This is a genomic window from Escherichia sp. E.sYA108 (genome assembly GCF_011754335.1).
Classification (GTDB): Bacteria; Pseudomonadota; Gammaproteobacteria; order Enterobacterales; family Enterobacteriaceae; genus Escherichia; species Escherichia coli.
In genome coordinates, this window is the sequence record NZ_JAAQVZ010000001.1 from 1,959,099 (window position 1) to 2,016,769 (window position 57,671).

Below are 57,671 nucleotides of genomic sequence, written 5' to 3' on the forward strand. Positions count from 1 at the left end.
TGGCACCTGCTAAAAAGTATTGGTGATGAGCCTGAACGAATGATGTACAGACATATGCCTCTGATACGTCTTGTTGTCAGAGAGTTATCACTGAATAAATCACCTGAGCCAGAAATATCTGTGCCTGTAGCATCGCTCCGTCGTCCGGAACGCCTTAAACAGCAAACCCGCAAAAAACGGCATCAGCATTGGACAGAGGTTATGGCCCTGCATAACAAGGGATGTAGTTTCAGGGAAATATCCCGTATTACAGGCCTGTCGCGAGTGACAGTCAGTCGCTGGGTGCGTTCAGGAACATTCCCTGAAATGTCAACCCGGCCTCCAAAGCGAGGGCTTCTGGACCCATGGAGGGAGTGGTTAAAAGAGCAACGAGAAAGTGGTAATTATAATGCCAGCCGGATATGGCGGGAAATGGTGGCCCAGGGGGGGACAGGCAGTGAAACCATCGTCAGGGATACTGTTGCCAAATGGCGTAAAGGCTGGAACCCACCGGTTACTACTGCCGCAAGACTTCCTTCAGTGTCCCGGGTAAGCCGCTGGTTGATGCCCTGGAGAATAATCAGGGGCGAAGAAAATTATGCATCCCGATTTATTAGTCTGATGTGTGAAAAAGAACCGGAGTTGAAAATAGCACAGCAACTGGTACTCGAGTTCTACCGTATTCTGAAAACCTAAAATAAATCACAGCTAAGCAGCTGGTTCACTCGAGTTCACGAAAGCGGCTCAGCAGAACTTCGGTGCGTAGCTGCGGGGATGGAAGCTGATGCTGCGGCTATATGTGAGGCAATCAGCAGTCGCTGGAGTAATGGTGTTGTCGAAGGTCATGTAAATCGCCTGAAGGTGCTGATACGCCAGATGTATGGTCGAGCCGGATTTGAACTACTTAGGCGGAGGGTAATGAGTCCACTGGCATGAAAATCTTCACCTAGGTTGCGGAAGAGCCACTTTTGCACTGTTCGTGACAGTATGGCCTTTATGTACTCACTTTGTTACCGGTAGCTGAATCATCACTACCGTGCTGCAAATGGTGGTGAACAGCATCAATTGTGGAATGAATGTTGCCGAAGCGACCAATGCGCCTCGTTTCCACCATCAGTGGTTGCCGGACTAGCTGCGTGTTGAAAAGGGTTTAGTCCGGATACGCTCAAGCTGCTGGAAGCAAAAGGTCAGAAAGTGGCGCTGAATGAGGCGATGGGCAGCACGCAAAGCATTATGGTTGGGTCGGATGGTGAGTTGTACGGCGCATCCGACTCGCGCTTGGTGGATGATTTAACGGCGGGGTATTAATTGACATCCCCCGGCGCAGTGTGCCGGGGGATAATGGTTTTATGCGGTCAATAATCGTCCGGGATTATCGATACAGAGTTTTTTGAGGATCGTTTTATCGACGCCGCGCTCCGCCAGATAGGCCAGAAAAACATCTGGAACAAATCCCCAGCCATTACCGCCATTTTTAGCCCACATTTGTTTAAGGAAGACATCGTGGCTGAGAACAAGCTGATCGGCGTATCCCAACTCAATGAGATGAGCGACGGCATCGGCAGTCTCCTGCACCCCTGGCGCTATTCCCTCTTTCGGGAAGGTAATGTCTAGGCCAATCATGTCGAATTCCAGCCAGACACCCTTATCAAGCATTTTCCGCTGATACGCCACGTCTTTTCCTGACGGATCCGAGTGTGCGAGAGAGACTTTATTTGGCGAGACGCCCATTTCACCTAACACAATGTCGAGTACTTCATCACCGCGACGAAGCCAGCCCGGCATGTGAATATTCATCGCCACATGAGGATTGTTAATCTGTGCCAGCGAGGCAGCCCGCAAGCTGTTATGCTCGGCTTCGGTAAATGTCGGTGAGACACCTATTTCACCGATCATTCCGGCACGAATATCCGTATCGCCAATCCCTTGATTCAATTCTTTATCGATCGTTGCCGCCAGTTCATCAACCGTTTTATGAATTCTCTGGCTTTCAAATTTTTCCAGGTAGGGACCGGAGGAAGCAACAATATTCAGACCTGTTTTTAATGCGACTTCTCGTAATGCCTGCGCATCTCGTCCGATAGACTCAGACCCTGTGGCATCAACAATGGTGCGACCACCGAGCGAGATAAAGTTATTAATTTCGAAGATCACATCTTCAATAGGTTTGCGGTCCATATTATCAGCGCAGCAATAAGGATCGTGTTTTAATGCCCACTGGATTTCTGCCGTGACTTTTTTATCAACAAGCCGTTGTGAAAAAGGATAGCAAGGAGCATCCACAACAGAGGAAAGATCGTTGAACAGATGTTCATGAGGAAGTGTTAGCCCCATATCTTCACGGGCGACGGGGCCCGTCACAGTTTGTAGATAATCTTTCATGATTATACCTCCATTTTCTTCATTGTTTTCGAGGTTCTGTATTCCGGAATAGTGGTAACAATTGCACCGACCAGTGCAAACAGTGTTCCGATGATCGTGACCAGATAAACGGTATTGCCCAGCGATGGAATTAATACGTCAATCAATACTGATCCCAGTAACTGGCCCGCCGTTGAAGCAACCCCCAGCATCAGTAACCCCAGACCTCTGACCAAAATGGCCATTAAACCGATAGACATTAGTCCAAGCGGGCCGCCAAGATACATCCACCAGACATCTGGTAATTGAACAGTGACGTGCCCTAATGCGACACGAATAGCTAGCGCTGTGCCTAAAACACAAAATCCAACGATGAAATTCCAGGTGATTGAAACCAGCATGGATCCCGTAGCTTCAGCTACTTTTGCATTTCCAGCGGGCTGCCATCCTGCAAGCAAACCAGCTAAGAACGGAAGAATGGCAAGTAAGATGAAAGAGGTAGAATGCCACTGCGGTGACACAACAAAAATCGTAGCAATAACCGCAAATAATGCACCGATGATGCGATAAGGGGTAAAGTATTTTTTCTCGTCGACACCGATACCAAAGCGATCGCAAAGTAAACCAGACAGCAATAGCGCGGAGATCAGTGCGGTTTGAAACGTTGCGACCCCGAGTGCGCTGGCTGATGCGCCTTCAGAAAATACCACCATCGCTCCACAGAGACCGGCAAACCAGTTCCAGAGAGGAACTTTTCGGTTTTTAATCAGAGAAGGAATTGCCGCAAATTGTTGCCGGGTTTCTTTTCGCGCCATAATAATAAAAAACATCACGACTAAACCACTGGCAAAGGAGATAACTGCGCATGCATTACCATCCTGTAACCAGTGACCTAATTGACCATTCACCGCTGATTGCATAGGGGAGAGCATACCCGCAAGAATCGTGGCAAGCATCCATAAGGGAGTTGAGTACTTATTCTTTTTCATACATCAATCCTTCTATTATAGTAAATGGGGTAACTGGAGTTACCCCATTATTATTATCTTGCAATATGAGTCAGTATATTTACCCACAACGCGGTATAGAACGGCCAGGACATAAACTGCTGTGTACCCCAGTGCGGTGAACAGTCACTCATAAAGCAGGCTATTTTCCCGTTGTGATAGTTACCAAAGACCAGTAATGGATCGTTGTTTATTGTTAATACCACCTCAGCATTTTCTTTAGCGATCGCCCGGTTATAACCTAGGAAAAAAGGATATTCAGAGAACCCTTTAATAACTGGATGTTCAGGTTGTGATGGCTGTGCAATAACACCCTCTGGTTTTTCGACACGATCGTCACCATCTAACATCGTAACCGGGAGCACATCAGCCAGAACTGTATTTTTATAATTGGCTTTTGCTTCAATTCCCATGAATGAGAGATAGCCGCCAATCATCAATAACCCACCACCGTTATTCACATATTCTTTAATCAGTTCGAGAGCGTTTGGTTTTATGCGAAGTTGATAAAAAGTATCATTTTGTAGCAGGAAAGTATTACTACCAATATCACTAATAACGATGGCATCATATTGTTCTAACTGTGCCACATCTTCAGGGAAGGCAATTTGTACCGTATGTGCTGGCATATAGGTGACATCTACCTGACTATTTTTCAGACATTGGAGTAACCAGGTCGCACCTTCTTCATATTTACTTGAGGTAAAACTGTCATATCCTTTTGAATGAATCATATGAATATGCCAGGATTCCCCAATAAAGAGCACTTTTAGTGATTTTTTGGTGTTATTCATTCTCTGTCCCTTCTTAATGCGTAAAAATAGTTTGCTGATAATGTATACTCTGAATTCGATGTATCACAGATTCATGTTCAGGCATGTCGGAAGCATTGCTTGTCTCCACCGCTAGGGATGCAAAGGCGCTGGCATAACACAGTGCTGATTCCAGTGATTTTCCTTTCGCAAGTCCTGATGCCAGAGCGCCGTTAAAAGCATCCCCGGCTCCTGCCGTATTTTTAACGACCGCTGGAAACGCTGGCGAATGAATGAATTTTTTGCCATCAAATGCGAGCGAGCCCTTGCTACCGAGCGTGATAACCGTGTTTTTTACCCCTTTATTGTGGATAGCTTCTGCAGCTCGTTTAGCTGATTCAAGATCGTGTACGTCTATGCCGGACAGTAAACCAGCTTCTGTTTCATTGGGGGTGATATAATCAACATCCTGAATAAGTTCGTTGACGATATCATTATAGGGTGCCGGGTTAATAATGACCGGGATACTGTTTTTTTGCGCCAATGTGATCGCTTGTTGCAGAGCGGTATAATTTGTTTCGAGCTGCAGAAGTATGACATCAGAATTAATAATCGCTTCTTTCTGAATAGTTATTTCATCGGACGACATTGTCATGTTGGCACCGGGATAGATCGCAATAACATTATCGCCAGTACCTTCATTAACAAGGATCGTGGCAGTTCCGGTTTGCGTTTCTTTCGTTTGATAAATTATACTTTTATAAATCTTAGACGAATTCATAAAGTTGATCGCATAATCACTAAAGTGATCTGTACCTACTTTTGTTATGAAATAAACATCAGTATCGGCAAAGCTTGCTGCCAGCGCTTGGTTACAGCCTTTTCCCCCCGGTGAAAATATAAAATTACTTGCCAGAAGCGATTCTCCGATAGTGGGAAGCCTCGGCAAATAACTGATGATATCAACATTAAACGAACCAATAACGCATACTTGACTTTTCATAGTTGAGTGGCCTTTTTTTATTCCCTGGGCTGTATCATAATTTTCAAGCGCATAAGCGATTTCATTTTTCGCAATAGTATCAAGCGAGTCTAGGACGATAAAAGCACCGCCATGACATCGAGTCAGATAGCCAAGCCTGGCAAGTTCATTAAGATCTGATCGAATAGTTTCTTTCGTTACATTGAGGCTATTGGACAGATCGGATACTTTTACAGAACCGAATTTACTGAGTCGTTTCAATATTTCATGATGGCGTTCAAATTTCATGCTTCACCTCATTTCAGTTACGTTAATATCTATCGATGTATATTGATGTGATAATCACCATAAAGTGGCGGGGAAAAGCAAAAAAAAGCAAAAATAGCCTGAGAAAAGGTAAGCGTTAATGGAGAATCATATTGATGCTTATTTATTGGTGAGAACTACGTTCCATGGCAGGAGTTCATCAATACGGTTGGAAGGTTATTCCGGCAGTACGCTCAGGATATGGCGCAGATACGCTTCCGGATCAATGTCGTTCAGAAGGCAAGTGCCGATAAGCCCATACAACAGTGCACTGCGCTCGCCGCCGAAGAACATAAAGTTTTTATTTCCGAGACAGATGGCACAAAGGGCTTTTTCCGCGGCATTATGTCTGCCTCCGCCTGACCGTCAACACTGTAATAACAGAGTGCGCCCCACTGATTCAGTACACAGCTGAACCATTCACCCAGTCTGGATTTTTGGATAGCGTGGCATTTTTCTCCACCATGCATGCAGTGAGTCCAGTAACAGTTTGCTCTTCTTCTGTCTGACCACAAGATGTGCTGGACTGGTAAACGATGGGGATACCTGCTTACGCGAGAGCAATAAGTGGCTGGCCACAATTCTCGGTACAAAACTCTGCTGAATAGCAGCGATTTTCCCAGCGTGGTGCGTCGTTTGCATTTTACTGGTTCTAAGTTAACAATTATCTGTTCACTAATGACTACTCTAAAAACTTGTATCAGGACTATCACTTATTTAAGTGATATTGGTTGTCTGGAGATTCAGGGGGCCTGTCTAGAGAGATATAAAGATACCTTCACCCCGGTGATGATAAAATAAAAGTATCTCAGCTATTAAACTGATGTACGATTCGGGCAATAACTTATTCGTATAGAGCACCTTTTCTCTGGTGCTCTATACGAATAAGTTATTGCCCGAAATTAATTATATTGTTTATTATCAAACCGAGTTATAGCTTTTCTCTGAAAACTACCGAATAAAATATACTGATAGACTGCTGCCTAGAATTTCCAGATCAGGTGGGCTGCAAGTTGCAGACCGTTATAATCATCGGTTGGGGTGTTGAACCACACTTTACCTGCCGTCAACCCGAGATTAAGTTGCTCAGTCAGCGGTTGAATTCGTTGCAAACTGATGCTCTTCATGCTGCCGTAGCGTGTTTCTGGCGTCCAGTCGTAGGTGTAAGCACCTGTTCCGCGGCTTAGCCATAGTTGCGTATAACCAGCACCGCGCGGGTCCTTCAGACGCACGGAAATCATATTGCTATAACTACTACCTGCATCGCTGGAGTCATAATGGGTATAGCGGTAACTGGTGATCACCGGGCCAGTATAGAGTGATACGCCGCCTTGCCAGGCATTGACTTCGACATCATCGTAATATTTAGTGTAGCGATAACCGGTCGTGAAAAGCGTTTTTGGCAACAGGGCTAGGTTAATATCCTGTCGAAAATCCTGGCGGGCAAAGACCGGCGTATTATCCGCAAAGGCAATACCCGTTCGGGTTGTCAGCCAGTTATTCCATTTGTACCAGACTGCACCCTGGCCGCGAGTGGCATTGAAATGTTCAGTTTCATAATCACGACGCCCCTGGGAAAGATTAAAAAGCAGCGTTGCGTTTTCAACTTTTGCTACCAGTTCAGCATACGCTAAATTACGGTTGCCATGTTCGCCAGAATAATCGGTAAAATCGTAGCCCGCGGTAATGGAAGTTAACCCGGCATAAGCGGGCAATGCACTAAAAAAAAACGGCACTAATAACGTATGCTTTATCATTTTAATCTCCTGTACGGATAAGTTCTTGTCGGAGTGAGTAAGTTCCACTAGGTAAATTACGTTCTACAATCACGCGCGGGCCAAGTTGTGTGTTCGGAGAAATAATTCGCCCAGGCAAAATAATAACTTGTACACCAAGGCGTGAACGCTTCCCGATATAACAACCTAATTTATCGCATCCGGTAGCGATAATTCCCTCTGGAGTTCGAACAGACACGGGTTGTTCATCCAGACGATGATTACTGGTACGTACTTGTGCGCCCAAATATGCCTGGTTTGCAACTACCGAGTCGGCAATAAAGCATTGCGGACCAATCGTTGCTTCCGCTTCAATAACCGCATTTTTAATTTCGGTGGCAAAACCAATTTTTACGCCATTGCTGATTATTGTGCCAGGACGAATAAACGCATAATTACCTATCAGGCAGTTTGCGCCAATCACTACCGGACCCTGAATAACGGCACCGTGGCAAATACGGGTATTCGCGCCGATAACAACCTCACCGGCACTTTCATCAATAATCACCTGGTCTGCAATCTGAATATTTTTCTCTTTAACATTAAGCTTCAGAAAGTTTTTCAGTTCCTGTGACAGAAGGGTGGGAATAAGCGGTTGACGCTTCCACCAGTGCGGAATAGCGGGTGGGTTTGTCGCGCTGAGGTTCGCGTCCAGTAAAAAAGGCAATAAGTCCATAAATAATCCAGATGGCATAAGCTAATAATACATACACAACGGAAAGCGGTGCTAAAGGCACCAACAACCAGCAACGATGAAACCAGGCGCTAAATGCACCAATAACACAAACTACGCCGACCCAGATAAGCGGGAACATTGCCAACACCACACCATGTGGCCCGGTGGTGATGAATTCATTAAACCAGGTAGTGAGATAAATACCAACGCCATAAAGCACAACCAACAGCATAGGAAATATACTGAAGATACCGAAGCGGCTAAATAAAAGTCTTTTATGCAGGCGCATACAGACCGCGTAGCCCACAATCCAACGCCGCCAGCGGCGCCACTCCTCACGCGGACTGTTACATTCCTGTGGGTATACGATGCAGCGATTCGCCTGCCGAATACGGTAGCCGTTTGCCACCAACGTCCAGGTGAGATCAAGGTCTTCGACTTTAGTACGATCAGAGAAACCGAACTTACGCAATACATCAGTACGGAACATCCCGCAGGCACCGCTGATAATAAACGGTGCACCGCCCAGAAACTGCTGTAGCGTGCGCTTCATAACAATCATCGGCAACTTTACGGTGGCGCGGATATGTGGCAGCAGACCTGCCCCTTTTAACGCGGTGGAGGGAATTCCGCCAACGGCATCAGCGCCGCGCTCAATTTCTGCCAGCATATAGCCCATTCCATCATTATCAGGTGGAACGAAAGTATCTGCATCACTTAAAAATACTTGATCACACGTGGCGTATTTTAGTCCATGCATTAGTGCGCCACCTTTACCGGTGTTTTTTTGCGTGACGGCAACAAAGCGGTCGCCCCATTTGCGTTTGACTTCCGCCATGACCGCTTCGGTATTGTCCGTGGATCCGTCGTTAACGCAAATTACCCGGCAAAAATAAGGGTTACGCAGCAGATTATCCAGTGACTGCGCCAGACACGGGCCTTCGTTATAAGCTGGTATAATGGCGTCAATACAGCCTTTCTTTTGACAGGGTTTACGTCTTAGCGTACTTAAAAACCATAGCAACATTGCTATGGTCATGAAGATAAATAACAAAGTTTTCATTTCTATTACTCCGTTACAACACCATCTTATGGACAACAAAACCTTCACACATAGAATGACTAACCTGTTGTCCTCGGAATTTGGCTTGAGCAATTATGTATTCTGGCTGTATGTATCTTCGATGGATCTGGCTTTTATGCTTTTGTAATGCTAATATTTTTTTATTAAAATGGACCTCATCTACAGATTCAAAAACTTGAGGTAAAAATGACAGACATGTACTTGGTGTTTCGTATCCTAGTATTTGAGGAATATAACGACAGGCAACCATTGATGCCTGATAAACAGCAATGTGATCCTGATGCCTGTCAGTATTATTCATGGTGTAAACTCGAGTAATTTCCACATCCTGGGGCGTTTCATTCTCAATTATGTATTCCAGAGATGATATCATCTCTTTTATTTGCAAATATAATCTGGTATCTTCAAAATTTAGAGGGATTAGTTTATTGCATCCTAACATATTTAATGCTTCTTGTGATTCCTTGTGACGATCAATATACTCTGCGCCACAGCAACCAGGTGTCATGACAACAGATATAATATATACTTTTTCATTAGAATAATATGAAAGAGATGCACCACATCCTAATTCTATATCATCAGGATGGGCACCAATTGCTAAAATGCCGGTTCTTTTTCCCGAAGATGTTGTAGAATTCAACATGTAATCTATCCTTTTAGATATGCCATATGAATCCCCATCATAAATTATCACTATCATAAAAATTAATCTTATTAAATATACTTTATATTTACTTTTTCAGAGGCAGAGAAGCATCATTTATGCAACAAGAAGATCTTCATTTCTGTTAAAAAAACAGAGTTTATATGCTATTACGGATTTCAGTCGTAGCAAGTTGAACTGTGATCGCATTAAGACTAATCTTCTGGCTTGTAAAGGCCTTAGTTCCGTCATGACTCTCCCATCAGGCCATAGTTGAGCAAAATCCTGAAAGAATTATCACCTATTGTATCTTCAGATACGGGAGTTTTTGTCCAGTATTGTTGGAATAATCATGTGCCTATATTGTTCTTGTAGTTGGAACGTCTTATAAATAAAACGAAAAGGCAGTAAGTTTGTTGTATTTATTGATATTTTTCATTCAGTCAGTTGGCAATAATCAGTTATGGTTGTATTCAAAAGTACAGCTAGAACGAAATTAAAATAACGGGAGCATCGTACATGACTTGATATTTCAGAGGGCTAAGTATTAATATATTACTACGATCTGTCATCATTGACTATCAATATATTAGTTAGTTAAATATCTCTTTGTGTCATTCTGGCTAGTATATACTCATTATCATGAATGCTGCCATGCATAGCTAGGTCATCACCAATTAATGATATTCTCTGGATAATGATTCAAGAGTTTAAGTTCATTGTATATATAAGTTTGTATTCAAAGGTAATAAATTCCTTGTTTATTATTTCTCATGAAAATAGTTAAGAAGGAGTGAAGAGTCTGTTTTTTTGGTAGGAGAGTCTTTATTTATGTGTTTGCTATTAATGAATTTTTGTTAAGGTAGCCTCATTTGTCATAATTTTGCTAATATATGTATCGTCATATGTCGTGTTTTACTAAAAACTTAACTATCATGAACTCGTGATAGTAACAATATACCCTTAAGGTAGAACTTTTTCTTGATGAGAAGGTTTAAGTTTGTAGTTCAGAATATTACTGCCAAGATAGTTTATACTAGGATATGTATGGGAACCATACAGAAGATAAGAACAGATGTTAATGTATTACATGCGGCCATTCACCGTATTGAGTGGTTGTTTGAGACATTTTCATCTGTTTGTTTGTCTTTTTCTGGAGGAAAAGACTCTACTGTGCTGCTCCATCTTACGGCCGATGTGGCTCGCAGGAAGAAACGTCGTTTCTCTGTATTATTCATTGACTGGGAAGCTCAGTACCAGTGCACAATTGCACACATTCTGAAGATGAGGGAGATGTATCGGGATGTGACGGAGACTTTTTACTGGGTGGCACTCCCCCTGACTACGGTAAACGGTGTCTCTCAGTTTCAGCCGGAATGGATATGCTGGGAACCAGGTGTGGAGTGGGTTCGTCAGCCACCAGATGACGCTATTACAGATATGTCGTATTTCCCATTTTATCGGTATGCCATGACGTTTGAAGAATTTGTTCCGGCATTTTCTTCCTGGTTTGCCGGTAACCGGTGTGGAGTGGCAATACTGACTGGTGTTCGTGCTGATGAATCGCTCAATCGCTTTATGGGACTGGTGTCTCAGCGCAAACTGAGATATGCAGATGATAAACCCTGGACCACAGCGTCACCTGAAGGGTTTTATTACACCTTGTATCCGTTGTATGACTGGAAAGCCCGTGATATATGGATATATAACGCCAGAACCCGAGCTATCTACAATCCCCTGTATGACCTGATGTACCGTGCCGGCGTGCCGTTACGCAACATGCGGGTCTGTGAGCCTTTTGGCCCGGAACAGCGTAAGGGACTGTGGCTTTACCATGTTCTGGAGCCGGAAACTTGGGCCAGGATGTGTGAGCGGGTGTCGGGTGCTGCCAGCGGGGCGCTTTATGCCAATGAGAGCGGTGCCTATTTTGCCCTGCGTAAGCGTATCACGAAGCCGCCTCATCATACCTGGCGTAGCTATGCGATGTTCCTGCTGGATGTGATGCCGGAAAGAACGGCAGAACATTACCGTAATAAAATTGCTGTCTACCTGCGCTGGTATCAGACGCGGGGCTTCCCGGATGACATCCCGGATGAACAGGAGAATGACCTGGGGAGCCGGGATATCCCGTCTTGGCGACGTATCTGTAAGACACTCATAAAGAATGATTTCTGGTGCCGGACCCTCTCCTTCAGTCCGAACAAACCCCGGCACTATGAACGTTATCTGCAGCGTATGAAAGAAAGGAGGAAGGAATGGGGGATTCTGTGACACCTGAGGTGGAAGTATTGAGCAACATGATTCGACAGTACTTCAGTCAGGAACGATCTGAAGAAGAGACCATACGAGCCCTTAATCATCTGCGCAGGGTGTTGCATGAGGTCAGCCCTTTTGCACAGGAGCCTGTGGACTGTGTGTTGTGGGTGAAAGCGGATGAGGTGGTGGCCAACGATTACAATCCCAATGTCATGTCTTCCAGTGAAAAAAAACTGCTTAAACATTCACTGGAGCAGGATGGATTCACGCAGCCTGTGGTGGTTTCGGAAGAGAAGGAGCATTATCTGGTCGTGGATGGTTTTCATCGTCAGTTGCTGGGCAGGAAAGCGGATACGAGAAAACGTCTGAAGGGCTGGCTGCCAGTGACCTGTATTAATCCGGAAAGAAAGGGACAGGCATCACGTATTGCCGCAACCATACGGCATAACCGTGCCAGGGGAAAACACCAGATAACGTCAATGTCTGACATTGTCAGGGACCTTTCGCGTCTGGGCTGGACAGATGAGCGTATTGGCACAGAGTTGGGCATGGACCAGGATGAAGTGCTGAGGCTGAAACAGATTAGCGGGCTGACAGAGCTGTTTCAGGAAGAGAATTTCAGCCCTTCATGGACGGTTCGTTGATATTGTAAAATATGATAGTTGGAGTAAGGGGCAATAGAAGGAGAATATTTATCCCACCTTCTTCCGAGTCGGGATAAATCAAAAGGTATTATCCATTGATTCAGTATCTGGGTGAGAGTAAATAATCTAAAAATAGTATTGCGTTGTGAACTGATATCACTTTTGAATTACAAAGGTATAGGCTCAGTAACCAGCTTTATAAGTCATTGTCGTAGCAATGACTATAGAGTCATGCTGGCGGGAAGAATAAATATTCACCCCCAGATGGAAAACAACGTCGAAAAACCTTCAACAAACACAATACGTTCGTTAGCCTGCCCGCAAAGCGGGCAGATCAGGACAAAGAATTCCATAACGATTGTTTTTGTCATCAGAAATTCCATACAAAACCTATAGCTGCATTAAAACCTGCTGCAGGAATAGTTTCATGTGCTGTACGGTAGCGTTTGTCTGTCAGGTTATTGAGTGCTAGGTTAATCCGGTACTGATCCTCGTTACCGAATTCTGTATTTACTGCAAAGTTGAGAGTGGCCCAGCCCGGAACATTTGTTTCGGTACCGTTACTGTCATCTTTTGCACTAGAGGCAGCACGAATAAAAACATCAGAGATTATGTTGGCCTGACCCATCACAAGAGTATGTTTCAGCCCTATACGTCCGTTTATCGCTGGTTCTCCTGTATTAGTTGTTTTTAATGTTGAAGTTTCATATTGCCGACGAATTAAATTGCCACTGATATATGGCGAGAAAACCCAGCCATTATATTCCGCGCTTATTTCCAGTCCCCATGTTTTTGCCCGATCAATATTGTCATAATAATAGTAGCTACTACGGGAGGAGTTGGTGTTACCATTGCAAACTATACTGCCATCACAGATCAGACTTGCAATATAATCTTTAGCTTCTGAGTAGTAAACTGCGCTGTCAATCAGCCACTGATTACCATTATATCGTGCACCTAATTCAAAGTTATTGGAGTGTTCAGCCTTAAGATCAGGATTTCCGTATGTGACACTGCCGCCCGCAGATGTCTGCATAAAAAGCTGGGAGAGTGTGGGAAATACGTAGCCTTGCGCGAACGCAGCGCGTAACTCCAAGTTATCGAAACCTGAATAGCGCAGGCTTGTAGATGTTACCATTTCGTGATCACTCGCAGACTCTCTGGCAAGAGAGGTATCGCTTATAATGCCTGCGGTATATGATACTCCGTCACCACGCGTCAACTTTGAAGAAAGCCAGTATTGGCGAACTCCCATTGTCCATGTCCAGTGATCGGCGAATCGCCAGTCATTTTGTGCGAATAGTGAGACTGTACTTTGCTCTGACTCATAATAGGAGCGAGTTCGTGTTTCCTTATTAATGAAGCCGGTCAGAGATTTGCTTGAGGTCATGCCACCGGACCTTTGGCTGACCCTGTCTTGTTTGTACTGTGCACCGGTAACAAGTTCATTATTAGCAGGCAGCGAAAAGTGACTCTGCAATGTGACCGCCTGAGTGTATTGCTTATCATGGGTGTCAGTCTTGTTATGAACGGTCAGAGCCTGAATCATCGGACTGGGAACAGGCTGTGTCGTTTTTACTTCGTTGGCAAATTGGCGCTGGATGGTCTGCTCATACGCGTCGAAATGAATTTTTTTTAGATAGTCACCGTCCACGTCTGTGTCATAGAATACCCCAACTTTCTCTCGTTCAAGTTTAGGTATTTTGACACTAAATGCCTCATAGCTTCCGTCTGGATCCTCATAGTAAGTTTGCGTCGCGAGTCTGTAGCGATCAAGCGAGAGGCCAAAACGATGGTTTCCGGAGTTATAACCCAACCATACACCCTGACTATTGTTACGATAGTTGGTATTCGGCAGACGTCCATCCGGCGTATCACGATTGCCCTGATCAGAATAACTACCGTTGATGCGATAATCAAATCCACCGATGCTCCCCTGGACCGCGATTGATTCTTCCCAGCCTGCTGTTGCGGAATTATAAACAGCTTTCACAACTCCAGATGCAAGTTTGTCACCTCCCTTTTTGGTTATGAAGTTAACAATACCGCCAATTGCCTGTGAACCGTACAGTACGGAATATGGACCTTTCACTACCTCAACACGCTCCAGCGCAGACTCATCTATCAACAGTCCCACACCATAATTATCTCCGGCGCGCTGATAAGTTACCTCCTGACCATCAATGAGAATTAAAACACGGGAGGATGCTTCGCCACGAATGCGGATTTGTTTACGGCCTGCCAAGGAGTTGTCTGTTATCTCTACTCCGGGGATGTCCTGCAAATTATCGGCTATGGAGGCATTGGTGGAGTTCTGCAATGTTTGTTGGTCAATAACCTGTATAGTCGCCGGGCTTTCCCAAAGGTTGCTTGCCGAACGATTCGTGGTCACGACGAGCGTCTCTTCGTTGCTGATTTTTGTTTCTGAAGAAGTTGCGGTTGCAGTAGAAACTATCCCAGAAATGCATAATGACAGAGTGGAAAGGATATAAATTCGACAAGGTATATTATATAACATTTCATCCCTCATTAATACAAAGTACAAATGATTGCTGTAATGATAATTATTATCATTTATGTTCTCATGTATCTGTGATTATTGTCATCTTCATAAATTGTAAATATCAAACATTTTTGACCTTAATCATGTTTTTTGATAGATATTTTACGACTGAACATATCCGTCGTTTCCTCTGACTCGTGTCAGTCGGTCTCTGGTTGTATCCACGGACCGCACTCTTGACATAAGAGTGCGGTCCGTGGAAAACGGAGTTGAAAAAATGGTGTCTGAAAGAAGGTACCATCATTGCGATGACAAACACTTTGGCGTGGATAATGTAATTAATTGCTGAAATTGACCGTATATGCGGTAAGACTCATATCAGTATCAGGTCCGGTTAATTGCTGATACTGACATAAACTTTTTACAAAAGGATGAATGCAGAAGGTTACTCTAATGGCCAGAGTGATGACAATGATGGTCAGACGTTGACCTGCAGAAACTGCATTTTAATTGGTCTATAAAGTCTGCAAGAGGAATCAGGGTCAGATCAGTGAGTCTTATCGCGGCCCGAAGCTATGACTGAAAGAAGGCTGGATACAGAATTGCAACAATTTGGCAATGTCAGAACACAGAAGCTTTGCAAGCAGGTGAAAGGTTATGTCTAGAAAAAGGAGTATATCAGAATACATCTACTGATGTACAAAACACAACAATAGCTTCATGATATATAAATACGTGATGACGAGTGGTACTCCGCATGGTTATTTAACTTCTCAGCACCACTAATGATCCTGAGCAACTTCGTATTTGGGCCATTGCCATGGAGTAGAAAGCTGTGTCTGAGAATGCAGAATTTGAGAAAAGAATTCGCTTTCTTGGAGAGCTTCTGAAAATGGCACGCTAACAACGCTTTGTTAAAAAATGTGAATCACTTGCCGAGGCTGCATTTTCTATTCGAGGAGAATGTTGACGTAGATATTACAGAAATCTCAGCGCATCAGGATAAACTGCTACCTTAGGTCAACCACCAAAAGAAAATACAATACGTCCAGTTTGTATGCCTTTAATAACACATCTTTTAAATGTTGAAGAATTATCCCGCCTGCTGAAGAACGTTGCTCTGAGTGTGATAAACCTTTTTATTCTTGATGATGTCAGCGAGAAGATGGAATATATCCCCGACTGGGTCGTGGTTACCCGGTTAAACATCTGGTGGCGCTAATAAATCTGGCAAGTCACATTCTGTTGAATGCTGTGACAGTGCCTTACCGAGAGAGCGAAATTGTGGTGTTCTAGTGCATAGTCGCCACCATTCCGGATAATTTTATTGCGTTGTTTTACAACTTCTTTTACAGCGCAGATCTGTCGCTGACGTTGAATCAATAGCCTGGATTTCAGAACACAATGCCCGTTTGCTGGTTGGTCCGGCAGTAGCATTAATTCATTATCTGAATGAAATGTGTCAATCCACAGAAACCGCTGTCAATGACGCATTTTGTCGGACGTTAACACGAGAAAGTCTGGCTATTCCGTAATGCCATCTTATTTCGTAATGGATTGAGAATGCTGGATTTTTAATTATATTACGCGCAGTATTAATCGCGTAAATGTTTTGCGGTCAGCAACGGTGGGGGATCCATTGCTCTGTTCAATGAATACCATCATACATTTGAATCAGGAGTCGGTATGATGATTTTGGTGACGGGAGGCGCACGGAGCGGGAAGAGTCGCCACGCAGAGGTGCTTATTGGGGACTCTTCACAGGTTCTGTATATCGCTACCTCGCAAATCCTTGATGATGAGATGGCTGCACGGATAGAACATCATCGGCAAAGCCGCCCGGAGCACTGGCGCACAGTGGAGCGCTGGCAACATCTTGATGAATTAATTCATGCAGACATTAACCCGAATGAGGCTGTGTTGCTGGAATGCGTTACCACAATGGTGACTAATCTGTTGTTTGATTATGGCGGCGATAAAGACCCTGATGAATGGGATTATCAGGCGATGGAACAGGCGATTAATGCTGAGATTCAGTCGTTGATTGCTGCCTGCCAACGTTGCCCCGCAAAGGTTGTATTAGTGACTAACGAAGTGGGAATGGGGATTGTGCCGGAGAGTCGTCTGGCACGACATTTTCGTGATATTGCCGGGCGGGTAAATCAGCAGTTGGCCGCTGCGGCAAATGAAGTATGGCTGGTGGTTTCGGGTATTGGAGTAAAAATCAAATGAGTAAATTATTTTGGGCGATGCTCTCATTTATTACGCGTCTGCCTGTACCGCGTCGCTGGTCCCAGGGACTGGATTTCGAGCATTATTCTCGCGGTATTATTACTTTTCCTTTGATTGGATTATTGCTTGGCGCGATTAGCGGGCTGGTCTTCATGGTGCTGCAGGCATGGTGTGGCGTACCACTGGCGGCACTGTTTAGCGTACTTGTGCTGGCGCTGATGACCGGGGGATTCCATCTGGACGGCCTCGCTGATACCTGTGATGGCGTATTTTCTGCACGTAGCCGCGATCGCATGTTGGAAATCATGCGTGATAGCCGTTTAGGCACCCACGGCGGTCTGGCATTGATTTTTGTGGTACTGGCAAAGATTCTGGTGTTAAGCGAGTTGGCTCTGCGTGGCGAACCGATCCTTGCATCGCTGGCGGCAGCATGTGCGGTCAGCCGCGGGACTGCCGCATTATTGATGTATCGTCATCGTTATGCGCGGGAAGAAGGGCTTGGCAATGTGTTCATTGGCAAAATTGATGGGCGACAAACCTGCGTCACACTCGGCTTAGCCGCTATTTTTGCTGCCGTATTATTGCCGGGTATGCATGGTGTGGCTGCTATGGTGGTGACGATGGTGGCGATTTTCATCCTCGGTCAGCTTCTCAAACGTACGCTGGGCGGGCAAACGGGCGATACGCTGGGAGCAGCCATAGAGTTTGGTGAACTGGTTTTCCTGCTGGCACTGCTATAAAGAGACGTGACATGCAAATACTTGCCGATTTACTGAATACGATCCCAGCCATCAATTCTGCCGCTATGTCGCGTGCACAACGGCATGTTGACGGGTTACTCAAACCTGTTGGTAGCCTGGGAAAGCTGGAGGCGCTTGCCATACAACTGGCAGGAATGCCGGGGTTGAATGGCATACCGCATGTGGGCAAAAAAGCAGTACTGGTTATGTGTGCCGATCACGGCGTCTGGGAGGAAGGGGTCGCTATTTCTCCAAAAGAAGTGACAGCCATACAGGCTGAAAATATGACCCGTGGAACAACCGGCGTGTGTGTGCTGGCAGCACAAGCGGGCGCTAACGTCCACGTAATTGATGTTGGTATTGATACTGCTGAGCCTATCCCCGGGCTTATCAACATGCGTGTCGCACGAGGTAGCGGCAATATTGCTTCAGCTCCGGCAATGAGTCGCCGTCAGGCTGAAAAGTTGCTTTTGGACGTCATATGTTATACGCGGGAGCTGGCAAAAAACGGTGTCACGCTGTTTGGTGTAGGTGAACTGGGGATGGCAAACACGACACCGGCAGCGGCAATAGTCAGCACAATCACTGGCCGGGATCCTGAAGAAGTGGTTGGGATTGGCGCAAACCTGCCGACAGATAAACTGGCTAATAAAATTGATGTTGTGCGTCGGGCGATTACGTTGAATCAACCAAATCCTCAGGATGGTGTTGATGTCCTGGCAAAAGTGGGTGGATTTGATTTGGTCGGAATAGCTGGAGTGATGTTAGGTGCTGCTTCCTGCGGTTTACCCGTGTTGCTGGATGGATTTCTTTCTTATGCTGCTGCGCTCGCAGCCTGCCAGATGTCTCCTGCAATCAAACCGTATCTCATTCCTTCTCACTTGTCGGCAGAAAAAGGCGCGCGTATAGCGCTCTCGCATTTGGGGCTGGAGCCTTATCTCAATATGGATATGCGTTTAGGTGAGGGGAGTGGTGCAGCTCTGGCGATGTCCATCATCGAAGCTGCTTGTGCGATATACAACAACATGGGCGAACTTGCTGCCAGTAATATTGTTCTACCGGGGAATACGACTTCTGATTTGAACAGCTAAAAACGAAAAGTCTGATAAAAGCTATACTTATCGGATAGTATTCGCGACTTAGGAAAGGGACATGATGCGTCGTGTAAATATTCTTTGCTCATTTGCTCTGCTTTTTGCCAGCCAAAATAGCCTGGCGGTAACTTATCCATTACCTCCAGAGGGTAGCCGTTTAGTGGGGCAGTCGCTTACTGTAACTGTTCCTGATCACAATACTCAGCCGCTGGAGACTTTTGCCGCACAATACGGGCAAGGGTTAAGTAATATGCTGGAAGCGAATCCGGGCGCTGATGTTTTTTTGCCGAAGCCTGGCTCACAACTCACCATTCCGCAGCAACTGATTTTGCCCGCCACTGTTCGTAAAGGGATTGTGGTTAACGTCGCTGAAATGCGTCTTTATTACTATCCGCCAGACAGTAATACAGTGGAAGTCTTTCCTATTGGTATCGGCCAGGCTGGGCGAGAAACCCCGCGTAACTGGGTGACTACCGTTGAACGTAAACAAGAAGCACCAACCTGGACGCCAACGCCGAACACCCGGCGCGAATATGCGAAACGAGGGGAGAGTTTGCCCGCATTTGTTCCTGCGGGGCCCGATAACCCCATGGGGCTGTACGCGATTTATATTGGCAAGTTGTATGCCATCCACGGTACCAATGCCAATTTTGGTATTGGGCTCCGTGTAAGTCAGGGCTGTATTCGTCTGCGTAATGACGATATCAAATATCTGTTTGATAATGTTCCTGTAGGCACTCGTGTACAAATTATTGATCAGCCAGTGAAATACACAACGGAACCGGATGGTTCAAAGTGGCTGGAAGTTCATGAGCCGCTGTCGCGCAATCGTGCAGAATATGAGTCTGACCGAAAAGTGCCATTGCCGGTAACCCCATCTTTGCGGGCGTTTATCAACGGGCAAGAAGTTGATGTAAATCGCGCAAATGCTGCGTTGCAACATCGATCGGGAATGCCTGTGCAAATTAGTTCTGGTTCAAGACAGATGTTTTAAGAGCGTTGGTAATTAGAAAGTAAAAAGCCTGCTCGAAAGCAGGCTTTTTTGAATTTGGCTCCTCTGACTGGGATCGCCTTTGCCAGTAAGTGGCTAATAAGTAAGCTAAACCAGAGTTATCTTCCTGTCAAGACCACCAGAATGACCACCAATAGGAGCTGGCTACATAAATTTGGTTTGAGCTTCCCTACTGCATGTGGTGATAGTTACTATAGTGTCCCTACGTGGGAAGCGCTGATCCTCTCCCCTAGTGGAACTGTGTCTAAAGAGCGATAACAGTCCGCTCAGGGCGTGAAGCGGAAGTTGCTAAATCAGTCTATGTTAATCAACGAGGAGCTGGTAGATAAGATTGACACTAAAAATTATGGTGATGGTTCCAATAACGTGTTTGTTATCTGGACTTTATCATTAAAATCCTCTACAAAATCCGAGTGTTTTAAATTTCTAGGCTTCGTACATCTACAATCTGTACTCGTTGAAATTTCTTCATCTCCAGAGAAGTACTACAAGTTACGTATCCATCAAGAACGTGTTATGGAAGGTATGATGCCTGAAGAACCAAAAGCCATAGTTATAGAAGATACTGAGTGGGGGTGTATCCACTCGCAGTATCACTACCAAGATAAAGATCCTGCGATAATAACATGTATCGTAAACGTAAATAATACTGACTTAATAGCTACAGAGCTTGTGAACTCAGTGTTGAATACATCCTGAATTTCTTCTCTCGATGCTGGTACACAGCGATCATATAAAGTTACCGCGAAAGAAACGACTGATCCTACCCTCGTAATATGGACACTGCTCTAAGCGAGGTTCTGGTTTTCAAATTGTTCCGGAGTGAGACCGCCACACCAACTGTGCCGTCGCCAGCGACTGTAATCACATTCGATATAATTAAACACCGTTGCCCGCATTATTTCCCGGCTGATAAAGTGTTCTCCATGGAGACATTCCACTTTCAGTGAATGAAAGAAGCTTTCCACGCAGGCATTATCGTAGCAGCAGTGTAAATAGACCCATTTTAGTTCCATACACTTTTTGAGATCCCGGCCAAATAATGGCGCTGTCGGTATTCCTCCGGTGTCATATTATTCAGCGATTCATGCGGGCGTTCACAGTTATATTTTGATAACCATTTTTCAGTGATTTCCCGTACTTCATTCAGCGTTCTGAACAGATAAAAATCGAGTATTTCTGTTCGGTATGTCCGGTTAAAGCGCTCAATGAAAGCGTTCTGCGTCGGCTTACCCGGCTGGATAAACTCCAGTTTTATTGCATGTTTCTCTGCCCATTCAGCCAGTGCCAGGGAGATAAATTCCGGGCCGTTATCCAGACGAAGCATGGCCGGATAGCCACGGTTTGCCGCGATCCTGTCGAGTACACGGACCACTCGCTGAGCTGGCAGATTCAGATCGATTTCAATCGACAATGCCTCACGGTTAAAATCATCAACGACATTGAACATGCGAAAACGACGGCCACAGACCAGGGCATCATGCATAAAATCGACAGACCAGCTCAGGTTCAGACTCCGGCAGGCCTGACGGATACTGAGTTCGAACGTCGTTATCAGATGAGTAACCAGCTCACGCTTAAAGGCTGGTTTTAAAGCTTTTTTTCGATAACGTCTTTCAGCGCCCGGTTCTCCAGACTCAGGTCGGCAAACATTTGTTTTAGACGGCGGTTCTCGTCCTCAAGATCCTTGATTTTCTTAATATCAGAAGCCTCCATGCCGCCGTATTTGGACTTCCAGTTGTAATAGGTGGCTTCAGAGATTCCGGCCTCGCGACAGACATCTTTAACAGTTCGTCCGGCTTCAACCGACTTAATCACGGCGATGATCTGATGCTCAGTAAAACGGGCTTTACGCATAGCGCTCTCCTTCGTTGGCAGATTGATTATGCCGGATGATCTCTAAATGTGAATGGCACGATTATGCGGGATACTTACACCACCGACGGAATATGAAAATCAATATTATCGACGGCTCAGAAGTGTCTAGATTATCCGTGGCGATTCAATTCTGCCCATTTGACGAATGAATTAGCTGATAGTCGTGGTGATAAAGTTGGGACTGCATAGGAAATAGCTCAATAGTTATTTTAGGGGTGATGAGTGGAGAGGCTAATGCGAGAAATGAGTTACATATTTTCCATTGAGAGAAATAAACAGGTGAACCTCTATATTTTGAAGTTAGTTTTTTATTTGTTAAATGAAATTCAATACAATCCAGTCCTAAAGATAGGCCTTTACCTCGATATTTGATGTAAGCTTCTTTGAGCGTCCACATTTTCCAAAAAAGTAATTGACCTTCATAACGAGGAAGTGAAACTATGTTAGTAGCTTCCTGTGGAGTAAAAAAATGCTGACTGATATTCAGATAAGAGTTGTCTAAATCTCTTATTTGTTCAATATCGACACCAAGCTCGCAGTGAGAACTAATAGCAACGGCTACTGTATCTATAGTATGGGAAAGGTTAAAAAAAATCTTTTTTGCCAACTGAGGAAAAACTATAAATGGTTTGCCATATTTGCACGTACTAAATTGCCATGATTGTAATGAGACATCAGGTTGATATCTTTTTAGTGCTGTTTTGAGCAGGATACGGCTTAAAATATAGAGTTCTTTATCACTCACAAAATGAAACTGATCATAGCGTTTTATTTCTTCCTCATTGAGATAGTGAAGGAAGTTATCTCTACTGGTTTGATGAAAAAAACTAGTATGTCCAATTAATATATCAATCCTCATTTAGATAATCTCATTCCTGTTAGCAATGTGTATAGCGTGATTCGTATTCCGAGCTTGTATTTTATGTTTGATGTTTTTCACATGAAACTTTACTGTGTTTATTGATATGTTAAGATTATGTGATATTTGAGAGTACTCATCACCTTGTGCCAGCATGCGCAATACTTGTCTTTCACGCAGAGATAACGGGTTTTTTTCTTTGAACTTATCCATGTTTCCCCCCATCCTGAATGGTATCTGTGTATCTGTGTATCTGTGTATCTGTGTATCTGTGTATCTGTGTATCTGTGTATCTGTGTATCTGTGTATCTGTGTATCTGTGTATCTGTGTATCTGTGTATCTGTGTATCTGTTGTTTTGGCAGTATTTAAGAGGAATTTACGATACAACGGTTTTTATGTAAATGGGAATTACGCATTATTTTCTATGTGGTGGCTGTATCAATTCATACCCGCTACATCATGTATGTACTGCATGACTTACATGTTTTTGCTTACAGACAGAATCTAATTCATTGAAGAAAAACATGTAATCAGAATATAAGGATTTTTTGGGGGTATTCCTGTAAGTGATAAAATGCAATATGATTATATGAATACGCAATAAAAAACTATACTTGCGGATAGGTGTGCCATTTAGAATAATCATGTTAAATAATCTATAAATCCGATAATAAGGTGATGGTTATGGATAATACCTCTGGAGATTTTCCATGTAATAAGATGGACACGCGTAAGCAGTTACCGCTAACACCAAGTCAACAGGGGTTTTTATTCCATTCCTTAAAGGATAAGAAAAGGAGTAACTACCATGAGCATTTTACATGCATTTTTTCTCAGCATGTAGATAGCGCCCACTTCAAGTGGGCGCTGGAAACGTTATTTCGAAAGCATGAGTGTTTTCGCACTGATTATAACTGGGAGATTGATGAGCGCCCTTGTCAGGTGGTGAAGACCGATGTGTTGCCGGATATATATGTGTTAGACTGTGAGCAAGAGGAAATACGTTTTCTACTAGCTAATGATGACATTATCATTCCTGTCCCGCAGGATGACGGTATTGATGCTATAATTCCTCAACTGCTACAGGCTGATTTAAAATACCCATTTTCCTTGAAAACGATCCCAGTCCGGGCCTACCTTATTCAGTCAACGAAAGAAAGTGCTTTTATACTATCATACCATCATATTGTGATGGATGGCTGGAGCTTATCCCTTTTCATTAAACAGTTGCTCCAACTCTATGGAGCGGCTGTGGTCAGTGGTGTGAGGGATGATAGCGCCATTATCCCCTCATCTCTGAAACCCCTTGTAGACACACTGTCGGCCCGACGTCACACCTTTCAGCACGACTATTGGGCTGCATATCTTCGGGAGGGAACACCAACTTGTATCGTGCCGCTGTCACAATATCACACAGATACTGAAGCCGAGAACAATTCTTACGTTAATCAAACAAATCATGTGGAGATCAATTTGTCTCCGGATGTGTGTCAGAAAATACAGACGCTATGCAGCGATTATCGTATCACCCCCGCAGTAATCTTCTATGTGGCCTGGGGCATCCTGCTACAACGTTGGTGCTATGCTGACGATGTGTTATTCGGCGCGACAATATCAGGGCGAAATATACCAATTGATGGTATAGAAGAAACACTAGGGCTATTTATTAACACGTTGCCGCTGCGTCTGCGTGATGATGGGGCGACACTGTTGCAACACTTACAACGTATGCACCAAACACTAATAGCTCACTACAGCAATGAACATGATGCCTTAGCCAGCATACAACGGTTGGTACATAAAGAAGGTCATGCTGGGGATCTTTTTAATACCTTAGTGGTGTTGGAGAATTATCCCGTTGATATGACATTATTGTCATGCGCGTCGCCCGTGGCAATTCGCCATCTCAGTGTACATGAACAAACGCACTATCCGCTGACCTTGACCATCACTCAACAGAAGGGATTCCGTTTCAGTATTGCATATGCCCTTAACTACCTGACCAACAACATGGCGCAAGCGTTGCTGATGCACCTGAGTTATCTGCTTGAACAACTGGTGGACAATCCGCAGCGCCCCATTGCTGCGTTGGTAAACTTGTCCCCATGCCAGCAGGCGCAGGTACTTCAACCCTATCTGGAACGCATGGCATGCCGGGATTGGGATAGTCAATCCAACGTCATCGAACAATTTCATCAAGTTGCTGCGACTTCGCCAGCACAGGTCGCAGTGGTTGATGAATTGTGCGCGTTGACCTATTCGGAGTTGGCAGCACAAGCTGAGCAGCTCGCGGCTTATTTGGTACAGCAGGGTGTTATGGTTGGCGATACTGTAGGCATAATTAGCGAACGCCGGGTAAACACCGTGGTTGCCATCATCGCCATCATGTTGATCGGGGCTGCTTATGTGCCCATCAGCCCCGACTACCCAGTGGGTAGGATGCAGGAAATTATTGATGACAGCGGCTTGGCGCTGTTGCTGGTACATGGCAAACCGCTAGATGCATTAAACGTTGCGCAGAGTGACCTCTGTGCATTTCCCGTCGCGCCCTCGGTGGTATTTCCGGTTATCACACCAGATTCTCGCGCTTATGTGATTTATTCATCGGGGTCGACGGGTAAGCCAAAAGGTATCGCGGTGGCGCACCGCGGTTTATTGCGCCTGATACAAGGCGACAGCCCGCTGAAGGTGGAGAGCGGTGAGACAACGCTGCTGACCTGCCCATTTGAGTTTGATGTTTCGGTGTTTGAGATGTGGTCTACCTTGCTCAACCACGGCAAACTAGTATTACTCAGCAAACAGGCATTACTTGATATCAATCACATTCGCCGCACGATCGCTGATGAACAGGTGGCGCGCGCCTGGTTTACCTCATCCTTGTTTAACTCCTATGTGGCAGAAGGTGCCGATTTCTTCGGTATGTTACAACACATTACGGTGGGCGGCGAAGCAGTATCTGCGTGGCATGTCAACGACGTGATGCAAAAATACCCGCATCTGGTGGTGACAAACGGTTATGGGCCGACGGAAAACACTATTTTTACCACCGCATATCGTTTCAACGGGTTGCAACCCGCCCGAGTCCCGATAGGATACGCGGTACCGGGCACCTCGCTCTACATTACCGATCTCCATGGGCATTTGTTGCCTATCGGTGCCACCGGTGAACTAGTGGCGGGTGGAGTGGGGGTCGCCATCGGCTATCAGAACAACCCGGCGCTAAGTGCGACGGTTTTTGTCCCTGATCCTTTTATTCCCGGCGGTATGATGTACAAAACTGGCGATTATGCCCGGTTGCTGGATGATGGCTGTGTTGACTGTTTTGGGCGTAAAGACGGTCAAATTAAGATCAATGGACAACGAATTGAAACCGGAGAGATCGAGCAGCGCCTGCTGGAGTGCTCCGGCATTATCGAGGCGGTAGTGGTTCCTTACCGCGTACGTGAAACGCTGCATATTGCGGCAGTGGTCTGCGTCAATGATAGCTATGATGAGGTGGAAGTTCGAGGGCAATTGGCTGACAGATTGCCGCCATTCGCTATTCCGGAATCCTTGGTGGTGGTGACGGAGATTGCAAAAAGCCATAGTGGCAAGGCCGACTTGGCGCAGTTGCGGTATCTCCTGCCCGCAACTCAGTGCAACGCCGTGTCCACCACGATATCAGAGGTGCATAGTGACATGGAACATGCGCTGCATGCTATCTGGCAACGCGTACTTGATAGACAAGACATTGATAGCAATGCCTCCTTTTTCGCCCTCGGTGGCACCTCATTGGATACCATCAGGGTTAAAGGGGATATTAAGCGGCAACTTGGCTTGGAGATTGATATTACCGATCTCTTTAAGTACCCAACGCTCACGGCGTTAGCACATTTTCTCGATACTGCCGTATCGCCGGAGGATGCAATTCCAACGCGTGCTGTTGTCTACAGCGACATGCCGGTGGCGATTGTCGGTATGGCGGGACGTTTCCCCGGTGCGGCGAATATTGCAGCGTTGTGGACGCTGGTTGTAGGAGGGGAATCGGGATTAACACTGTTCAGTGATGAAGAGTTGCGCGCGCATGGTGTGACACCTGACACGCTTAAACAAGCGAATTATATAAAAACCAAAGGGATTGTTGATGATCACGAATGGTTTGATGCGGATTTCTTTGGTTATACTCCCAACGAGGCGGAATGTATGGATCCGCAAATTCGCTTATTGCATCAGTGCTGCTGGCAAACTCTGGAACACGCTGGGTGCGATCCTGCCACCTTTACTGGTGCGATTGGCATTTATGCCGGACTGCTGACATCCCCCCACTGGCTTAATGCGGTAATGCAAGACACTACCGACTCTACCGCCCTGTACAAGGCCAGTATCCTGAATATCCATTCCGTCACAGCATTGATTGCCCATGCGCTTAACCTCACCGGCCCTGCCGTGACGCTTGACACCGCCTGCTCCACTTCGGCAGTGGCTATCCACCAGGCCTGCATCGCACTACGTAACCGGGATTGCGATGCGGCATTGGCGGGCGGCGTTTCTATCGAGATGCCTGCGTACCGGGGCTATGAATATCATGAAGGCATGATCAATGCGCGAGATGGTGTCTGTCGTCCTTTCGATAGCCAAGCCTCTGGCACAGTCACCGGTGATGGCTTAGGAATGCTGCTGCTAAAACGTCTGGACGACGCGCTGGCGGATCGGGACTGCATCTATGGTGTGATCAAAGGTTCGGCGGTCAATAATGATGGCAATAACAAAATCGGCTATACCGCGCCGAGTGTGATCGGGCAATCAACGGTAATCCGCACCAGTTTGCGCCGTGCCGGTTTTGATAGCGACAGTATCGGATTGGTGGAAGCGCACGGCACCGGTACGGTGCTGGGTGATCCTATTGAGTTACGTGCGCTTAATGAGGTGTTTGGCCCAACACCTGTTCCGTTTTGTGTGGTTTCAGCGCTGAAAAGTAATATTGGCCACCTCAACTCCGCTGCGGGAGTGGCGGGCGTCATCAAAACAACGCTCGCCCTGCATCATCAAGTGTTGCCACCAACAGCGCACTTTCGCCAACTCAATCCTGCTATAGATCTATCGCGTTCTGCATTGTACGTTAACCAGCAAGTCCAACCGTGGCCGTCGACGCGTCCTCGTCGTGCACTGGTGAGCTCCTTCGGCATCGGCGGCACCAATGCCAGCATCGCACTAGAAGCACATCAACATGAGGACGACCCTTCAGCGACGGGGGTACGCGACAGCTATCTGTTGTTGTTCTCCGCTAAAACACCCGCTGCGTTAGAGTTGCGCGTGGCCTCCACACTGGAATATGTCAAGCATGGAGTAGGGGTGCGCCTGCCGGATGTGGCTTATACATTGCAAACTGGACGCACAGCCTTTGACCATCGGCGGGCTTATTTGGTGAGTCGTGGGTCGAAAATCGATCTCTCCTGTGCCACGATATTGCAAGCGGAAATCTTCAATGGTCAGCGCACGACAGCGGAGATCTGCTTCATGTTTCCTGGTCAAGGTAGCCAATATCACGGCATGGCCAGCGCGCTCTATGCTCATCAACCCATGTTTCGCCAGCACATGGATCGCTGCTTTGCTGCATTCCAACGCTATTCGACGGTCGATCTCAAGGCGTTGTTGTTTGACGATGAGGATACGCGGGATATTGATCAAACGCAGTTCACACAACCGGCGTTGTTCTGTGTCGAATACAGCCTAGCGCGCACCTTGATTGATCTGGGGATTACGCCGGACAGTATGATCGGGCACAGTCTGGGCGAGTATGTTGCGGCCTGTATTGCTGGCGTATTTACTCTTGAGGATGCGCTGCACGTCATTGAGGCGCGCGGACGTTTGATGCAGTCCATGCGTCCCGGTAGCATGATGGCGGTCTACCTTAGTCGCGAACAGTTGACCCCATGGCTAGCTGCAGAACGGGGTATTGAACTGGCAGCTAATAATAGCGCGCATTTTTGCGTAGTCGCGGGCGAGCAGGCGGCCATTTCCCGTTTGAGCACACGCTTAGTCGAGGGCGGGATACAGCACAGGCGCCTGAAAACCTCTCACGCATTCCACTCGGCCATGATGACGCCGATGCTGCACGATTTTGCACAGTTGCTGGGGCAAATCCCGATGCACGCGCCGCACAAGCGCTTTATATCTAATGTAAGCGGTACATGGATTACTGAGGAGCAAGCTACCTCGCCGGATTACTGGGTGCAGCAAGTGCGCAACGCGGTGCTGTTTAGCGAAGGTGCGGCGCAACTGTTGGTACAACCCACGCTGTTTATCGAATGTGGGCCGGGTAATACGCTCTCTACCTTTATTCAAGGACATAACCAATACAGCGATCAGCCGACCCTGTTGACGCTACGCAAAGCCAACGCGGCGATCGATGATGAGCACATGTTGCATCGTACGCTGGCGGCGCTGTGGGTCAGGGGGGAGAATATTGATTGGAGACGCTTTAACCAGACGGCACTCGGCAAGCACATTCCATTGCCGGATTACCCCTTCGAACAGACTTATTACTATCGCTATGGTGCTGCACTTTCCGGTTATCGCCAGTATCCAAATCCTCTGCGCCGTCCGCAAGATGAGTGGCTCCAGCGTGTGCTGTGGCGGATGCACGACACATCCTTGCGGGAGGCGTTCTATGCGCCGGGCGAATTGATCATCATTATTAGTGCTGACGGCGACAAGTTACAGCAGACGCTGATGAGTAGTGGTGTCGACAGCATCACAATGCCGCTGCCGATATCGTCAGAGGACGACGTGTGGGATAATGACCGTATTCTGACGCATTTCCACGACATCTGCGCACTTTTAGCACACAAAACCTACCGACAGTTACATTGCTTGTATGCTCCCGGTGCGGAGGCAGGATCATCGTTGACACAGTCGCTCTCGGGACTTTATCGTGTTGCTCGCTGGTGTATGCACAGCACCACGCCGCTGGCGTCCTTAACAGTATTGACCCATGGTGCGTTTCGCGTACAGGAAGAGGATAATCCCGAACCGACGCTGGCAGCGTTGTCGGGCGCAGTAAACGTGTTTGCCCAAGAGCTGCACCCGACCGAAGTACGATTGATCGATATCGATGCGCAGAGCAGTGATGAGAATCTGAACTTGCTAACCCAGCGTCTGGCCCCGAAACAAGAAACGGTAATGGCGCTCAGGCAGGGGATGCTTTACCTGCGACGCTTTATCCCGACACGGCTGTTGGCGCACTTACCCCCTCAAACAGGGTGTATACCGGGCAACGTACTGTGGATTATCGGCGGTGAAAAGGGGATTGGCCGCATGATCGGCGAAGCGCTTGCTCAGCGTGAGGGAGTCCGTGTGGTACTGAGCAGCCGCACAGGTTATCACCATGAAGCGGTGCAGCAGGACGCATTAGACGTTATCCACTGCGACGTGACGCAGGCGGAGGCGGTTAGAGCTTGTCTGGCAACTCTGCTCGAACGCTATGGACGGTTGGATGGCGTGATTTTTGCTGCCGACGCTACCACCACATTGACACTGCATCAATTGAGCGAATCTGCGCTACGCGACACGCTAACGGTGAAAGAACGGGGTACTGCTAATGTGCTGCATGCGTTAGCGCAACGGAATCTGCTGGATGAGCGTCTGCTACTGCTGTTCTGTAACTCGTTGGCTGCCGTGAATGCGGAGATCGGCCAGACAGGCTATGCTACCGCCAGCGCCTATTTGGATGCACTGGCACAGCAACTGCGTACCCGCTACAAGGTGAATGCGCTCAGTATCGGGTTGGATGCATTGCGTGAGCAGGGCATGTTGTTGGATGCTATAAACGGCAGTGAATACGATGTCTTGCGTGGACTGCGCCCATTGATGACGGGAACGTTGCTACAGGCTTATAAACAACAAGGGGCTGACACCAGCTACTACGCGCGATTATCCCCCGAGTCCGATTGGCTGCTGGATGAGCACCGGATATCCGGTATCGCCACGCTGCCGGGAACCGGCTATCTGGCGCTGGCGTATGAAGCTCTGCGCCATTACTTTGTGCAAGACCAAATCTGCATTGATGAATTGGTCTTTTTGGCACCGTTGACTGTGATGGACAACTGCAGTGTTGACGTTTTTGTTGACATTTCACCTAACGGGCAAGGAGTTAGTGTCGAGGTGAAATCAATGACGGAGCGCTTTAGTGGCACGTTAACAACCCATGCCAGAGGCAGGGCGACGCGTCTGATGGTAGACGATAATGTTGTGTGCGATCTCACGGGGCTGATGCGCGAGATGCACACTATCACTCCTCCAACAAAGGAATTATCGAGCACGCACTTCCACTATGGGCCGCGCTGGCACAGCGTACAACAACTGTATGGCAATACCGCCCAGACTCAGGTTTTCGCAACGCTGGCCCTGCCCACCGTTGCCGCTAATGATACGATCGCACTGCACCCTGCGCTGTTGGACATCGCCAGCAGTGTTGTCGAACAACTGCCTGGTTTTCATACTGATTCGGTACCTTTCCTTTATCAGGATTTACGCCTGTACCGCCCGTTGCCGAACACCTTACATGTGGCGCTGACTGTCAATCGGCACGATGAGGAGGGTGACAGCTACGCTTTCACGCTCTACGACATGGCAGGCGAGATGGTTGCCCGCTGTGCGGCAATGGTGAAGCGCAAGGTACAGCTCCACATACAAGATGTCGATGACGACACGCGACTGCGCGTGCCCAGTGCCGATAACTACCAACTGCGGCTGGCCGCTGAGGGGGAGGGGGCAGGAAAGCTAGCGTTGTGCCCTACGCCGCGCTTAGCGCTGGGGGATTCACAAGTAGAGATTGAGGTACTGGCCACCGGACTGAACTTTAAGGATGTGCTGTTCACCACGGGATTGCTCCGGCAGCAGCCGGGTGAGGCTCCGCTGCAATTGGGACTGGAGTGCGCCGGACGCATTACTCGCGTGGGTAAAAATGTCACTGAATTTGCCCCGGGAGAGGATGTTATGGCGGTGCTAAACGGTGGTTTTGTCCAGTACGCACGGGTAGAAAGCGATTGCGTAGTGAGAAAACCAGCCCATTGTCGCATCGAACAGGCGGCTGCGCTGCCTATCGCATACCTCACCGCCTATTACGCACTGGTGGTGCGCGCTAATTTGCAACCCGGAGAACGAGTATTGATCCACAGTGCGGCGGGGGGCGTTGGCTTGGCTGCGCTACATATTGCCAAACGCTGCGGAGCACAGATTTTCGCCACAGCAGGTAGCGAGCAGAAACGCGATTACTTGCTTTCGCTAGGCGTACATGCCGTAGCTGATTCACACGACGAACAGTTCGCTGCCACTCTGCTGACCGCATCGGACGGACAGGGGATGGATGTGATCCTTAACTCCCTCACAGGCCGTCTGCTTGACGCTAGCCTCGCGCTGCTGGCACCGCTGGGCCGTTTTCTTGAGCTGGGCAGCAAGGACATTGTGGAAGACAAAGCGCTACCGATGCGTTTCTTCGCCCAAGGCGGCACCTTTATTCCGATTAATTTTCACGCGGCGCATGGTGCGTTTAGTCGCTACCTGCAACAGATTGTCGCTTGGATAGATGATAACACGCTACCGCTCCTTCCATGCAAATCCGTACCATTGCCCGAGGTTGCACGCGCCTTCGCCACCCTGACCACGCCGCAGCATATTGGCAAGGTGGTGGTAACGCATCGCACTGCGGCAGGCATGGACCGGCTGAACGCCATGATAGCAGAAAGGCGCCTCGGCGGCTATGCGCTCAGCATGAGCAATGCCGAGGTGATGCGCCAATTGTGGCCGATACTGAACACTCGCAGTCCGTGGGCGCAACTGCTGCTCTCACCTCGGGCGATCGATAGATTAGCGCGGGGCAACCGGGTGGATCGCGGTGTACCGTCTGCCGCTAACGATACGATTACTCAGCAGACAGTGAAAAAGCGGCCCCGTCCGGAAATTGGCGTGCCTTACAGCCCCGCGACACGTGAAGTGGAACGCGTGCTCTGCCAAATCCTGGAAGAGTATCTGGGTCTGGATAGAGTAGGCATTGACGACAACTATGCCGAATTAGGGGCAACCTCACTCGATATGGTGCAACTGAGTGGGCAAATGGCGCGTCACTATCCGCAAGTGAGCGTGGTGTCGCTGTACAACCACGCCACCGTGCGCCAGCTGGCGACGTTTTGCCAGCCCCCGGAGGGCGAGTCAAATGCGCCATCACCACAGCCTGCAGTACAGACGAATACGCGCGCGAATCAGATAGCAAAACGTGCTTTGCAAATTGCGAAAAATACTGCGCGCAGTCACACGTCTTTGCATTAATCCGGGCGCCTCCTCGCCCTGAAGAAAGGTAATGAAGTTTATGGAATACGCAAGCGAAATGAACGGCATGGAAATCGCCATTATTGGTATGGCGGTCCGTTTCCCGCAGTCCCGGACGTTACACGAATTCTGGCATAACATCGTTCAGGGTAAAGAGTGCGTCACCTTCTTTAGCGAGGAGGAGTTGCTGGCCGAAGGCGTCGAACAGAGTACTCTGGACAACCCGGCCTATGTACGGGCCAAGCCCTATATCGAGGGCATATGCGACTTTGATGCTGCATTTTTCGGTTACAGTCACAAAGAGGCGCAGACTCTGGATCCGAAATCCCGCGTATTACATGAAGTTGCCTACCATGCGCTGGAAGATGCAGGCTATGCCCAACGTACCAGCGATCTGATCACCGGGGTATTCGTGGGGGCGTCAGAAGATGTGGATTGGCTACGGCGTTCGCTGTCACAGATTGGCGGCGATGCGCTGAATCGTTTTGAGTCTGGCATCTATGGTCATAAGGATCTGCTCGCACATCTCATTGCCTACAGTCTCAATCTCAACGGTCCGGTGTATAGTCTCTACACCAGTTGTTCGACTTCTCTGAGTGCAACGCATATCGCTTGCCGCAGCTTGTTGTTTGGCGAATGTGATCTGGCGTTGGCGGGTGGAATTACTATCGATTTACCGCAGAAGTCAGGCTACTTCTGTCAACAGGGCATGATCCACTCCACCGATGGCCACTGCCGTCCTTTTGACAGTCAGGCTTCTGGCACCCTGTTTGGCGATGGCGCGGGTGTGGTTGTGCTTCGGCGTTTGGAAGATGCTCTGGCAGCGGGCGATCGCATCTATGCGGTGATCCGGGGTAGCGCGGTCAACAATGACGGTAAACAAAAAATCGGTTTTGTCGCGCCTGGTCATGAGGGACAGAAGGCGGTCATTTGTGCGGCCTGTCATCTGGCAGAAGTAAGCCCAGAAAGCATCGGCTACGTTGAAACCCACGGTACCGGCACCCGTATTGGCGATCCTATCGAGTTCGCTGCGTTGACGGAGGCGTTCGATACTTCACACCGCCAATACTGTGCACTAGGGGCTGTAAAGGCGAATATTGGCCACACCCACGCGGCGGCGGGCGTGGCTGGGTTAATCAAGACGGCGCTGGTACTTCATCACCGGACCATTCCGCCGCTCGCCAACTATCAAATGCCTAACTCGAAGCTGGATCTGGCGCATTCACCGTTTTATATCCCGATACAGCCGCAGGAGTGGCCCGCATCGCGGATGCCGCCCCGCGCTGGCGTCAGTTCTTTTGGCATTGGCGGTACTAATGTGCATATGATTTTGGAAGGGCTGAATCCTGCGGTGCGCGATGACCATGACCAAGTGCGAGCACCGGTGTTTATCCCTCTCTCCGCGCCGTCTTTCGAGCAGTTGGATGAGCTGACGCAACAGCTTACCCCGTTGCTGGCTACCCTTGATGCGTCAACGCTAGCCTACACACAACAAGTGGCGCGCCCCGTGTTTGATTGCCGCCGAGTGATACAAGTGGAAAACGATGGTACGCAAGCGATGCTGGCATCGCTGGATAACCTAATGCCCGACGCTCCTTGGGGCCTACACTGTCCAGATCTACGTACTACGAACGATTGTACTTACGCACAGTGGCTGGCGCATTCGGCACATTATCAACGCGAAGCGACTGCTCTGACGGCATTACTCGACGGCATGAATATTCCACCCGCTTATTGCCACGCTGAAACGTGGGCGGCACAAGCGAACAGCAGCCTGCTAATCAGAGGCTGCCAGACTATCGCCGCGCTAAAAACCTGGATGAACCTGCTACCGACATTAACACTGCTGTCGGGTGCTGGAACAGGCCTTTTGCCTGCCGCTGCAGCCAGTGGCATGATTGCGACGCAAGACGTGTTGCATTTGCTGTGGGAAATGGAGCAAAAGGCGCTTCATCTCTGGCTTCCTGAGCGCCATGAACCTATCCCCGGCTACGTGCTGGCTTGGCAAGGAAATCCCATCACCGATGCACAGCGTAACGACAGAGGGTTTTGGAGTGAAGCGCTGTTGGCAGATACCCGAGAACTGGGGGAGGGCGTTCACAGTATCAACTGGGTTAGGCTGCCGCCGGAAATAAGAGAAGACGTTGATGTATTGCGCTACGTGGCGCAACTGTGGTGTGCAGGTATCAATGTGGATTGGGCCGTGTGGTACGGCACTCCGCTGCCGCAACGCGGGAGCGCATCAGCATATCCCTTCGCACACAACCACTACCCATTGCCTGGACGGGTAATGGGTAGTGTGGAGACCCAACCCGAAGCAGGACCCGAAACGCACCACCCTTATCAGGCACGTCCCGTGTTAAGCGTACCTTTCGTAGCCGCACACTCGCGGGGTATGCAGTATATCACAGGTCTGATGGAACTGTTGCTGGAAATATCGCCGGTCGGGGTGGACGACGACTTTTTTGAATTAGGCGGGCATTCGCTGCTGGTGACGCAATTGACCTCCCGTTTAGAACGCGATTTCAACGTACATATCGATCTTTTGACCCTGATGGAAAACCCCAATCCGCGCAATATCTACGCGCATATCGCGGCGCAACTGGGGGGCGAAGACAACCTCGAAATAGCCTGTCAGTAAAGGAGCTCAATGATGAACGTGGCGGTAATAGGTGCAGGAGTAATGGGAACTGGCGTCGCTCATAACATGGCGCAATACGGCATATCAACTAACGTTGTGGATATTTCTCAATCTCAGTTGGATAAATGCCGACAGATGATCGAAGCGAACTTACGCTTATATAATTTTCACCCGCAGCATAAAAAAAAGACGCATAGCACAGCGGAGATAATGGAAAATATCCGTTTCACAACTGAGTTGGACGACATTGTAGAATGTGATTTGGTGATTGAGAATATTACTGAGGATATAGAGAAAAAAAATGCACTATACACACGGATGAATACGATCTGCGGCGCGTCGACAGTGTTTGGTGTTAATACGTCCGCCATATCTATCACTGCGTTGTCAAAATTAATGCGACATCCGGAGAATGTAGTCGGCGTCCATTTTATGAACCCGGTACCGCTGATGCACACCGTCGAATTAATCCGTGGTGTACATACTGCAGAGCGTACACTGAACATATTTCACCACTTATTTGCTCAGTTGAATAAAACCGGCATCGTGGTCAATGATTCTCCGGGCTTTGTCACTAATCGTGCCATGATGATTTTTGTTAACGAAGCCATATTTATGGTGCAGGAGCAGATCGCCCGTGCTGAGGATATCGATACGTTGTTTAAAACCTGCTTCGGGCACAAGATGGGGCCACTACAAACTGCCGATTTGATTGGCTTGGATACGATTTTGCAATCGTTGCAGGTGCTATATGAAAGTTTTAATGATGATAAGTATCGCCCCAGCTTTTTATTAAAGAAAATGGTCGATGCAGGGTATTTGGGCGTGAAATCAGGGCAGGGGTTTTATCGCTATCAACAGACGTACGCCGAGCAGTGATTCTGGGTTAACCAGATAGGGATATGAATATGAAAAAGCAAGATATGAAAGCCGCCATTCGGGAATTTCTTTCACGCTCATTACGTGGGCATACGTTGAACGATGATGACGATATTTTTTCTCTCGGGCTTGTCCATTCGTTATTTACTGTGCAAATCATACTGTTTATAGAAAAAAATTTTCAGGTTGAGCTGGAAGTGAGTGAGTTGAAAACAGAACAGATTGCTACCGTCAATAAAATAGTGGAGCTCATTCAGCGACAAACAGGCCTGGAGTAAACTATGTGCACTGAAAATTATGAGCTGGCTCAGCAAGAGGCAGTCCTGTTTGCCAAACAACATCTCGCCCTGGCTGCACAGAATATTGAACGTCAGCAGTTTATTGTGCCAGACATTATTTCTTGCGTGGCGCAGGCCGGGTACTTAGGTGCGTCAATCCCCCAAAAATATGGCGGACGAGGTTACGATTCTTATCAACTGTGCGCTTTGCATGAAGTGATGGCTGGGGTTCACGGTTCGTTAGAAAATCTCATAACAGTGACTGGCATGGTCAGCACGCTGCTGCAACGCGTGGGCAGCGCAGCGCAAAAAGCCCATTATTTGCCAAAGCTGGCAACGGGGGAATTGATCGGCGCGATTGCCCTCACAGAGCCGAATATCGGCAGTGACTTAGTGAACGTGGAAACAGAATTACAGCAGGATGGCGACGGTTGGCGGCTGAACGGGAAAAAGAAATGGATCACGCTAGGGCAGATTGCTGATTTTTTTATTGTTTTAATCCACTGTGGTAATCAATTAGCGACAGTGCTTATCGATCGCAATACCGACGGCTTTACTATCACTCCACTCAACGACATGTTGGGGTTACGCGGCAATATGTTGGCAGAGCTGCATTTTAATGACTGCCGCCTGAAGGAGGATGCATTGCTCGGTCCGCTCACCCCTGGGGTACCGCTGGCGGTGAATTTTGCGCTCAATGAAGGGCGGTTCACCACCGCTTGTGGCAGCCTAGGATTATGTCGGGCCGCTGTGGATGTGGCAGCGCGCTACATCCGCCAGCGTAAACAGTTCAAGCGGCGGTTATTTTCTCATGGCATTGTTCAGCACTTGTTTGCCACAATGCTGACCCAAACGCGCAGTGCGCAACTAATGTGCTTCAGCGCGGCGGAATACCGCGAAACGCTGCACCCGGCCATGATAAACCAAATCCTGATGGCGAAGTATGTCGCTTCCAAAGCTGCGGTGGACGTGGCCGGGAAGGCGGTGCAACTGCTCGGTGCGAATGGTTGCCATGCCGATTATGCCGTCGAACGTTACTACCGCGACGCCAAAATCATGGAAATCATCGAAGGGACATCGCAAATTCATGAAATCCAAATTGCGATGAATTACATGATGGGGAGTGAAGCATGACGAAGGATGTCGCACTGATGTTCCCTGGCTCCGGTTCGCAATATGTAGGCATGGCACGGTGGCTGTATGAGCGTTATCCGCAGGTGCGTACTCTGTTTGATGAAGCTAGCCAGATCACGGAACGGGACATGGCAGCGCTGTGCCTGTCGGGTACTTTGGTACAACTTGCTGAGCCGACGGCAATGGCGCTGGCTATCTATACCACCAGCGTGGCCCACTTTGTCGCGTGGCAGCAGTTTTTGGCGCAAACCGGTGTCCATGTCAACCTACGTTATATGTTGGGTCATAGTTTGGGCGAATATGCTGCGCTGACCTGTAGTGGTGCGCTGAGCTTTTCCCAAGCACTGGCGCTGGTGGCGATGCGTAGCCGTTTAGCCAGTGAGATCGCCCGCGAAATGGACGCGAGTACCACCATCATCAAGCAAGGGAATCAGGCACTGGTGGCAGCGGCGTGCGAGGTGGCGGAGCGTGAAACCCGACAGCAGGTCGGTATTGCCTGCTTCAATTCGCCGCAACAGTTTATGTTATCCGGACAAAACTCGGCCATTATCGCCGCCGAGCAATACCTGCTGGATCATGATCGCCAAGTCGAAGTAGTGCCGCTGATTGGTGGTGTTCCTTACCACAGCCCACTATTGAAACCTTGCGGACAGCAATTGCGCAAGGCGCTGGATCGCTGCGAATGGCGACGTCCGTGCTGCCCAGTGATCTCCAATGTCAACGCTCAACCCTATCCCGATACGGTCACGCCAGTCCAGTGGCTAGAACAACAGCTCTCTCAGCCAGTGCAGTGGCAGCGCTCTCTCACCTACCTGACAGGACACTTGTCACCGATCGCGATAGAGATCGGTCCGCAAAGTGTGCTGAAAAACCTGCTGCTGGAGAATCGCTATCCAGCACCAGTTTACGCATTTGACAATCGTCATGATCGTGCGCAACTAGCATTGGTGCTGGGGGATAACATGGCGGTGAAGACCGATCCGGAAGCCGTGCGCCGCCAACGCATCACGCTGCTCACTAACGCCCTGACAGCCACACGCCATCACCGCGCCGCCGATGTGGCTGCCAGTGCGCAATTGAAAGAATTGCTCAGTCGTTTTTTTGAGCGCATCCAGCAGATTGAGCAGCGCGGCACATCCAGCGAAGAGGACATTGCTTTTTTGCATGAGCTTCTTGAACAGGGATTTCAACTCAAAGGCAGTAGTCAGGCAGAAATCGACGCCTGCCACGCGCGGTTGGCTTCCGACAACGGCGGACAGGCGTAACCCGTCACGCCATTTTACGTACTTATCTCGCTTTGAAGGCCAGAGTTATGGAACAGCAAGGGATTATGAGACAGTTGCCTACCGACGACCAAACGATAGTCGACTATTTGTATCGTATCGCCGGAGAATATGGGGAAAAAGCCGCTGTATTGATGGGGGACGCGGCGCTGAGCTATCACGATCTTAATGCACGCTCTAACCAACTGGCGCATTATCTGCGTGGGCTGGGGATCGGCGAGGATCGTGTGGTAGCTATCCGCCTGCCGCGCGGCATGGCAATGCTGATTGCCATTTTCGCTATTGTAAAAGCTGGTGGTGCCTATTTACCGCTGGCGTACAATGCACCGCGTAGCCGCATTGAAAATATACTGAGCAACAGCGGCGCTGTTTGTCTGATCGGTACTGACGATGGTGATCGCTGGCCGATTCCTCGCGTCGAAATCGACAGCGCGGCGGTCAGTGCCATGCCAACGACGGATCTGCGTTACCGACCACATGCGCGGCAACTGGCGTATATTATTTACACCTCCGGTTCCACCGGTGTCCCTAAAGGGGTGGCGACGGAACATGCAGCGCTGCTAAACCGAATTGTCTGGATGCAGAACGCTTATCCTATCAGTTCTCAGGACGTGCTGTTTCAGAAGACGGTGTACACCTTTGACGTCTCTGTCTGGGAGATGTTCTGGTGGGCGATGTACGGCGCATCTGTAGTGCTGTTACCGTCCGGACTGGAGAGCGATCCGCGAACCTTGGCTCGACTGATTCAGCGTCACCGCGTGTCGGTTGTGCACTTTGTCCCTTCGATGCTGAACCTGTTTGTCGAGTATCTGGAGATGAAACAGGATCCTCGTTTGACCGCCTCATTGCGATTAGTGTTTTCCAGCGGTGAGAAACTCACGGTCCACAGTGTGGCTCGCTTTTATCAATCGGTGGCGCAGGGTGATCTTATAAATCTCTATGGCCCGACCGAAGCAGCAATCGATGTCAGTCATCACCGCTGCCTGCGCGGGTACGACTACGACGATATCCCTATCGGTCAAGCGATTGACGGTTGCCGACTCTATGTGCTGGATGACCATGGTAATCCGGTAGCAGACGGCGAAGAGGGCGAACTGTATCTCGCTGGTATCGGGCTGGCACGTGGCTATCTCAACAACGTGGCGTTAACTGATCGCTGTTTTACTATACATCCAACTTTGCGCCATTTAGGGAAACCGGAGCGGCTGTATAAAACTGGAGATCTGGTGTGGCGCGACGGGGAAAGCCAACAAATTCATTACATTGGCCGTAATGATTTTCAGATTAAAATTAGAGGGTTGCGCGTTGAATTGGGAGAAATCGAAGCCCATGCGATGCGTTTCCCGGGGGTACAGCAGGCAGTCGTGGTGGCGGATCAGGATGATCCCGACAATCAGTTGATTTACGCTTTTGTCGTCAGTAGCGTGCCGCTCAATTTGGCGGCCTTAATGGACGCACTGTCCAAAAACTTGCCTGCCTACATGCTGCCGAACCGTTTGTTGGCAATGTCAGAGTTACCACTCTCCGACAATGGCAAGTGCTGTCGTAAAACGTTGCTCGACTTGGCGCGGGCGTACTCAGCCAGTCGCGTCGATTTACGTGAAACTCCCGCCGTGCGCTACCTACCGTTGTCATCGGCTCAATCGTCGATGTGGTTTATGCAACAATTGGCGCCGCATACTGCACTATACAATAACCCCACCGCCTTGCTGCTTGAAGGAGAACTGGATCGCACGCGGATGGACGGCGCGATTCGTCAATTGATGAGTCGGCATACTCTGTTACGTGCTATGGCGGAAACCCACAATGGACAACCAGTATTGGCGGTGCCTCAGTGCGTATCGTCGCAGGCGTTGCTGACCATAGTGCCACTCCCCTCGGTGAGTGATGATAACGCGCTACAGGCGATGATCAACCAGCGTGCGGCACACCCCATGCCCTTAACGTCAGGCACACCGCTGTGCCGGTTTGAACTGTTGACGCTCGATGACGATCGTAGCGTATTGTTGATTCATCTGCACCACATCATCAGTGATGGCTGGTCGAAAGGCGTTTTGTTACGCGAATTGCAGGCCGCATATAACGGTGAATCGCTGACGCCAGAACCGTTGTTGGAGTATGCCGACTACATGGAGTACCAAGAAGAGTGGCGTCAGAGTGACGCCTATCAGGACGCGATGCGTTACTGGCAAAATACCCTGGCGGGGACGTTGCCGATTCTTGATATCCCCACCGATCAACCGCGTCAGAAGGTGGCACGTTACCAAGGCGCGTTTGTTGCCTTCGCATTGTCTGCCAACACATGCGAGCGAGTGTTGGCGGCGGCGCGTGCGCAGCGCGTGTCGTTGTATAACTATCTGCTGACCGCCTTCGTCCTCCTGCTGCATCGTAATGCGCGTCAACAGGAATACATCGTCGGTATGCCGATTGCTGCGCGGCTGACGAAAGAACAGGAGCATATGATCGCGCCGCTGGTCAACGTACTACCGCTGCGCTTACCTCTTGACGAAGCGGCATCGTTTTCCGAGTTAGTACAGACGATCAGAGGTATTCTGTTTGCCGCTTTCAGGCACCAGCGTCTCGAATTTACCGACATAGTGCGCGCAGTGAATGTGGATCGCAGCGCCGGACATTTCCCAATATATCAGTGCATGTTCCAACTCGACAATATGCCTCTGGCGAGCCCGACACTAAACGGTGTCAACGTTACACCATTATTGTTGGATACCAGTGCATCTCAGGTGGATATTTCGCTAAGTATGCAGCATATCGATGGGCGCATCACCGGCACTTTCGAATACGACGCTGGGTTATACAGTGCGGATCGTATTCAGCACCTGGTGGCGCAGTGGAGAGAACTGCTAGATGAGGCCAGCAGCCAACCCACGCAGTTAGTCCGCGATTTGATTCGTTTCACCCCTCGAGAGCACGCTTGGCTGGCGCGGCACAACGCCACTGAAGTTGCTCTGCCGCCCGTAGATAACCTGCTGGCGCTAGTGTTACCGCACTGCCAGCAGCGCCCTACACAGGTGGCTTTGCGCCACGCTGACGACGCCATGACCTATGGCGAATTGCAACAGGCCACGATGCAGATGTGTACTTGGCTGCGTGCGCAAGGCGTAAAACGCGGAGAATCTGTCGCACTGCAACTGCCTTTTTGTTTCGAATTGATTATCGCACAATTGGCGATCCTCTCTTTGGGGGCGAGCTATGTGCCGCTGGATGGTAACGCGCCAGCGGCCCGCAATGCCCTGATCTTGGCGCAGGCAACGCCGTGCATGCTGCTGGTGGCGCAACCGCTGGAATCCCCTCATGGGCTGACGATACCTTGGGTGCTAGTGCCTGACTGGCGTAGCCTGCTGACAGAAATACCGAACCTGCCAGTTAGTGTTGCGCCAGATGCTTTAGATTGCGATGCGGTGGTGATCTTTACCTCCGGTACTACCGGGCAGCCCAAAGGCGTCCGACTCAGCCAACGTAATCTGGTCAACTTAACCGCATCCTTTATATCCAGCTATCAAGTGACGCATCAGGATGTTCTGCTACCCATTACCTCAGTCGCGTCTGCTAGCTTTGTCGGGGAGGTACTGCCGCTGCTCGCCGCTGGCGGTACCTTAGTATTGGCGCAAAAAGCGCAGAGTTTGGATAGTGATGCGCTCATTGCGCTGCTGGCATCTCAGCGGGTGACTATCCTGAGCACCACCCCATCGCTTTCTGCCAGCCTCTCTGTGCTGGCTCAGTCGATGGGATCGCTGCGCTTGTTTCTGTGCGGTGGTGAAGCGTTAGAGTATGAGCAGATAGCGCCGCTTCTGCCGCACATGGCAGTGGTTAACGGTTATGGCCTGACCGAAAGCGGTATCTGCTCGACCTACTTTCCTGTCGCAAAGCGTAGGGAGCAAGAAACGGGAGCATTGCCCATTGGCCGCCCGATTCAGAACACCCAAGCTTATGTGGTGGATGCATATAATCGTTTGGTACCGCCAGGTGCCTGTGGAGAACTCTGTTTCTCTGGTCTGGGCATTTCGCCCGGCTACCTTGATGCACGACAGGATCCCGAGCGCTTTGTCGAGTTGCCGGAATACCCTGGCGTTCGGGTGCTGAAAACTGGCGATCGTGCTCGTTGGGCAACCGACGGGATGTTGTTCTATCTCGGCAGACAAGATCGCCAAGTGCAGATCCGTGGATACCGAGTTGAACTGGGCGACATCGAAAGCCTACTGAAACAGCATCCGGATATTGCTGATGCGTGGGTCGATGTGCGACGCAATGCGGCGGCAACGCCGCTACTAGTGGCCTTCTATTGCAGCGTCAACGGCGTTGCGCTGGATGCTCAGCAATTGCGCGTATGGCTCAGCCTGCGGCTTCCGTTGCATATGCTGCCGTTGCTCTACGTGCCGCTGAGCGCCATGCCGCTAGGTGTAAACGGCAAAATCGATCCCCAGTGCCTGCCGCTGGTCGATCTGCGGCAGTTGGAAGGGCCGGGCGAGTATGTCCCTCCGGCAACCGAACTGGAACAGCGTCTGGCGGAGATCTGGCAGCAGTTGCTTGGCCTGGAGCGTGTCGGCACCACCACAAATTTCTTCGATCTCGGTGGACACTCACTTCTGCTAGTACAGATGCAGCAATACATCGGGCAGCAGTGCGGTCAGCACGTGGCGTTGGTTGACCTGCTGCGCTTCACTACCATCAAACGCTTGGCGGAATTTCTGCTGGCCCCGGACGCAGCGCAAGGGACCACAGGAGATCAGACACAACTGCGTGCGGCGAAGCAGCGTTTGGCCTTTGGTCACACGCGCTGGGCAGCCACAACCGACAGTCATCACTGATTCCACTGAATGAAACGCGTGATAAACCTGAATATAGGGGGAAAGCAACATGGCAGAGAATGATTTTGGTATAGCTATCATTGGGATGGCGGGGCGTTTCCCTCAAGCCGATACGGTACAGGCGTTTTGGGAAAATCTTCTGGCAAGCCGAGAGTGCATTTCCTTTTACAGCGATGAGGAACTGCTGGCGATGGGAATCAGTCCTGAATTTGTTCAGCACCCAGATTACGTCAAGGCCAAAGGGGAGGTAGCTGACATCGATAAATTTGATGCTGCTTTCTTCGGTATCGCACCCCGAGAGGCGGAGCTGATGGATCCTCAGCACCGTGTCCTGTTGGAAACCGCGTGGGCAGCCTTCGAAGATGCGGGCTATGTGGCTGCCGATTATCCGGGGGATGTGGGTATTTTTGCTGGCAAAAGCATGGATTCCTATTTGATGCTGAACTTGATGCCGCACTTTAAACGCGTTTTCTCTTCTGGCAGTTTGCAGGCGGCCATTGGTAACGACAAAGACAGTATCACTACTACCATCGCCTATCACCTCAACCTGCGCGGCCCGGCGATCACGGTGCAGACTTCCTCATCGACATCCTTGGTGGCGGTGTGCGTGGCATGCCAAAGTCTGTTGACTTGGCAGTGTGACATGGCGATTGCTGGCGGAGTAACGCTGGGGCCACCAGCAAAAACCGGCTACTTGTCGCAGGAAGGTGGGATCACCGCCGCCGATGGCCACTGTCGGGCGTTTTCCGATAACAGCAGCGGATTTGTGCCCGGCACCGGCGCGGGGCTGGTGGTGTTAAAGCGTGTTGATGAAGCGCTGCGTGATGGCGATAACATCTATGCGGTCATCAAAGGATTTGCCGTCAACAACGACGGTTCGGAGAAGATCAGTTATACCGCGCCGAGCGTGGATGCCCAAGCGCGCGCCATTGCTCAGGCACAGCGGTTGGCAGGTTTGACACCGCAGGATATCACTTATGTGGAAGCCCACGGTACCGGTACGCGTTTGGGCGATCCGGTTGAGTTTTCTGCGCTAAGCCAAGCCTTTGCGGGCGCGTCACAAAAGCAGTACTGTGCGCTGGGGTCGGTAAAAACCAATATCGGCCATTTGGATACGGCAGCGGGCGTCGCAGGGTTGATAAAAACCGCGCTGGCAGTGCAGCAGGGAATAATTCCCGCAACATTGCACTTTGAACGGCCCAATGCACAGATCGATCTGACCAATAGTCCGTTTTACATCAACACTACCTGTCAACCGTGGCAACCGGAAAGCGGCATCCGTCGCGCGGGCGTCACCTCGCTTGGCATGGGCGGCACCAATGCCCATGTTGTGCTGGAACAAGCGCCAGCCGTTGACTTGCAAGCGCGAGCGCCTGTACCTGCCTACAGTATTTTGCCGTTTTCTGCCAAGACCGACAGTGCCTTATCCTCGGGGCTGGCGCGTTTTGCCGATTTTCTGCAACATGAATCGCTGCCGGATAGGCGGGATCTGGCGTGGACACTCTCACAGGGACGTAAAGCCTTCGCACATCGCGCCGCGCTCGTAACCAGAGATCTACATGCTGCCGGGACGCTGTTGCAGCAGGCCGCGACAGCGCCGTTTGCTCGTGGTGTAGCGCAGACACAGCTCGGGCTGGGGCTGTTGTTTTCCGGGCAGGGTAGCCAATATCAGCGCATGGGCCATCAGCTCTATCAGGTTTGGCCGGCCTACGCCGATGCCTTCGACCGTTGCGCGACGTTACTCGAGCGTGAATACCAACTGGATATCCGCCATGAGTTGTTCAGAGCAGAAGTCTCGTTAGCCCAAGGCGAACGCCTTGCGCAAACCTGCCTCACACAACCGCTGCTGTTCAGCGTCGAGTATGCCTTAGCCCAATTGTGGCTCAGTTGGGGAATCACGCCAACGGTAATGATTGGTCATTCGCTGGGCGAATGGGTGGCAGCGACGTTGGCAGGCGTGTTCTCTTTAGAGGATGCGTTGCGCTTGGTGGCGCGTCGAGCAGAGCTGATGCATCAGGCACCAAGCGGTGCCATGTTGATGGTGGCGCTGCCCGAAGCACAGATTCGCGCACTGATTACCGCCCCGCTGGCGATTGCCGCTGTTAACGCCCCTGACTATTCGGTTATCGCCGGGCCTACGTCGGAGATCCTCGCCGTCAGCCAGCGTCTGACGGAGCAGAACATCATCAACAAACGATTGCATACCTCTCATGCCTTCCACTCTAGCATGATGCAAGATGCGGCGCAGGCGCTACGTCAGGCATTTGAGAATGTACGACTGAACCCGCCGACGCTCACCATCATCTCTACCGTAACCGGCGCGCACGTCAGTGCCGACACTCTCACCACACCGGACTACTGGATTGAACAGATGCTGATGCCTGTGCAGTTCTCCGCTGCACTGCAAGAGGCGCAAGCTACATTTGATGTCGATTTTCTGGAAATCGGGCCAGGTGCCACCCTGACCCAGCTGACCAACGGTCATGCATTAGGTGATCGTCTCGCGTTCAGCTCGCTGCCAGCAGGTGCCCGCAGCAGCGATGAGCACAAACATATCTTAGATACCGTGGCAGCGCTTTGGGTGCGAGGGCATAACATCGATTTGTCTGCGTTTGCAGGTGAGCAACCGCGCCGTGTCTCTCTACCGACCTACGCCTTTGACAAAATCCGTTACTGGGTCGACAGTCCAGAAGAACAGAGGAGCGCCGTAACGCCGGTGGCGGACGCGGGAAGTGTCATCCCTAGCGAACCGTCGGTGCGCCGTCAGCCGCGTCCGGCGTTTTCGGTGCCTTACGCGGCTCCAGAGAGCAAAACGCAGCGCGGCTTAGTGGCGATTTGTGAAGCATTGCTGGGAATTGACGGCTTGGGCATTGACGACAACTTCTTCGAAGCTGGCGGACATTCATTGATGCTGGGCATGTTGCTGGCGCAGGTACAGGAACGGTTCGCCGTCACTCTTTCCTTTTTCGACGTGATGGAGGATGCCAGCGTGCGCGCGTTAGCGCAGTTGGTCGAGCAGGAGCAGCAGGATGATGGAGGGTCCGCACTTGCCGTGCTAGTTAACGACATGATTAATGAGTGACGTTGGCAAAAGTATTTAACACAGCGAAAAGGAAAGGACGGTCATGACGATACATCATGCCGCATTGGCGCGAATGTTACCGGCGGAAAAAAAGGAAAAGCTATTACGACAGTTGGCGCAATCAGGCGTGTCGCCCAGCCGCATTCCCATCATCAAAGCGGATCCGGCGCAGGCAATCCCGCTGTCGTTTAATCAGGAGCGGTTGTGGTTTTTGCAAAAATACGACAGTACCGCCACTAACTACAACCTTTATGTGGTGTATCGTTTGCATGGCGTGGTGGATATGCCGATGCTCACGGAGGCATTGCGCCATGTGCAAGCACGCCACGCCATCTTGCGTACCCGTATCATAGTACGTAACGATCGGCCTTGCCAGGTGATAGATGATGCGTCTTCGTTAGTTCTCGATACGGTCACGCTGGCAGCGCAGGCCCCAACTTCAGCGCTAGATGCGGTAATTCAGCAGGTGATAAACACCCGGTTCGATCTGGCACGCGGTCCTCTGTGGGGGGTAACTCAGATTATTCAACCCGATCAAGGTTGTCATTTGGTGTTTTGCGCGCACCATATCATCATCGACGGTATCTCGTTACGGCTATTGTTCGATGAGTTACAGCAGCAGTATGCTCGATTGCATGCTGGTAATGAAACGTCGCTGCCTCCGCCGCCGCTGCAATATGCCGATTATGCCTTCTGGCAGCGCGAATGGTTCCAGGATACCTTGCTGGCGAACGAACTTGCCTACTGGCGTGCGCGTTTGCAAGACGCGCCTCTGCTGTCGACATTTCCATCGCTGCACCCGCGCCCGGCACAACCCTCTACACATGGTTCCCGGTTCAGCATCACCCTGGATGAAACATTAAGCCTCGCGTTGAAACACGTAGCCCGCACGCAGGAAACAACGCCGTTCGTGCTGATGCTGACTGCCTTCCAACTGGTGCTGATGCGTTACGCTCAGCAACAGCGATTGGTGATAGGCATGCCAGTATCGGGGCGCATTCGCCCGGAATTGCAGAGTAGCATTGGTTATTATGCCAGCACTGCGGTTATCTACACCGATTTTAATGGGGTTGAGGTAGGGCGCGAGGCGCTCCAGCGTGTGAAGGCCAGCGTGAAAGAGACGCAGGGGCGCCAGCAACTGCCGTTTGAAAACTTGGTGAATATGCTGGATCTCCCTCGCAGCCTTTCCCATTCACCGTTGTTCCAGATCCTCTATATCTACCATAACCACGTGACCCCACGCGCTTTTACCTTGGCTGGTGCGTATTGGGAGCAGGTGACGTATCACAATCAGACCGTCAAATACGACATGACAGTCGAGGTGTTCCAAAACGACGCCACGTTCGACGTCTCCTTTGAGTACGATTTGGGGTTATACGATGCTGATGTGGTGAAGCAGATTGCCGAGGCGCTGCGTCAGCACTGCTTATCGTTGACATCATCACTGGAGACCCCGATAGGGGCGATCCCTCTGCATGCACCGGAGACCGCAACGCCGCGGCGTGATCCGCTCAACGCCACTAACGTCCCGTGGCTCGGGCCGCAGGATGTGCTGCGTATCATTGAACAGCGCTGTGTGCAGCACCCAAAGCAACTGGCAATACAGCAGCATGACGGCACACTGACCTACGCTGAGCTCTGGGCGCGTGTGCAGTTCATCGCGATGCGTTTTCGAGCGCATGGCATACAACCGGGCGATCGTATTGGCGTGCTGTTGCCACGTCACAGGGATGTGATTGCAACCATGTTGGCGACGTGGTTTGTGGGGGCGTGCTACGTGCCGTTCGATATTCATCAGCCTGCCGCGCGTTTGCAACGCCTTATGCAACGCGCGCGTTTGGTCTGTCTGGTGGTCCGTCAGCCGGGAGAGTGGGGTGAAATTGTACAACTGTCGTTGCCGGAATTGATGCAGGACATGTCGAATGCGATCCGGTATTCTACACCTTGCGCGCTGTTGCCGGATATGCAGGCCTACCTGTTGTTTACCTCCGGCAGTACCGGTGAACCTAAAGGCGTGTGCGTTGTTCACCGCGGGTTGCTGAACTTGTTGTTGGATATGCAGCGTACCTTTGCGGTTGGCTCGCAAGACCGGCTGCTCTCGGTGACGACGCCAACATTTGATATCTCATTCTTGGAGTATCTGTTGCCGCTGATCTCCGGTGCGAGTCTCTATCTGACAGAGGCGGAACGCGCCGCAGACAGCTTCCGTATGATTCCGCTGATTGCCGACTATCGACCAACGCTGATGCAGGCGACGCCCTCGTTCTGGCACGGGCTGTTGATGGCGGGTTGGCGTGGCGACCCGGAACTATGTGTGCTGGCAGGCGGTGAAGCGCTGCCAACGAAAGTGGCGGAAGAACTGTTGCGCTGTTGTGGTTCATTGTGGAACCTCTACGGTCCCACCGAAACAACCATTTGGTCGCTGAAATCGCAGATAACCCAAGCGGAAAACATCACCCTCGGCGCTCCCATTGCCAATACCCGTATATACATTCTGGACAATGAGGGCCATCCAGTGCCGCAAGGCGTTGACGGCGAGCTTTACATCGCCGGGGATGGTGTGGCGCAAGGGTATGATGGGCAGCCTGAGTTGAACGCACAGTTCTTCTTGTCAGAACCAGGGGTCCCCGGTGGCAGGATGTTCCGCACTGGCGATCTGGTCAGGAGTGATGCGCAGGGGCAGTTGTTTTTTGTTGGGCGCAAAGATAGCCAGATCAAACTGCGCGGTTATCGTATTGAGTTAGGCGAAATTGAACGGACGTTGGCACGGCATCCGCATGTGGACGCCGCGGTGGTGGCCTGTATTGAAAGAGCACCGTTACACAAAGCACTGGCAGCATTCATCATCACCAGTGAGCCTCCCTCGCTATTCGAGCAACTGAAAAACGAGCTTCGGCAGCAACTGCCAGACTATATGGTGCCAACGCTGTGGCAGAGGGTGGCCGACTTCCCGAACACTGACAACGGTAAAATCGATCGTAAGCGGTTAGCGGAAAATTTCGTTGCCGATAGCTCCCTTGTGTCGCCGCAGACGCAAGCGCTGAGCGACACGGAACAGATGTTGCTGGCGCTGTGGATGCGCTATTTGCCGATAAAAAACGTCGATCCTGAGTGCGATTTCTTTCGCTTGGGGGGACATTCGCTGTTGGCGGTAACGTTGGTAGCAGAGATCAACCGCACTTTTCACTGCGCCTTGACCCTGAAGGACATTTTCCACTACTCCACACTACGGGCACTGAGTGCGCGTATTGCACAGCAATCTATCACGGACGCTGCCGCGTCTCAGGATGACTGGGTGATAGTGCACGACCCTGAGCATCGTCATCAACCGTTCCCATTGACGGATGTTCAGCGCGCCTACTGGCTTGGACGACAGACGGGTGCTACCTCGATCGCGACCCACATCTACCATGAATTTGACGTAGAACACTTTAATGTTACGCGTTTTACCCATGCGGTGAATGCGCTGATCGCTCGCCATGAAATGCTACGTGCGCGGGTACTCCCCGACGGTACTCAGCAGATTCTGGCGCAAGTGCCGGCGTATCAGTTAGAGCAGCGCGATCTGAGTGCTTTGTCCCCTAACGCACGAAACGATGCCTTGATGGCGATCCGCGATCGGCTGTCGCATCATGTGCATCCCGCAGATCGTTGGCCGCTGTTTGATTTCAGTTATTCGGCTTGCACGGCGCAACATGGCCGCTTGCATTTCAGTCTCGATCTGCTGATTGCCGATGCTCTGAGTATGCGCACGCTACAGCAGGAGTTGATGATGCTGTACCGTGAGCCCCATGTGTCACTGCCGTTGCTACCGTTCTCTTTTCGTGACTACGTGCAGGCGCTGTTGGTAGAGCAGGCGAGTGAAGCCTATGCACGCGATCAGGCCTATTGGCAACGGGCGCTGCCGCAGCTGTATGGCCCACCAACGCTGCCCGTACAGGGCGATTTGGCGCAACTGTCTGCGATCAGGTTCGTACGTCGCCGTCATCGGCTGTCAGCCCACAACTGGGGAGTGCTGAGCGCGCTGGCCCAACGCACACGTATCACCAAGACGGCATTGTTGTTGACAGTCTTTAGCCAAGTGCTGGCACGTTGGAGCCTTAGCCCGACGTTTACGCTCAATCTGACGTTGTTCAACCGCCCGCAGGGTTACCCCAACGCAGAGGCAGTTATTGGTGATTTTACCGCTGTCAGCTTGCTGAATGTTTGTTACGACAGCCAGCACTCTTATGCCCACAACGCTCAGCGTATTCAGGTGCAACTGTGGGAAGATCTCGAACATCGTCGTTTCAGTGGGATCCGCGCCAGCGAGGCGCTGATCCATAGCGGTCGTTTCCATGCGCCGATGCCGGTGGTATTCACTAGTATGTTGGATATCGACGGGGAGACGACTGCGCAAGACCCTCGGGACACAACCCGTTTTACTCTGTGTCCGGACGCCAATATTACCCAAACACCGCAGGTGTGGCTCGATCACCAGGTGATCGAGTTGGCTGGGGAGTTGCATTTCAACTGGGACGCGGTCGAGCAACTGTTTGATACCACGCTGCTGGATCAGATGTTTGGTGCTTATTGTCATGCGCTGCAGGCGCTGGTTGCCATGCCGCAAAGTTGGTGGGGGGTAAATAGTTCTCTGGCGCTGCCCACCGTTAGTGCACCGGTCACGCAGGCTCCTGCACCTACGGCCTTGTTGCACCATGGATTACTGCGTCAGGCAGCACTGACGCCACAGGAAACTGCGCTGATCAGTCCTATCCGTGAATTGACCTATCGCCAACTGTCGACGGCGGCGGATCATGTGGCCCGCGCCCTGTTAGCGCTGGGCGTGCAGCATGGCGACCGCGTGGCGGTGGTGATGGAAAAAGGCTGGCAGCAGATTGCCGCCGTACACGGCATTTTACGACTGGGTGCGGTCTATCTGCCAGTGGATCCGGTGCTACCGCCACAGCGTCGCCAGCTTTTGCTGACGGTGGGCGAGGTGCGGGTACAAGTAACGCAGCCGGGTCTCACGCAATTGGAGCCGTCGCTGCCCGTGCTGATCATCGACGACGGAATGCTGGACACGCCTGCTGCGCCGTTGCCTGAAGTGGCTGGGGATGTCACGGATCTGGCCTATATCATTTTCACTTCCGGCTCCACCGGTACCCCGAAAGGAGTGATGATCGACCACCGTGCGGCCATGAACACGCTGGAAGACATCAACGAACGCTTTGGCCTCAATGCGCAGGATAGGGTGTTCGGGCTGTCATCATTGAGCTTTGACCTGTCGGTTTACGATGCCTTTGCGCCTTTTATGGTGGGTGCAGCGCTGGTACTGCCGGAAGCAGGACGGGAAAAAGATCCGCGTCATTGGCAGACAGTTATGGCACACGGTCATGTAAGCGTCTGGAATGCAGTGCCCGCACTGATGCAGATGCTGTGCGAATACCACAGCGGCGATCGGATGAGTTATCCGACGTTGCGTCTGGCACTGTTGAGCGGCGACTGGATCCCGCTAACGTTACCGGAGCAGATGCGCGAGCGGCTCAATGAAACGATGGACATCATCAGTCTGGGTGGAGCGACCGAGTGCGCCATCTGGTCGGTCTACTACCCGATAGGTGAGGTGGAATCGACGTGGACCAGTATTCCCTACGGTCGGGGCCTGCGCAACCAGCCAGTATACGTGCTAAATGCGCAACTGGAGGAATGTCCGGTCGGGGTGGAAGGAGAGATTTGCATTGGCGGGATGGGGCTGGCACAAGGCTACCTGAACGACGCAGAGAAAACGGCGGCGAGCTTTGTCTGGCGCGAAGCGAGTGGTGAGCGAATTTACCGCACTGGGGATCGCGGGCGCTACTTTGCTGACGGGCAAGTCGCCTTTTTGGGGCGCAACGATACCCAAGTGAAGGTGAATGGTTACCGTATCGAACTGGGGGAAGTCAAAAGCCACCTTGAACAGCTCGACAGCGTAGGGAGTGCCGCCGTGGTGTGCCACCAGGGACAGCTGTATGCCTTTATCACTGCCGCAGAAAACCTGCATCCTGACGATACTGACGCCCTGTTAGCGCGTGTTCGTGCTCAGTTAGCCGTGCAGTTGCCGTATTACCTGCTGCCCCAACATTTCTTTCTTCTCAAGGTGCTGCCGATGACAGGCAACGGCAAAATTGATCAGGCGGCAATGGTTCAAGAGGTTATCCAACGTATGTCGCAATCTACATCACAGAAGTCGAGGGCCCTCGCGCACGCCTCGCCCTATGAACAGCAGGTGGCCGCTCTCTGGTGCGAGGTACTACAACGAGAACAGATCGGACTGAATGACAACTTTTTTGAAGCGGGGGGCGGCTCAATCCAGATCGTGCTGTTGCATCGCCGTATTGAGGAGATTTTTAAGGTTACGGTACCTATTGCTGAGCTATTTCGCTTAACCACCGTGAAAAGAATTGCCGGTTATTTGCAGGCTATGCAGGACAATGCACGGGCGGTGAATCAAACACAGCAGCGTGATGCTTCCCGATCCCGCGCCCAGCAACGACTTGTACGTCGTCACCAGCGTCAGCGTTAAGGAAAAACTAATGACTTACAGTGAAAGCGATATTGCCATTGTTGGCATGAACTGCCGGTACCCCGGCGTGCACAGCGTTGCGGCATTCGAAACGGTGCTTCGCACCGGATGCAACATTTTGGACCCCAAAGTGACCCCGAGCAACGGCCACAATCACATTACGCTGAACAACGTCTATGAGCACATGGCGGAGTTCGATGCCAACTTTTTTGGCTACAGCCGTGCAGAAGCAGAAATCATGGATCCACAGCAGCGCGTATTTCTGACCTGTGCTTGGGAGATGTTTGAACAAAGCGGTTACAACCCGAAGCAGCACGATGCGCGCGTCGGCCTATATGCGGGCGTGAGTACCAGCTTCTATTTGCTTACTCACCTGATGAACAACCCAGACAAGCTTGCACAACTCGGTGGTCTCCAAATCATGGTCGGCAATGACAAAGATCATTTGACGTCCCAACTGGCTTACCGCCTGAATATTACCGGCCCTTGCGTGACGGTTCAGGCCAGTTGTGCCACCTCGCTGGTGGCAGTGCATCTGGCCTGCGAAGGGCTGCTGAGCGGTCAGTGCGATATGGCGCTAGCGGGTGGCGTCACGTTTCGCATGGAGGAGCAGCGCAGCTATGAATCGCACGGTGATGGGCTGCAAGCAGAGGATGGCCTGATTCATACTTTTGATGCGCAGGCGAGCGGTACGGTCTACAGCAGTGGTTTGGGCATGGTGCTGCTCAAACGGGCTACAGACGCGCAGGTGCAAGGGGATAACATCCTTGCCGTCATCAAGGGAAGCGCCATCAACAATGATGGCGGTGCGCGCAGTGGTTATACCGTGCCGGGTGTTGATGGTCAGGAAGCTGTGATGATTGAGGCGCATAGCTTGGCGGAGGTGACGCCGCAGCAAATTCAGTATCTAGAACTGCATGGCAGCGGCACGCCGTTGGGTGACGCTATCGAATTCGCGGCCATCAAACGTGTGTTTGGGACGCCAGCGCCGAATGCGACACCGTGGCGTCTGGGGGCTGTGAAACCTAACGTGGGTCACGTAGAAATGGCATCTGGCATCACCAGTCTCATAAAAACGGTGCTGAGTCTTACTAACCGGGTGTTTTACCCTACGCTGAATTTTCAACGGGCTAATCCGCAACTGGGGTTGGAGGACAGCCCGTTTGAAGTGGTGTCCCGTTTAACGCCTTGGCCGGAGGGCACCACGCCACGCACCGCTGGTGTGAGTGCGTTCGGATTGGGCGGCACCAACGCACATCTGGTGGTACAAGCGCCGTTATCGACGCCGCAGGCGAGGGCGCAGCAGATGGGGCCTTGTGTCGTTGTACTCTCGGCAAAAAACCACAATGCCCTGGAACAGATGCAAAACGCCCTGCTGGCGAAACTGGCCGCACATCCAGAGATACGCTTACAGGACGTGGCTTACACCCTGCGTCACGGGCGTTTCTCCGCCCCGGTACGTAAGTGTGTCATCGCAGAGAATTGCACCCAGCTAGCCCGACAACTCCGCGACGCACCGATGGTGGAGGCAACCACGGGTTGCACGATCTACTGGAGATTGGGGCACCGTTTCGTTGTTGCACTCGAGACGCTTAGTGACTGGCTGGCGTGCTCTGAGGTGTTGTCACAGGCGGTGGGACAACTGCTCGAGCATTTTCCGCTCGAACCAGCCTGTCTGCAAGATCTCTCCCCTGCGCAACGGACGTTTATCAGCCAGTATGCGCTGATCGCGTTGATTGACGAACGGGAAACGTTGAATGTGGTGCTATGCGGCGACGGTGATGGTGGCTATGCTGCCGCCGTACTACGAGGAGACTGCACACTAGAGCAAGCATGGCACAGGTTGAATGCGGGCCAACCGTTTGATGATGTGCCGACGAATCCCCTCTTGCAGCCCGATGTCTGCTCTTTGATGCTGGACGACGCGGCGAGTGATGCCAATCGCACCGCGCTAGAGGCGTTAGGGCAGTTATGGTTGGCTGGCGTCAGCCTAGATTGGCGCTGGGTGGATGCGGCGGAGCGTATGTTGGGCAGTCAACGCATCGCCCTGCCGGGGACCGTTTTTACACCGCAGCGCTATTGGGTCGAGGCCGTACGGCCTGCCACGTTCTCCCACGAATCGTCGAATAATCTCTTATCCCGCGCAACAAAATCCGATATTATTGCAGTGGTGACGGAGATATGGGAACGCACGCTTGGTGTCAGCATTGATGATCACCACGCCAGCTTCTTCGAACTGGGTGGGCATTCGCTGTTAGCGTCAACCATTTTATATGATATTCAGCAACGTTACGGCATCACCTGTACGCTAAGCGCATTCTTTGCCGATCCCACCATCGAGGGATTAAGTTGCTATCTGCTCGAACAAGGCGGCAGTGAGACAGCGGTTTCAGCATTGCCTGATACGGTCTTTGCCCCTGACCAGCAGCACCTACCTTTTCCGCTGACTGACGTGCAACAGGCCTATTGGGTTGGGCGGCGAAAATCCTTGGGATTGGGCAATATTTCCACCCATATCTATGTGGAATATGAACTACAGGGGCTAGATGAAACAGCGTTCAACCGCGCGCTCAATGCGGTGATTGCGCGGCACAGCATGTTGCGTGCAATTGTCAACGATGACGGTATGCAGCAGATATTGCCAAACGTGCCGGAATACCACGTTGCCTTCTATACCACCCAGTGCGAGGATGCGTTTCAACAGCGTTGCCGTGAGCTGCGTGACACCCTCTCACATCAGATGATTGATTGTAGTCGCTGGCCTCTGTTTCAGATGGAGGTCGTGGTTGATCCGCAGCAAAAAGCCCGGCTACATGTATCTATCGACCTGCTGATAGCCGATGCATGGAGTCTGGAGTTGTTCATTCGGGAACTAGCTTATCACTACCGCCATCCGCAGGCGGCATTGCCTACATTGACGTACAGTTTCCGCGACTATGTGCTGACCTTAAAATCCTACGAGAAAACGCCGCAGTTTGAACGGGCACGTGACTACTGGCGCGCCCGCATCGAAACTCTGCCGCCGGGGCCACGATTGCCGCTGCGTACCGACCCCACGAAGCTGGAAAACCCCACATTCGTGCGCCGTAGCTATTGTCTATCTCGTGCTATCTGGCAGCGCTTGAAAACGCAGGCGGGTCAGATGAGTATCACGCCTACTACACTGCTGCTCACGGGGTTTGCTCAGGTGTTGGCGCGCTTTAGTTCCTCGCCGCACTTTAGCCTTAACCTGACGCTGTTTAATCGTCTGCCGTTGCACGCAGATATCAATCACTTAATTGGCGATTTTACTGCACTGACGTTGCTGGAGATTGATATGTCGCAGGGAGAAACCTTGCAGGCGCGGGCAAACGTGATCCACTCTCAACTGTGGCGCGATTTGGATAACCGCTTGTTTGGCGGTATCCAGGTCTCTCGACTGCTGGTACAAACTCACCGCGATCCGGCGAAATCGGTGATTCCTATCGTGTTCACCAGCTTGCTCAATCAATATGAGGCGAGCTGGGAAACGGATGATACGCTGTTCAACCAACCGCAGGATGATCTGTACAGTATTTCACAGACACCGCAGGTGTGGCTCGATCATCAGGTAATGGAGCGTAACGGGGAATTGCACTTTAATTGGGACGTGGTGGAACAATTGTTTGAACCGGCGCTAATGGATCAGATGTTCCAGTGTTATTGCCAACTCCTGCACGCCCTAGCCCAGCGACCACAGCTCTGGCATGAGACTCAAGATGTGCTGGCGCTGCCCACCGTTAGTGCACCGGTCACGCAGGCTCCTGCACCTACGGCCTTGTTGCACCATGGGTTACTGCGTCAGGCAGCACTGACGCCACAGGAAACTGCGCTGATCAGTCCTATCCGTGAATTGACCTATCGCCAACTGTCGACGGCGGCGGATCATGTGG

At 50.5% G+C, this 57,671-nt stretch carries 27 protein-coding genes and 7 pseudogenes (2 of these 34 cut by a window edge); 20 read left to right on the forward strand and 14 right to left on the reverse strand.

Going from position 1 to position 57,671, the window contains the following annotated elements:
- A pseudogene (locus tag HBM92_RS09210) lies at window positions 1-915 on the forward strand (ISL3 family transposase) (it extends 705 nt beyond the left edge of the window).
- Window positions 916-1,003: 88 nt separating this feature from the next.
- Window positions 1,004-1,287, forward strand: a pseudogene (locus HBM92_RS09215) (gamma-glutamyltransferase); the annotation flags it as partial.
- Between the two features lie 39 nt (window positions 1,288-1,326).
- On the opposite strand, the gene HBM92_RS09220 reads toward HBM92_RS09215, so the two are convergent.
- The 9 genes and pseudogenes from HBM92_RS09220 to HBM92_RS09260 form a co-directional block, all read right to left on the reverse strand.
- On the reverse strand, window positions 1,327-2,361 hold the full coding sequence (locus tag HBM92_RS09220; protein WP_000656349.1) for a phosphotriesterase-related protein: 1,035 nt from the start codon (window positions 2,359-2,361) through the stop codon (window positions 1,327-1,329).
- A 2-nt stretch (window positions 2,362-2,363) separates the two neighbouring features.
- Entirely contained in the window at window positions 2,364-3,329 is a 966-nt protein-coding gene (locus tag HBM92_RS09225) for a DMT family transporter (protein WP_000739817.1), read from the reverse strand.
- A 53-nt stretch (window positions 3,330-3,382) separates the two neighbouring features.
- Complete coding sequence (locus HBM92_RS09230) at window positions 3,383-4,141, reverse strand: glutamine amidotransferase (RefSeq protein ID WP_001066372.1); 759 nt, start codon at window positions 4,139-4,141, stop codon at window positions 3,383-3,385.
- 13 nt (window positions 4,142-4,154) lie between these two features.
- Window positions 4,155-5,369, reverse strand: a complete 1,215-nt coding sequence (locus tag HBM92_RS09235; protein ID WP_000667429.1) for a PfkB family carbohydrate kinase — start codon at window positions 5,367-5,369, stop codon at window positions 4,155-4,157.
- Window positions 5,370-5,564: 195 nt separating this feature from the next.
- A pseudogene (locus HBM92_RS09240) lies at window positions 5,565-5,903 on the reverse strand (transposase); the annotation flags it as partial.
- A 467-nt stretch (window positions 5,904-6,370) separates the two neighbouring features.
- The gene (locus tag HBM92_RS09245) at window positions 6,371-7,144 is read right to left on the reverse strand and encodes a YaiO family outer membrane beta-barrel protein (protein ID WP_000589885.1); all 774 of its coding nucleotides are present in this window, start codon (window positions 7,142-7,144) and stop codon (window positions 6,371-6,373) included.
- Window position 7,145: 1 nt separating this feature from the next.
- Entirely contained in the window at window positions 7,146-7,727 is a 582-nt protein-coding gene (locus tag HBM92_RS09250) for an acetyltransferase (RefSeq protein WP_064732912.1), read from the reverse strand.
- Entirely contained in the window at window positions 7,705-8,901 is a 1,197-nt protein-coding gene (locus tag HBM92_RS09255; protein WP_001533435.1) for a glycosyltransferase, read from the reverse strand. Before HBM92_RS09255 ends, HBM92_RS09250 begins: the two co-directional genes overlap by 23 nt.
- A 13-nt stretch (window positions 8,902-8,914) precedes the next feature.
- A complete protein-coding gene (locus HBM92_RS09260; RefSeq protein WP_024174324.1) occupies window positions 8,915-9,577 on the reverse strand; it encodes a PIG-L deacetylase family protein in 663 nt (220 codons plus the stop codon).
- Between the two features lie 1,038 nt (window positions 9,578-10,615).
- Between HBM92_RS09260 and HBM92_RS09265 the strand changes: the two genes are divergently transcribed.
- Window positions 10,616-11,839 (forward strand): phosphoadenosine phosphosulfate reductase, encoded by a 1,224-nt coding sequence (locus HBM92_RS09265; protein WP_001362826.1) that lies wholly within the window; start codon window positions 10,616-10,618, stop codon window positions 11,837-11,839.
- Window positions 11,824-12,468 carry an IbrB-like domain-containing protein gene (locus HBM92_RS09270; RefSeq protein WP_000502870.1) on the forward strand — a complete coding sequence of 215 codons (645 nt, stop codon included), beginning with the start codon at window positions 11,824-11,826 and terminating at the stop codon, window positions 12,466-12,468. The genes HBM92_RS09265 and HBM92_RS09270 overlap by 16 nt, the downstream gene beginning before the upstream one ends.
- 370 nt (window positions 12,469-12,838) lie before the next feature.
- On the opposite strand, the gene HBM92_RS09275 is transcribed toward HBM92_RS09270, so the two are convergent.
- A complete protein-coding gene (locus HBM92_RS09275) occupies window positions 12,839-14,986 on the reverse strand; it encodes a TonB-dependent receptor plug domain-containing protein (RefSeq protein ID WP_000966628.1) in 2,148 nt (715 codons plus the stop codon).
- A 1,179-nt stretch (window positions 14,987-16,165) separates the two neighbouring features.
- Here HBM92_RS09275 and HBM92_RS25290 point away from each other — a divergent pair.
- From HBM92_RS25290 to ldtA, 6 genes and pseudogenes are all read left to right on the forward strand, one after another.
- A pseudogene (locus tag HBM92_RS25290) lies at window positions 16,166-16,354 on the forward strand (IS4 family transposase); the annotation flags it as partial.
- A gap of 8 nt (window positions 16,355-16,362) precedes the next feature.
- Window positions 16,363-16,506 (forward strand): annotated as a pseudogene (locus tag HBM92_RS25295) (cobalamin biosynthesis protein); the annotation flags it as partial.
- 151 nt (window positions 16,507-16,657) lie between these two features.
- On the forward strand, window positions 16,658-17,203 hold the full coding sequence (gene cobU / locus HBM92_RS09280; RefSeq protein ID WP_000973199.1) for a bifunctional adenosylcobinamide kinase/adenosylcobinamide-phosphate guanylyltransferase: 546 nt from the start codon (window positions 16,658-16,660) through the stop codon (window positions 17,201-17,203).
- Complete coding sequence (gene cobS / locus HBM92_RS09285; protein WP_001296197.1) at window positions 17,200-17,943, forward strand: adenosylcobinamide-GDP ribazoletransferase; 744 nt, start codon at window positions 17,200-17,202, stop codon at window positions 17,941-17,943. Before cobU ends, cobS begins: the two co-directional genes overlap by 4 nt.
- An 11-nt stretch (window positions 17,944-17,954) precedes the next feature.
- Window positions 17,955-19,034 (forward strand): nicotinate-nucleotide--dimethylbenzimidazole phosphoribosyltransferase, encoded by a 1,080-nt coding sequence (cobT, locus tag HBM92_RS09290; protein WP_001166163.1) that lies wholly within the window; start codon window positions 17,955-17,957, stop codon window positions 19,032-19,034.
- Between the two features lie 61 nt (window positions 19,035-19,095).
- The gene (ldtA, locus tag HBM92_RS09295; protein WP_000986344.1) at window positions 19,096-20,031 is read left to right on the forward strand and encodes a L,D-transpeptidase; all 936 of its coding nucleotides are present in this window, start codon (window positions 19,096-19,098) and stop codon (window positions 20,029-20,031) included.
- 806 nt (window positions 20,032-20,837) lie between these two features.
- Here ldtA and HBM92_RS09310 read toward each other — a convergent pair.
- The 4 genes and pseudogenes from HBM92_RS09310 to clbR form a co-directional block, all read right to left on the reverse strand.
- Window positions 20,838-21,038, reverse strand: a pseudogene (locus HBM92_RS09310) (IS3 family transposase); the annotation flags it as partial.
- Between the two features lie 17 nt (window positions 21,039-21,055).
- Window positions 21,056-21,906, reverse strand: a pseudogene (locus HBM92_RS09315) (IS3 family transposase).
- Between the two features lie 145 nt (window positions 21,907-22,051).
- Window positions 22,052-22,786 carry a colibactin biosynthesis phosphopantetheinyl transferase ClbA gene (gene clbA / locus HBM92_RS09320; protein ID WP_001217110.1) on the reverse strand — a complete coding sequence of 245 codons (735 nt, stop codon included), beginning with the start codon at window positions 22,784-22,786 and terminating at the stop codon, window positions 22,052-22,054.
- A complete protein-coding gene (gene clbR / locus HBM92_RS09325; RefSeq protein ID WP_000357141.1) occupies window positions 22,787-22,999 on the reverse strand; it encodes a colibactin biosynthesis LuxR family transcriptional regulator ClbR in 213 nt (70 codons plus the stop codon).
- A 473-nt stretch (window positions 23,000-23,472) separates the two neighbouring features.
- On the opposite strand from clbR, the gene clbB reads away from it, so the two are divergent.
- The 10 genes in view from clbB to clbK are tightly spaced (at most 49 nt apart) and all read left to right on the forward strand, a layout consistent with a single transcriptional unit that may run on beyond the window.
- The gene (gene clbB / locus HBM92_RS09330) at window positions 23,473-33,093 is read left to right on the forward strand and encodes a colibactin hybrid non-ribosomal peptide synthetase/type I polyketide synthase ClbB (RefSeq protein ID WP_001518711.1); all 9,621 of its coding nucleotides are present in this window, start codon (window positions 23,473-23,475) and stop codon (window positions 33,091-33,093) included.
- A gap of 40 nt (window positions 33,094-33,133) precedes the next feature.
- Complete coding sequence (clbC, locus tag HBM92_RS09335) at window positions 33,134-35,734, forward strand: colibactin polyketide synthase ClbC (RefSeq protein ID WP_001297908.1); 2,601 nt, start codon at window positions 33,134-33,136, stop codon at window positions 35,732-35,734.
- A 9-nt stretch (window positions 35,735-35,743) separates the two neighbouring features.
- Window positions 35,744-36,613 carry a colibactin biosynthesis dehydrogenase ClbD gene (gene clbD, locus HBM92_RS09340; RefSeq protein WP_000982270.1) on the forward strand — a complete coding sequence of 290 codons (870 nt, stop codon included), beginning with the start codon at window positions 35,744-35,746 and terminating at the stop codon, window positions 36,611-36,613.
- A gap of 29 nt (window positions 36,614-36,642) precedes the next feature.
- Window positions 36,643-36,891 carry a colibactin biosynthesis aminomalonyl-acyl carrier protein ClbE gene (clbE, locus tag HBM92_RS09345; RefSeq protein WP_001297917.1) on the forward strand — a complete coding sequence of 83 codons (249 nt, stop codon included), beginning with the start codon at window positions 36,643-36,645 and terminating at the stop codon, window positions 36,889-36,891.
- A gap of 3 nt (window positions 36,892-36,894) precedes the next feature.
- Window positions 36,895-38,025 (forward strand): colibactin biosynthesis dehydrogenase ClbF, encoded by a 1,131-nt coding sequence (gene clbF, locus HBM92_RS09350; protein ID WP_000337350.1) that lies wholly within the window; start codon window positions 36,895-36,897, stop codon window positions 38,023-38,025.
- Window positions 38,022-39,290 (forward strand): colibactin biosynthesis acyltransferase ClbG, encoded by a 1,269-nt coding sequence (gene clbG, locus HBM92_RS09355; RefSeq protein ID WP_000159201.1) that lies wholly within the window; start codon window positions 38,022-38,024, stop codon window positions 39,288-39,290. The genes clbF and clbG overlap by 4 nt, the downstream gene beginning before the upstream one ends.
- A gap of 47 nt (window positions 39,291-39,337) precedes the next feature.
- Complete coding sequence (gene clbH, locus HBM92_RS09360) at window positions 39,338-44,134, forward strand: colibactin non-ribosomal peptide synthetase ClbH (protein WP_001304254.1); 4,797 nt, start codon at window positions 39,338-39,340, stop codon at window positions 44,132-44,134.
- A 49-nt stretch (window positions 44,135-44,183) separates the two neighbouring features.
- Window positions 44,184-47,216, forward strand: a complete 3,033-nt coding sequence (gene clbI, locus HBM92_RS09365) for a colibactin polyketide synthase ClbI (RefSeq protein WP_000829570.1) — start codon at window positions 44,184-44,186, stop codon at window positions 47,214-47,216.
- A gap of 43 nt (window positions 47,217-47,259) precedes the next feature.
- Window positions 47,260-53,760 (forward strand): colibactin non-ribosomal peptide synthetase ClbJ, encoded by a 6,501-nt coding sequence (gene clbJ / locus HBM92_RS09370; RefSeq protein WP_001468003.1) that lies wholly within the window; start codon window positions 47,260-47,262, stop codon window positions 53,758-53,760.
- Window positions 53,761-53,770: 10 nt separating this feature from the next.
- On the forward strand, window positions 53,771-57,671 hold the 5' portion of the coding sequence (gene clbK, locus HBM92_RS09375; RefSeq protein ID WP_000222467.1) for a colibactin hybrid non-ribosomal peptide synthetase/type I polyketide synthase ClbK. The gene runs 2,564 nt beyond the window's last position; only the first 3,901 of its 6,465 coding nucleotides appear in the window; it begins with the start codon at window positions 53,771-53,773; its stop codon lies off the right edge, out of view.

Bases quoted from the DNA above. Each gene is read 5' to 3' on its own strand.
- clbG (WP_000159201.1), top strand. From the start codon at position 38,022: ATGACGAAGGATGTCGCACTGATGTTCCCTGGCTCCGGTTCGCAATAT.
- HBM92_RS09220 (WP_000656349.1), bottom strand. From the start codon at position 2,361: ATGAAAGATTATCTACAAACTGTGACGGGCCCCGTCGCCCGTGAAGAT.
- cobS (WP_001296197.1), top strand. From the start codon at position 17,200: ATGAGTAAATTATTTTGGGCGATGCTCTCATTTATTACGCGTCTGCCT.
- clbJ (WP_001468003.1), top strand. From the start codon at position 47,260: ATGACGATACATCATGCCGCATTGGCGCGAATGTTACCGGCGGAAAAA.
- cobU (WP_000973199.1), top strand. From the start codon at position 16,658: ATGATGATTTTGGTGACGGGAGGCGCACGGAGCGGGAAGAGTCGCCAC.
- clbE (WP_001297917.1), top strand. From the start codon at position 36,643: ATGAAAAAGCAAGATATGAAAGCCGCCATTCGGGAATTTCTTTCACGC.
- HBM92_RS09255 (WP_001533435.1), bottom strand. From the start codon at position 8,901: ATGAAAACTTTGTTATTTATCTTCATGACCATAGCAATGTTGCTATGG.
- HBM92_RS09245 (WP_000589885.1), bottom strand. From the start codon at position 7,144: ATGATAAAGCATACGTTATTAGTGCCGTTTTTTTTTAGTGCATTGCCC.
- HBM92_RS09265 (WP_001362826.1), top strand. From the start codon at position 10,616: ATGGGAACCATACAGAAGATAAGAACAGATGTTAATGTATTACATGCG.
- HBM92_RS09275 (WP_000966628.1), bottom strand. From the start codon at position 14,986: ATGTTATATAATATACCTTGTCGAATTTATATCCTTTCCACTCTGTCA.
- clbC (WP_001297908.1), top strand. From the start codon at position 33,134: ATGGAATACGCAAGCGAAATGAACGGCATGGAAATCGCCATTATTGGT.
- clbF (WP_000337350.1), top strand. From the start codon at position 36,895: ATGTGCACTGAAAATTATGAGCTGGCTCAGCAAGAGGCAGTCCTGTTT.
- cobT (WP_001166163.1), top strand. From the start codon at position 17,955: ATGCAAATACTTGCCGATTTACTGAATACGATCCCAGCCATCAATTCT.
- HBM92_RS09235 (WP_000667429.1), bottom strand. From the start codon at position 5,369: ATGAAATTTGAACGCCATCATGAAATATTGAAACGACTCAGTAAATTC.
- ldtA (WP_000986344.1), top strand. From the start codon at position 19,096: ATGATGCGTCGTGTAAATATTCTTTGCTCATTTGCTCTGCTTTTTGCC.
- clbA (WP_001217110.1), bottom strand. From the start codon at position 22,786: ATGAGGATTGATATATTAATTGGACATACTAGTTTTTTTCATCAAACC.
- clbR (WP_000357141.1), bottom strand. From the start codon at position 22,999: ATGGATAAGTTCAAAGAAAAAAACCCGTTATCTCTGCGTGAAAGACAA.
- HBM92_RS09270 (WP_000502870.1), top strand. From the start codon at position 11,824: ATGGGGGATTCTGTGACACCTGAGGTGGAAGTATTGAGCAACATGATT.
- clbD (WP_000982270.1), top strand. From the start codon at position 35,744: ATGATGAACGTGGCGGTAATAGGTGCAGGAGTAATGGGAACTGGCGTC.
- clbH (WP_001304254.1), top strand. From the start codon at position 39,338: ATGGAACAGCAAGGGATTATGAGACAGTTGCCTACCGACGACCAAACG.
- clbB (WP_001518711.1), top strand. From the start codon at position 23,473: ATGGATAATACCTCTGGAGATTTTCCATGTAATAAGATGGACACGCGT.
- HBM92_RS09230 (WP_001066372.1), bottom strand. From the start codon at position 4,141: ATGAATAACACCAAAAAATCACTAAAAGTGCTCTTTATTGGGGAATCC.
- clbI (WP_000829570.1), top strand. From the start codon at position 44,184: ATGGCAGAGAATGATTTTGGTATAGCTATCATTGGGATGGCGGGGCGT.
- HBM92_RS09225 (WP_000739817.1), bottom strand. From the start codon at position 3,329: ATGAAAAAGAATAAGTACTCAACTCCCTTATGGATGCTTGCCACGATT.